Here is a 57,671-nt window from a genome sequence, read left to right on the forward strand (position 1 = left end):
CATAACCTGGTAAGTGAGATTCTGAACAGGTTGGTGTAAATGCACCTGGCACAGCAAATAATACAACTTTCTTGTTAGCAAATAGCTCGTCTGTATTATGGCTAACCATCCCGTCAGCTGTTAATTCTGATAATTCACCCGTTGGCATTTTTTCATTTTGCTTGATCATTTGTTGTCCTTACTCCGAAGAGTTCATTGAGGATTGATATAATGTGTTCTACTTAATTCGATATAGGTAACTTTACGGGTTTACACAGATAACCTTTATCGTGTGCTACCCGCGCACAATCTTTACAAGCAAAGCGCGGTTTATCAACAATATGTACTAATTCGTGAAGACCTTTTTCAATCTCTTTTTTTTTCCACTTACATAAAGTTTTAGTCATAGGTTTAGCCTTCTGCCTGCTATCACCTTATTCTAGATTATTATTAAGTAGCTTGGCTAGATAATGGTGTTATTTCTGTCATGCTATCTGTAAGCATTTATGTGGATATATTAAGAAAACCATTAATAATTAAAACTTATTAATGGTTTGAATTTTTAAATTTGATAAAACTATAACGGTGATAGAGAATAAAAGATTAAGGTTTTAGCGATTTATATTTTGGAGAAAATATCATGTCGGGTTTTAACAAAGTGGTTGAAAGTTACGAAGAGGCCATGTCTGGCTTAGAGGACGGTATGACAATTATTGCAGGCGGCTTTGGTCTTTGCGGTAATCCAGAAAATCTAATTAAAGAAATTAAAAAGAAAGGCACTAAAGGCTTAACTATCGTTTCAAACAACTGTGGTACAACAAATCATGGTTTAGGTATTTTGTTACATGATAAGCAAGTTAAAAAAATGGTGGCTTCTTACGTTGGTGAGAATGAAGAATTTGAACGCCAAATGATGAGTGGTGAGCTTGAAGTTGAATTAACTCCACAAGGTACATTAGCCGAAAAAATGCGTGCTGCTGGCGCTGGTATACCAGCATTTTTTACAGCTACAGGTTACGGAACGCCTGTTGCTGAAGGTAAAGAAACACGCGAAATAAATGGTCGTCATTATATTTTAGAAGAGTCTATTAAAGGTGACTTCGCTATAGTTAAAGCTTGGAAAGCAGATACTTATGGTAATTTGGTGTTTCGCAAAACAGCGCGTAACTTTAATCCTATGGCAGCAACTGCTGGTAAAATCACGGTTGTTGAAGTGGAAGAGATTGTTCAGCCAGGCGAATTAGACCCTGATCATATTCATACGCCAGGTATTTATGTTGACCGTGTAATTAAGGGCAACTTCGAGAAAGTAATTGAACAGCGTACTACACGTCCTTCAGCTTAAGGGAGCAATATTATGGCTTTATCAAGAGAACAATTAGCACAACGCGTTGCGCAAGAATTACAAGACGGATATTACGTAAATTTAGGTATTGGCATTCCAACCTTAGTTGCCAATTATGTTCCAAAAGGCATTGAAGTGATGCTGCAGTCTGAAAATGGTTTACTTGGCATGGGACAGTTTCCTACCGATGACGAAGTTGATGCCGATTTAATTAATGCGGGTAAACAAACAGTAACTATGGCAACAGGAGCATCATTATTTGATAGCGCCGAGTCTTTTGCCATGATACGTGGCGGCCATGTAGATTTAACGGTGTTAGGAGCGTTTGAGGTGGATTGCCAAGGTAATATTGCTTCGTACATGATCCCTGGCAAGCTAATTAAAGGGATGGGTGGCGCGATGGATTTAGTGGCTGGAGCAGATAATATTATCGTTACTATGACACATGCTTCAAAACACGGGGAATCTAAACTTTTAGCTGAATGTACGTTACCGTTAACGGGTAAAGGCTGTATTAAGAAAGTACTTACCGATTTGGCATTCCTTGAAATTAAAGAGGGTAAGTTTCATTTACTTGAGCGTGCGCCAGGTGTTTCGGTAGACGAAATTGTTAAATTAACAGCCGGCGAATTAGTTGTGCCAGACAATGTACCTGAGATGACATTTTCTTAAAGCTTGATAAGAAATCATAAGAAAGCCTCTATGCAAATGCTGTATTAGAGGCTTTTTTGTATTTATGATTGTCGTTTAATTATTGTTCATGTGTAGGTATTAATTTACTTCATTAAATCAATACTTAGTGGCATTTAATTGTATAATTGAGAAGTAACAACTAAAGTATTTATATACATATACATTTAAAAAACACACCGGAGTTAAATATGAGTAAATCTGCAGCTGGATCTCATTCACAAGATGAAACAACACAGTGGGTAAAATTTAGCTTAGGCGGTGAAAACTACGGGATTCGTGTACTTAAAGTACAAGAAATACAACGTTATAGTGAAATATCGCCGATTCCAGGCGCACCAAGTTATGTTCTAGGTATTATTAATTTACGTGGTAGTGTGATCAGCGTTTTGAATACACGCGAGAAGTTTGGTTTGCCTGATTATGAAATTACAGATGATTCGCGCATTGTTATTTTAGAAGTTGGTAAACAAATTATTGGTATTTTAGTTGATAGTGTTGCTGAGGTTATAAGCTTACAAGCAAGCGATGTCGATATAGCACCTAACGTAGGTAATGACGAAACGGCTAAATTTATTGATGGAGTTTCTAATAAAGGCGGAGAGCTTTTGATTTTATTAGATGCTGAGAAGATATTGAATGAAGATGAGTGGGAAGATCTTAGCCACTTATAACGATTAACTGCTTTTTATTTGATTGGTTTTTATACTCTACAACCTAAGTTAAAATTCTTTCATTGGATATTTAACTTAGGTTAATTAATGATTTATCACCGCATGTAAATTCTCTTATATTATTTAGGTAGCTCTGAAGTTAATACCCAATAATAATTTAGTTCTATCATTTTTTTCGAAAAATCTTCAAATTGTAATGGCTTAGTTACATAACCACTGGCTCCTAACCTATAACATTCTTTAATTTCAGGTGCTGTAGTTGATGTACTAATCATTACTACTGGTATATCTTTTAAAGCATCATCATTTTTAATAATTTTAAGTGTTTCTATACCACCTTGTCGTGGCATTCTAATATCTAGAAATACGATATCAGGTCGTGAATATCTTTCTTTGTCTTCGTAAGGTGATTGATTTCGTAAATATGCGATTGCTTGCTCACCATCTAGTACATGGTCGATAGAATTTTTAATATTAAATTCATGAAAAGCGTCCAGCATCAGCTCAGCATGATCTATATTATCCTCAACCATTAGCCCCGAAATTGCTTTAAAGTTATTCATTTTATATCCTTTATTTATTTCTATATTATCGTCAGACGTAAACGTCTTGAAACTTGATTAATCTTTTATAAAGTTGAGTGTGAAAAGGCTGCCTTTGTCTATTTCTGATTCAACTTTAATACTACCGTCATGTTTTTCAATAATTCTTTTAACAATACTTAAACCTAAGCCAGAGCCGTTGTAACTATTTTTATGTGCAAGACGTTTAAAGGGGGTAAATATTTCATGGGATTTGTCTGTGTTAAAACCTATTCCATTATCTTTAACAGATATTTGCAGTAATTGATCAGTTTCCTCAAATGAAATAGTGATCACAGGAGAATTTTCGTTAAATTTAATACTATTGCTAAATAAATTATGAAAAAGTAAATGCAATAATGTGGCGTTACCACGAAATTTAGGTAAGCTTTTTTCAACGTTAATAACAAACTCCTTATCAACTGATGCTTTTAATGCAGCCGATGCTTTACTTATGACTCTATTCATATCGACTACTTCGTCAGACTTTAAAGTGTATTCCATAGCTAGATAGTGTTGCAGGTCATCAACAAGCTGATGGATTTCTGCCGTACTGTTATTTAAATATTCGAATAGGGTTAATTCCCCAGGCGTGAGTTCAAGCCTTTCTTCTAAGTCTAACTTGAGAATGCTTGATACGCCTTTAATACGAATAATTTGACCATTAAAGTCGTGAGACAAGCTAGAACAAAATGCTTTCATATCCTTATTATAGGTTTCAATTTCACGTTGATGCTTCCATCTATCTATTGCATATCTGCAGGTACGAAAAAGCAGTTGAGGTGAAATATCATCTTTGGATATGTAGTCTTGAATGCCTTTATTTAATAAGGTTTTTGCTATTTGCAGGCTATTAATTGACGTTAAAATAATGATGGGTACCGGAAAACTTCGAGTCGCTAACCATTCAACTGTTTGCTCTAAAGGCGAATCAGGCAAGTTTAAATCACATAAACAAGCATCAAAACGTTCTGTTAGTAGTAAACGATTACCTTCTGCAAGAGAGCTTGCAGCTATAATATTAACATTAACCTCAGTTATTGATTCTAATGCATCCGTTATAACGTCTAGATGATCAGAGTTATCTTCAATAATTAAAATGTTCAATAGATGGTCGTCCCTATTCGTTCTGTTTAGTAAAAAAATGCTCTATTTTGTAAATATAGTCTAAAATTAATTTAATACTTAGCGACATCAATTTTTTTATAAAAAATGTTAAAAATAAATTTATGTTGAAAATTTGTTTTATTTTGACTTGGAGCTATAAATGCGAATATTGATTGTTGATGATAACGTGATAGATATAGCCCTTGTAAAAAGAGAACTAGACTCCTCATTGCTATGTGACTTTTCTATCAAAACATCTATTTCAGTGTCTGATGGTTTAAAAAAATTAGAAACAGAAAGCTTTGACGTTATTCTTTTAGATTATGAAATGCCTGAAATAGACGGCATAGAAATGATTATTGAAATCCGCTCAAAACCTAACCTGGGTAACACTGCTATTATTGTTGTAAGCGCCTCGTTAGATTCTAGCGTTGCGCTAAATTGTATTGAAGTGGGCGCACAAGACTTTATTCCCAAAAGTAGTATTACTCAAGTAAAGCTTTATCAGGCCATTATTCACTCTCGAAAGCGTTTTGAGATGGAACAGAAAATGTACGAAAGTTATTTGTCTGTTAAAACTATGGCTGAAAAAGATCCATTGACAGGTTTACACAATCGTTATTTCTTTGACGAAAACTTACAAATGATGATTGCTGCAAGCAAACGCTCTAATACGGCGATTGGTATGTTGGCACTCGACTTGGATAATTTTAAACATATTAATGATTCGATGGGACATGAAGCGGGAGATTTGTTGTTAAAAGAAGTGGTTGCACGCATAAAAAGATGTTTAAGAGTTAATGATGGTTTTGCTAGGTTAGGTGGCGATGAGTTTGCAATTACGCTTTCTAATATCAATGCAATTAGCGAAATTAACATGGTAACAGACCGTATAACTGACGCGTTTAAAGAGCCATTTGAGCTTTCAGGTAAAAATGTAATTTGTACTGTGAGTATTGGAGCTGCTTTATATCCAAATGATGCACCTAGTGGTAGTGAGCTTGTAAAGTGTGCAGATATTGCTATGTACAGAGCAAAACAAGGTGGTAAGAATGGCGTTTGTTTTTATGAGTCTCATTACCAAGCGGAGTTTAACCGTCGTTTTACTATTCAAAACGATATTATGGATACATTAGCGGACTCTTCTTTTAGGCTTTTTTATCAACCTATTTTTTGTGATCAGGGAAAAGATATATTGGGTTTTGAGGCTTTGATCCGTTGGCCTGACATTGCCAACTCTCACTTCCCTGATATTTTTATTCCTATAGCTGAAGAAAGCCGATTGATTAATGATATTGGTATTTGGGTGATTAGAACTGCGATAAAACAGTTATCAGTCTGGCATAAAAAATATTCTGAAAACTTGTCTATGTCTGTCAACATTTCACCTATGCAGTTACATGATGGCGCTTTACTCGAGTTATTAAAATCAATAACAAGTGAATATAATATCCGTCCTGATTTAGTCACTCTTGAAATCACTGAAACTGCTTTACTAGAACATAACGACATAACAGTAAAAACGCTTAAAGACTTATCTGCTTACGGGTTTAAAATAGCCTTAGATGACTTTGGCATGGGATATTCATCCATATCACACCTCACTAATTTCGTGATTGATACTGTAAAAATAGATAAATCTATGCAGCCAACAGACGCTGATGATGATAAAAGAAAAAATTTACTTGAAGCTCTTGCGATGATGCTAATACAACTTAACTTTAAAGTCGTTGCTGAAGGTGTTGAAACGGAAGAACAATTGTCTTTATGTAAAGCACTGCATATCGATTTAATCCAAGGCTATCTACTGAGTGTGCCTATGTCAGCAGAGCAAGTAGAAATACAATTAAACGCTGCCTTTCATAGTGAAATAGCATGAAATAAACACCTAGAGTGTTCCAAACAAATAAAACGGATTAATATCTAATGGAATCTATATTACTTGCTGAGGAGGAATTACGCCTCAGTGCATTATATGAATACAATATTTTAGATACTGAAAATGAAGAGGTTTATGATCAGTTAACTGAGCTTGTCGCCAATATCTGCGATACGCCAATTGCTTTGATTTCAATAATTGATGAAAACAGAGAGTGGTTCAAATCTCGTTATGGACTTCCCGACTGTGAAAAGCCTAGAGGTTGGACTTTTTGTGACGAAATAAATTTAAACGAAGGCGTTTTTGAAGTTAAAGACACGTTAAATGATGATCGGGTGGCTTATCCACCATTATTAAAAGACGGAACTCAAGTGATATTTTATGCTGGTGTTCCCATTATTAATGCTGAAGGTTATCACATTGCTACCTTATGTGTACTAGATCGTCAGCCAGCTTATTTACGTGACGAGCAGAAGGTGCAATTAAAAATATTAGCGAAACAGGTTTTGTATTTATTAGAGTTAAGAAAAAGCCATTATGTGAAAGAAAAATTACTACGCCAATCTATATTAGATGCAAAAGAATTAGAGAAAAAAAATAAGCAGCTTGAGCAGTTTGTTTATACGGTTTCTCATGATTTGAAAGCACCTTTGATCACTATTTCTGCTTTTGCAAAGACTTTAGCAAAAGAGCTTGAAGCGAGCACTAATGAGAAACAAAAACATCGCTTTACTCGTATACAAGAAAATACATCACAAATGGGTGGGTTACTCACTGATCTTTTAGAATTATCACGTGTGATGAGCCAAGTTATTAAAAGGGAATTATTAAATACAGAATTAATTGTTAACAGTCAATTGCAAGAATTGAAGGGAGATGATGAGCATATTAATTTTATTGTTGAATCTCCACTTGAGTATATATTTGCGAACAAAACACTACTATCACGCTGTATTTTAAACGTTTGTAATTATGTTATTCAAAATAAATCGCCAGATAACGTTTTAAATGTACAAGTTGCTACAGTAGATCATGGTTCGCATATCTCCCTGGTTATTGTTGATAATGGGTTAGGTATTGCTGAAGAAGATCAAGAACGTGTTTTTTGTATCTTCGAACAAGTAGAAAAACAAAAAGGTACAGGAATGGGATTATGTATTGTGAAAGCCGCAATGGAGAAACATGGTGGTGAAATAAAGCTCACTTCTACTTTAGGTATTGGGAGCCAATTTGAATTAAAATTTCCCGTTATTACCGTTTAAGAAACACAATAAAAAACAAAGTACTGAATTAAAGGAATAACTATGAATGAATGGCTTCAACAATTTGCCAACCCTAACTTTATGCCTCATGGGCATTGTTACTTGTGGCGTCCTGATATCCTTTGGACACATGTAATTTCTGATGCCGTAATAGGCATTGCGTATTATGTTATTCCTATTGTATTTGGTTTACTTATTATGAAAAGAAAAGGCGTATTGCCTCATAAAGATCTTTTTGCTTTATTTACCGCTTTTATCTTTTTTTGTGGTACTACTCACTTTGTACAAATATATATTACTTGGTATCCAATGTACGAATATCAGGGCTGGCTTAAAATGTTAACCGCATTTACCTCTATTTTGACAGCACTTGTACTTGCTCCGAAATTACCTCAATTACTTAAATTTTCAACACTTGAAGATGATTATAGAAATAATCTAAAAGAGTTAGAGACTTTAAGAATTAAAAATGAACAAATGAATGCCGTATATTCTGCAACTATCCGTAGAGAGCAAAAGGTTATCGAACTACAGAAAGAAATCAATGATTTGATGACTGAAATGGGTAGAGAGAAACCTTATGATGTCTAGCTTTAGCCCTCTTAGATTAGAAGTACGTGCTGATGAATATTAAAAACCTGATATTAAGTACGCTGTTATTGTTTTTGATTACATTAGAGGCGTTGATTGCCTTAGATTATCTCGCCCAAGAAAAAGAAATGCGAATTAAACGTATTGAAATTTATCAAACAATTATCGAACTACAAAGTCAGATTGGTTATGTTGGTCTTATACATAATTTCAAAAATTACATGTTAAGACCACAGCAAACAAATTACCGAGACAGAGCTATTGTGAACTACAAAATGGCTTCAAAACAAGTAGCTTCACTAGAGATTATGGGAGACGAACTCATAGGTGATTTTCGTATGCCTGAAACACGAAAGATGTTGAATGCCTATAAAAGTCGGCTTGATAAATTACCAGAGCTGATGATAAATAATGTGTCCGCGCGCGAATTAGATCAATTTGTGAAGTTTAATGATTTACCTTCTCGTAACGAAATTGAACAGATTTTTAGACAGTTTTCGGATGCATTAAATGCGAAAGCTACAAGGGTACTTTATGGTAGTTTAATTGCTTGTTTAGTTATTTTAATCTTTTTGATAGTAACGATTTCTCTTATGATCCGTTCTTTGTTTAAAGAGCAAAGAGAAGCACTAGCAACCAGTAATAAACTTAATGCTGAATTAGAAGAAAATAAAATTAAAATAGAATGTTCTCAAATCGTGCTGTTGAATGTAATGAAAGATGTTGAGAGTGAAAAGCAGGAGGCGTCACGATTAAATAAAGAGCTTATTAGTAAGAATAATGAGATGGAACAGTTTATTTATACGGTATCTCATGATCTTAAATCTCCACTCGTTACTATTAGTGGCTTTGCTAATAAGCTAAATACAGAGTTAGCTGACACTTTAACTGAACGGCAAACCCACAGATTAAATCGGATTATAGACAACATTAATAATATGGAACGTTTACTTTCTGATTTATTAGAGTTATCAAAAATAGTTCAGCAACCCATAGTGATTACTGAGGTTGATGTAAAACAGATCATTTTAGAACAGTCGCAAGTACTTGAAGATGTCATTACTGAGAGCGAAGCAACGATTAATATAGCTGACAGTTTTCACACAGTTAAGGCGAACGAGCGGTTACTGTCAGAAATTATGTTAAACTTATTGAGTAACTCAATCCGATACAGAGAACCAAGTCGGAAATTAGTGGTTGATATTTATTCATCACAAACCGATAAGTCTACCATTATTCATATTAAAGATAACGGGATCGGTATAGATCCAAAATATCATGATCTCGTTTTTGCTATTTTTGAACGGTTATCTACAAATGAAGGAAGCGGTGTTGGTTTAACTATCGTTAGAACGATTATGGAAAAACATAAAGGTAGAGTTTCATTAGAATCAAAGCTAGGTGAAGGTTGCCATTTCTTATTAGAGTTCCCTAATCATGAAACAGATCGGTTTTAACCTGTTTGTTCACTCTAGATCTGTTCAATATTTTAACTGATACCTTTAAATAGACATTAACGCCTATTTAAAGGTTTATGCACAAGCATTTCTACCCAGTTTTTTAGCTTCATATAATTGTTTATCGGCAATGGTAAATAATTCTTCATTGGTAGGTAATGTTCTTAAAGAAGCAACGCCAGCACTAATGGTAACAATATGATGTGGCGAGCAAATATGAGGTGTTTTTTGTGCCATAACGGCAGATATAATTTTATTGGCGACGAGTTTTGCACCGTTAATGTCTGTGTCAGGTAGAATCAAAACAAACTCTTCTCCGCCATAACGCATTGCTGAGTCAGTAGGGCGAAGTATCTGAGACTTTATAGTTTGTGCAATATTAATTAAACACTGATCTCCTTGCTGATGACCATATTTATCATTGTATTGCTTAAAATAATCTAGATCTAATACGACAATAGCTAAATCTTTTTGAGTTCTTAAAGCTAAGGCTAATTGCTCTTTATAAATGTTATTATAATAACGTCTATTACCTAGGCCAGTTAAACCATCAAAGTAAGCTAGTTCGTTCTGGGCATCAGATTTTAATTTTAGTTGTAAGTGCGCCTGAATACGTTTTATTAATGTTTGAGGTATAGCAGGTTTAGCCACAAAATCAGCTCCACCGGCTTCCCAGCAAGCAATCTCATCTTCAACGGTTTCCAATGTAGTTGAAAATATAATAGGGCAATTGCCCATTTCAGGCATAGATTTAAGTATTTTACAGGTAGCGTAACCATCCATAGAGGGCATAACTACATCCAATATGACCAAGTCTGGAGGTGTTTCTTTACAAAACTCAATCGCGTCTACGCCAGAATGAACTTCATATATATGTTCAAACATTCTTAACGACCTTGCTAAGATTGCCGTGTTAATTTTATCGTCATCCACTAAAAGTATTTTAGCATTAAGCACATCTAGTGATGACAAATTCGTTGTAGAACTTTGCATCTTTTTACCTTCTTTTAATAAGCTTTTCTCTGATGTTTTTTTGAAGCAATGTGTAAAAAGCAGCAGAGCAACTTCGAAACATAGTTGTTTTTTTATATTGTGTGCTAAGAGCTCATTTTTATTTATTAGCAGGTAAGTATCTGAATCAAAGCTATTAAAATCATGTGAACTCTTCATGATTATCGCTTTAATATTCATCCTACGTTAAAAAAATGTTAATGTCTTCAGCTTTTAAGTGATTTTTAAACACTAATTTATTTACTAAAACAAATAAATATTAATTTAATTGTGACTTTTCAAAACTAGCTACCGTCTAACCTTGTATTAAATATATAACCTTACTTGTTAACTAATAAAGAGAACTAAAATGAAAAAAACAATAATTGCTAGCAGCCTATCGTTCTTGTTATTTACGGGGTGTGCATCAAATACAGTGTTATCACAAAATGATATTATGGAGCAGTTTCCAAATATTAAAGAAGCGCGTTTGTTATTAGAAAAAGCGAACGACGAAAATATCGATTACTACTCACCAGAAAAAATGGAAATAGCACAACGTACTTTTGATGATGCAATTAGCCAAGCTAAATCAGGCAAAACATCAGCTAACACTGTTGCAGCTAATGCAATAACAGCGGTTAATGCGGCTGTTAAGCAATCTGAAAAAGCTAAATATGTTTTAGAAGAAGTGTTTGTTGCTCGTAAAAAAGCCTTAGCAACTAATGCAAATAATTTAGTACCTGAGAAATTTGAAGCTGCAGAAAAGCAATTAAAGAAAATGCTTGGCTTGTTAGAAAATGGTGAAGATGACCGCGCAAAACGCGACATTACGTCATTAAAGAATCAATATTTAGGTTTAGAATTAGCCGCACTTAAAACGAATATGTTAGGTGTAGCAGATAAAGCAATTAAAACTGCAATTAATAAAGATTTGGACGATGTGGCTCCAATTTTAATTACTCAAGCTAAAAACGAATACCAATTAGCTTTAGATACATTAGAAGTGAATAGAACAGATACAGAAAAAGCTAATGTACATTCAAACAAAGCCATTTGGATTGTTAAGCGTGCTGAAGGTGTTGCTGAAATTAATCAATACTTTAAAGATGCTGACTTTACTGAAGAGCAAAAAATTGTATGGTTTCAAGAACAACTTGGTTTGGCATTCTCACCATTAAACAGTGAATTACCATTTAACCAATCGAATAAAGAAGTGGTGAATGGCGCCAAAGATAGTTTAGCCAAAGTGTTGGAGCAAAATAACACACTAAGCTTTAATGTTTCAGAACTTAAAGACAGGTTAGAGTCAACTCAAGAAATGTCTAAACTAGAGTTACAAAAAGAACAAACAGCTAAACGTGAAGATATTGCTCGATTTAACGGCGTTCAATCATTGTTTAATGAAGATGAAGCAACGGTTTACCGTCAAGTAAATAATGTATTAATAAGAGCTCATGGCTTTTCATTTAAAACAGGTGGTAGTGAAATTGAATCAACTAACTTTGTATTACTTAACAAGATTATTGATGCAGTGAACCGCTTTCCTAAAGCCAATATTGTTGTTTCTGGTCATACAGATTCAACAGGCAGTAACGATTTGAATTTGCAGTTATCTCAAGATCGTGCAAAAACAGTCGCTAACTTTATGACACAAGTAGGCAATATTGATACAAGTCGCATTCAATTCAAAGGCTATGGTAAAGGTAAGCCTGTTGCGAGTAACGAGACAGCTGAAGGGCGAGCGCAGAACCGTCGAGTTGAAATACTTATTATCAATTAGTCAGTGTTAGTGTTTTAAATACAATTAAATAGCGGGATACATAATGAATTTAAGTGAAGATGAACTCAAATTAATGTGGCAAGAAACTAAGCCAATCGTTAATGAAGAAGAAGAACTTAAAAAGGTGCTGAATAAGTCATCTAATACAACTGCAGCTAAAGATGTTACAGGGCTTTTCTTTGGGTGGATTTGGGTTGTGTTTTTAGGTTTTGGAGCATCTATGTATTCCGCTAAACGTAAATTAGATTTACATAAAAAAACACAGTTAAAAAACAAAACAGAAATTAATCAACAAGGAGAGGCCAAACAAGCTGCTCCGTTAAGTAATAATACCGGAGACAAGAAATGAATTTAGACGTTTGGACACAATCTATAAGTAACGCATTATCCAGATTTTGGACAGAAATAGCAGGATTTTTACCTAACTTACTTGCAACAATCTTAGTTGTTGTTATTGGCTTGTTTTTATCAAAGATCATTACCAAATGGGTCGCTAAAATTATAGAAACCCTTGGCTTTGACAAGTTATGTGAAAAGTTAGGTGTAAACAAAATTTTAAACACTCTAGGTTTAAAGTCGACACCTTCGCAATTAATTGGTGGTTTACTTCATGTGTTTCTCGTTCTGATCATTTTAGTTGCTGGCGCAGAAACATTAGGTTTAGATAGATTTTCAGCAATTTTAGACTCATTCGTCTTATATTTGCCTAAACTATTAGGAGCCTTGGTAATAACTTTATTAGGCTTATTCATAGCAAAATCAGGCAAAGCCAAAATAGAAACATCACTTGATAACATGGGTGTTGAATATGGCTCTTCAGTTGGACGAGTATTACAAATACTTGTTCTGGCGATTACTTTTTCTTTAGTTATTGGTCAGCTTGAGCTTGAAACCGAATTACTTAACACAATATTCACCGTGTTAATTGCCAGCTTAGGTGTTGCGCTAGCATTGGCTTTAGGGTTAGGTACTAAGAGTATCGCAAACAGTATAGTTTCAGGCATATACGCAAGAGAGCAATTACTTCCAGGAGACGAAGTAGAGTTTGATGGTTTTATCGGAAATGTTATTGCAGTAAGTACCGTAAATACATTACTTGAAAACAAGGAAGGTCGTCGGCTAAGTGTGCCTAACCAAGACTTATTAACTCATAAGTTTATTGTTACGCCTATGAATGACTCGATCAAATAGACTTTAACAATGAGTTAACTATGCAAACACCAGAGAACAAGAAAAACCTTGTCTCTGATCGATTGTCACAGTTAGAAGATTCGGAGATTGTGCGACTTGCCTGTCTCCAATTACCTTATGTGACAACGGCTTATGAAGTGCTTTTTCATCGATATCATAACAAGTTAATACAGATATGTTATCGATATTTAGATTCGACAGAAGAAGCGGAAGAGGCTGTTAACGACACTATGTTAAATGTGTTTAATAACCTCAAACGCTTTGAACAGCGAGCTAGCTTTAAAACGTGGATATATAGAATTGCATACAACCAGGCGTTAACAAGACTAAGAAAGAAGAAGTTAGATCAGGTTGATTTAGATGAAACCCATGAGGAGGTTTCAGATGATACCTCTGATGATTCTGCAGATAGAAGTAGCCAACTAAATAGTATGTTGGAAAGGCTTAGTTTGGAAGAGCGTTCAATTGTAGTTTTTCGTATTGCGGGTGATCTTGAATTTAACGATATTGCGTTAATCGTGGATCAAAAATTAAGTACCGTAAAAATGCGTTATAAAAGAGCATTAGAAAAAATGGCCGGCAGTGCTAGCACTGAAGATTAAGAGAAAAGTGATAAACGTATTAAGCTAAATTTGGCTTAAGAAACAGACGTCTTTAAATATTATAAAAATAAAAGCGCTGATAAATCTTTAAAATGGGTATAAAAATTAATGAACATACTAAAAAATAAAATAATGTTAATACTAAGCTTGCTAATAATAAGTTTGGTTGTGTTTTTTTCTACATCCCAAAAAGGAGATATACAACTAATTTCTGTTGCTGAGGCAAAAACACAAAATAAGTTAGATAAGTTACCAGACTTCTCAAAAATTAATGATGTTAAAGAAAAGAAGGAACAGTTCTTCAATACCCTTTATCCCATCATTAAAGAAGAAAATAAACACGTATTAAAATTACGACAAATTATTGTTTTACTGGAAAGTGTTCCTGAAGATGAATTAACAAGTAAACAAAAAGTATGGCTGAATAAAGTTGCTACTCATTACAAAATTAGCAGCGAATACGGCGCCGATAATTTCTTTGTTAGCTTACTTGAAAGAGTTGACGTGATCCCTCCTTCTTTAGCACTAACGCAAGCCGCTATAGAATCGGGCTGGGGAACATCTCGTTTCTCTAAAAAGGGTAATAACCTTTTTGGCCAATGGTGCTTTTCAAAGGGTTGCGGCATTGTCCCTTCGTCTAGAGATTCAGAAAAGGCTCACGAAGTTGCTAAATTCGCTTCAGTTAATTTGGCGGTAAGAGCTTACATAAAGAACTTAAATACCAATGTAGCTTATATTGAATTGAGAAAAATGCGCTCTAAACTTCGTGAAAATGAAGAAGACGTTACAGGCTTGGTATTAGCAAAAACACTGGATAGATATTCTGAAGAAGGTGAGCATTACGTAACTAAAATAAGTAAATTTATCGATCAAAACAAATTACAACGTTTTACTGATGAATTTAATGAGTCAGTTGAGTTATAATACTTAATAGGTGGCACAAGGACGCATCTTTAAGGTATTAAAATATCAGGTAACTCAAGGGGATTTTTTGTACCTAATATTTTTATTTGAATTTATTTAAAATAAATTGTGACTTTTCAATTTTTGCTGTCGTCTAAGGTTATGAAACTAGCTGAATAGGCTAAAAATATATTAAACATGAATCTAAGGTAATATTAAAATGAAAAACAAACTTTTTGCATTAAGCGTGCTAACTCTTTTATCACAAGCTGCTTATGCAGATAACTCATCAGAGAACCCATCTTGGTTTGGTGGTTTTGGTGAATTTTATAATTCAGATAATGAGAAATTTTTACCTGGCCCACAATACAACAACGGCTTAGGATTAGGTCTTGAATTCGGTACTCGTTTTAGTGAATCTTGGGGTGCTAGAATTGAATGGTCACACCTTAATATTGATGCGAAGAACCCAAGCCAAAGTATTGGTGGTGATAGAGGTGGTGTAGACATCTTATTCTACCCTCAACAATCAGACTACTATGTATTTACTGGTTTAAAAGCTGAGAAATTTGATGAAACACAAGGCTTAGTAAATGTTGGTTTAGGTCGTCATTGGGATGTAAGTTCTAACTTCAGAGTGATTACAGAAGTGGCTGCTTATCATGATTTTGGCGAAGCTTACCTTGATCACAGTGTTAAACTAGGTTTTGCTTATTCTTTTGGCGGTAATTCTACGCCGGCTCAAGTAGTAGAAAAAGTAATAGATACAGATAAAGACAGCGTTGAAGACAGCCGTGACTTATGTCCGAACACGCCATTAAACAGCCGTGTAGATAGCAATGGTTGTGTTGTTGATAAGCCTGTAGTTGCAGACAATGACAATGATGGTGTTTCTAACAAGACTGATATGTGTGCTAACACTCCGTCAACTGACAAAGTAGATAGCAAAGGTTGTAGCATATTTGAAGAGAAAGAAGTTCAAATGCAGTTAGACATTAAGTTTGCTAACAACTCTAGTCTTGTTAAAGCAAGTGACATGGCAGAATTAGCTGAGTTTGCAGCATTCTTGAAACGTTTCCCTAATACTAATGCTGTAATCGAAGGTCACAGTTCATCGTTAGGTAAAAAACAATATAACGTATGGTTATCACAAAAACGTGCAGAATCAGTTCGAGACTTATTAGTTGAAAACTATGGCGTTAAAGCTGACCGTTTAAGCGTTAAAGGCTATGGCGACTCTCAGTTATTAGATGAAAGTGGTACAGCTGCAGCACATAAAGTTAACAGACGTATTGTTGCAAATGTAACAGCTGTAGAGCGTAAAAAAGTAACTAAGTAATCTAGTCACTTTTAAGCACACAATAAAACGTAAGGGAGCTATTTAGCTCCCTTTTTTATTGTCTAAACTTACTGGTTGATAAGATGCAGGTTTGAAATAAATACTGCTCTAAAGTTTTTATGCGTACATTTGTTAGTAATCATTTATACAAGTATTGGTTTGGCTGTAATTGCTAGTCTATGATTAATATTAACCCCCCTCAAACTTAGGTGAAGTCATCCTATTTTTAATCTCTCTTAAGGTACCTGAACATATTGCCAATAGGTTGAATGGTATTGTAAGGCAATCGGAATTGATGAATCTCAAAAGGTGTCTATATGAATAATTATGTTGTTGGTGCTTTTCTTTTTTTCTCTGTGTTTGGGATTTATGGTGTTAGTGCAGAAACATCTAATGGAAGTATTATAATTAATGATCCTCAGACAAGTAGACATGTGGCCTTTGAACATACCCAATTAACCCATTCAGATAAATATTCTAGTTGGTATTCACGTGTTTCTGTTGAAAGTGATTATATTACGGAAGGTCGAAACAACCTTTCTGGTAGTGGACTTTATTCAATGTCTACAGAAGTTAGTTATGGCAATTTTTCACTTATACCTTGGTTTGCTAAAGGGATAAGTTCGGATTATTCAGAAGTTAACTTAAATATTAATTATGGGGTTTATTCTACTGACAAATTAGAAGTTTTTGTTGGTTATGGTTATTTAAAATCTAATACAGCAGATGTTCGCGCAACAGACCATGAAGTAAATATCGACTTTTCTTATGATTACAGTAATGACGTACAATTATTAGCGAGTATTTATCATTCTTTTGATGCTGAGGGTTTGTTTTCTGAAATTACTTGAATAAAAAGCTATAAGTTTAATGGTGTTTTACTTGTAGATATCAGTAGTTCGTTGGGTTTTAATTCGGGTTATATAAGTGACGGTCATAATGGTCTTAATTATGTTCAATTACGCGCACACAGCTCTTATGTACTTCAAAATAAAATCGAACTACACGCTTACACAAGTTACAGCCTAGCAATAAATGAAGACAGCCAACGCTTTGCTGGTGATGAGTATTTATCGAATATGTTATCGGGTGGAGTTGGCTTAAGTTATTTATTCTAGCAGCTTATTACTTGGTTAAATCGTAAAAAAGACGAATAAGTTAATTAATTTATTCGTCTTTTTATTTACATCAGGGGTCTACTCTAAATTAAGTGTGTTGATTTAGTTTAAATAACCGAACTTAAGTGAGGGCCTCAGATTATTTAGTTTCAGAGGTTAAAGGTTGTTCAAGTCTCATACGTTGACTATTACGAATAAAGTTAGTGCCTTGTTCAACAAGCTTACGACCATTTTCAATCTGTTGCTGGCCTTCTACTTTCTTCTTTTCAGATTGAGCAATTAATTTATTACCTTGTTTTACACTATCTTGTGCATCTTCCCAATTTTCGCCTATTGCAGCTAAACGCTCAGCCTCGTATTCAATTTCTTTTGGGCTAGATGAACGACCAGCCTTAGTGGCTTCAAGTTGATAATCTTGACGTGCTCTTTGGATCGCATCGTTGCCTGATTGAATAAGCGCTTCGCCTTTATTAGCATTAATACGTGCATTTTCTATGTTTTTCTCGCCTTTAATAATAAGTGCTTCACCTTTTTTAGATAGCGCTTTACCTTCTTCCCATAAACCACTTGGGTTATTGGTGTAATCTTCTAATTTTGGTTGTGTAGCACAGCCCGTAAATAATAATGCTGCACAAGTAATAATGATAATACGGTTCATGTTGTTTCCTTAATTTATTGTTATATACGCTATACGTATTGCTTAAACTTTGACGTTAAATAGTAAGTGTTAGCATGTTACTTCGCCAAAATACGCGCGTGCAATATTGTTTCTAGTTACTTAGATGAGTCGATGTGAGGAAAAGTCACATTAATAATAAAAGATAAGTATTTATCAGGAATAAACTGTTTCATTCTAGCTCTGTGGAAGAGCCTTTAGCGTTAAATTAAAAACTAAGGATAGATAAAATAAATAATATTTCAGAAAGTATGCTTGCAGCAACAAGTGTCGCTACATTTCAGGAGAGGGATTACAGCTTAGGAATACCTTGATTCACATAAACATCAAATCTGTTTTTCTTCATTTTTATACTGGTAGATGGCTTTTTATCAGCTAAAGGTGGCGCGTAAGTAGGGCGTTTAACTACCACTCTATATTTTGCTATAGCAAGGGCTGGTGCTAATAAAGCATCGGCATCTAAATCTTCACCTACCAAGGTTTGAAATACACGCATTTCTTTTTTAACAGCTGCTGATTTCTCTCTGTGAGGATACATAGGATCTAAATACACAACATCAGGCATTAACGTTTCAAAACTGTCTTCAGTTAAAGAAGTATGTACTAGTTCCATATTGTTAATAATATCAGACACTTCAGTATTTAACTTTGCACGCTCTAAACCATTCTCTAGTAACGCAGCGACAATCGGCATACGCTCAATCATGGTAACCTGACAGCCTAACGAGGCTAATACAAATGAGTCTCTACCTAGCCCAGCGGTTGCATCTAAAACATGTGGGGTAAAGCCATACTTTAATCCTACCGCTTTCGCAATATCTTGACCTCGACCACCACCAAATTTACGGCGATGCGCTGCAGCACCTTCAACAAAGTCGACTTTAATCGCGCTAAGTTTAGGCTCGTCTATTTTTACTAACTCAAGTACTTGAAAGTTAACTTGTAGTAAAAATGTCAGCTGTGGATGTTTATCAAGTGAAGCCACATGACCTATGTATTGTAGTCGCCACTTTTGTGCAACTTGCTTGGCTAGATCTGAATCAGAGCTATCTACATAGGCAACAGCAACATGGGTAAAAGCTTCATTTAACTCAATCATTTAATTTACTCATTTAGATTACGCATGACGTATATCAGTTAGCCAACTTGTACGTTATTATCGCCTGTTGCATAAGCGACTAAACGACTTAGCTGACATAAAGATAAATCACATTCAGTTTGCCATTGGTTAAAACTGTCTTGAATAGCTTTTAAGCTCGATTTGGTTTGAATGCCGCCTGTTACTATATCATGGGCACGAAAGTAAGCTTCAATATCACGGGTTATCAAAAAAGTGTCTATGCCTAGAGCTCTCAACGCATAAGGCCCTGTATTGCCACCCAAACGCTGGCCATTCTTTTTAAGGTACGCCCATAAACCTATCATGTCACTTGCTGGCCAGTTTGCGATAAACTCGATAAAACTATGACCATTTTGCTGCTCGTCGAAAATCATTTGAGCATTGGCTTTAATGGTTTTAACCTTGTTGTAATTACGAATGATTTTGGGATCAGCGGCTTTTCTTTCCATCATTTCTTCAGGCATCATTAGCACTTTTTCTAGATTAAATTGAAAAAATGATTCTTCAAATCCGTCCCATTTGTTTTCGACAACACGCCATACAAAACCTGATTGAAATATCTTTTTTGTAAAAGCTGATAACACCCGGTCATCAGTAACAACTTCTTTTAATTCGGCATTACTCAAGTAATGAACCTCATCTAATAAAAAGTCTAATGCGCGCTTACCGCCTTTACGCTCAGCAGCTCTATGATATAAAGATTTAAATGACTCTAATTTATCCATGGAATGAAGTGGGTCTTGTTGGTTAAATGAAAAATGCATTGGCTATCAATAAGCCAATGCATTTGAGTTTGATAATTATACTAAAATTTAACTTCTAGTACCTTAAAGAATACCACTATGGCGCAGTAAAGCGTCAATACTTGGCTCTCTGCCTCTGAAGGCTTTGAATAGTTCACTTGGTTCTTGTGAACCACCTTTTTCAAGAATATTTGTTAAGAAGTCATCGCCTACTTCTTTATTAAATACACCTTCTTCTTCGAACCTTGAGAAAGCATCAGCTGAAAGTACTTCAGCCCATTTATAGCTGTAATAACCTGCTGCATAACCACCACCAAATATATGGCCAAAACCATGTTGAAAACGGTTAAAGCTTGCGGCTTTAGTTACAGAATATTCAGCTCTTACTTCATCTAAAACCGATTGAATATAAGTTGAGTTGTCTTTAGTGTTATCAAAATTTAAATGCATTTTAAAATCAAACAACGAGAACTCTAATTGACGTAGCATTTGCATAGCCGATTGGAAGTTTTTAGCTGCTAGCATTTTGTCTAACATTTCTTTAGGTAATGGTTCACCAGTTTCGTAATGACCCGACATAAAAGCTAAAGCTTCAGGTTCGTAACACCAGTTTTCTAAAAATTGACTTGGTAATTCAACTGCATCCCAAGGAACACCATTGATACCAGATACACCGCTTGCATTAATTTGTGTAAGCATGTGATGAATACCATGACCAAACTCATGGAATAAGGTAACCACTTCGTCATGAGTAAACAAGGCTGGTTTATCACCAACAGGCTTATTAAAGTTACACGTTAAGTAAGCAACAGGCAGTTGAATTTCACCATTCGGTAATTCTCTACGACCAACACAATCATCCATCCAGGCACCGCCACGCTTTTTAGAACGAGCGTATAAGTCTAAATAGAAGCTGCCACGTTGATTATTGTTGGCATCGAATACATCGTAAAACTTAACGTCTTTGTGCCAGGTATCAATATCGTGACGTTCGGTAATGGTTAAACCAAATAGTTTGTGAACCACCTGGAATAAACCTGCAACAATTTTATTCTCTGGAAAGTAAGGGCGTAATTCTTCATCAGAAATAGCGTATTTTTCTTGTTTCAGCTTTTCGCCGTAATAAGCTAAATCCCATGCTTGTAGATCTGTTGCGCTAGCATCGACTGATTTAGCAAATTCCGTTAATTCGTTAAGCTCATTTTGACCTTGGCTTTTTGATTTAGCGGCTAAGTCTTCTAAAAACTGAATAACTTGACTCGTTTTAGAAGCCATTTTAGTCGCAATAGATTTCTCAGCGTAATTGTTAAAACCTAATAGCTGCGCTAGTTCATGACGCAGGTTCAAAATCTCGATCATGTTATCGCTGTTATCAAACTCTCCTGCGTTAGGACCTTGATCTGAAGCTCGTGTAACAAACGCTGTGTACATTTTCTCACGTAAGTCGCGATTGTCGCTATAAGTCATTACAGGTAAATAACTCGGGAAATCTAAAGTAAATAACCAACCTGATAAATCTTGTTCTGCCGCCAGTGCTTGAGCTGCTTCTTTCGCACTTTCTGGTAATCCAGCTAATTCTGCTTCATCAGTAATGTTCACGGTAAATGCTTGGGTTGCATCTAATACGTTGTTACTGAATTGTGAGCTCAAATCAGATAAACGAGATGATATTTCGCCATAACGTTTTTGCTCATCTTCAGCTAAAGCAATACCTGATAAAGTAAAATCGCGTAAAGCGTTATCAATTACTTTCTTTTGTGCTGTATTTAATGTGTTGTAATGTTCACTATCAGCAAGTTGTTGGTAAGCTTGGTAAAGAGGCTTGTGCTGACCTACAAAGGTACCGTATTCCGATAATAAAGGTAAACAAGACTCATATGCTTCGCGCAGTTCATCGCTACTCACTACTGAATTCATATGAGAAATTGGTGAGAAAAGTTTGCCTAAAGTATCGTCAATATCATCAATAGGTTCAACCAGCGACTTCCATGTATATTCGGTGGTTGAAGATAAAACATCGGCAATCACTTTCTTACAATTATCAATGGCTTCTTCAACGCTAGCTTTAATGTTTTTTGGTAAAATTTCTGAAAATACGGGTAATGTTTGTGCCATAAATAAAGTTCAAGGTGATGAATTATCTTATATATGTAATAGCACTCAAGTCATATTTCAAGGTGTTGGAAAGATTAAAGCCTATTATTGTATGTTTAAGGCTCTCATTTTGTCTCTTTTGTGGATTTTATAGATAGTGTAATTTACCGTATCGATGTCATTTTACCTCGATACAATCATCGTAAATAGTACTGCTTGCTTGATAAATTAGAGTTTTGTACCCATTTACTCTATATATTAAATAGGTCGAAATGATTTGAACATTTCATCGGTCTTTAATTTACATGTGTTTTACATAGCCTGAATACTTGTTAAAGTATTTGTTAGGTTACTTATTCTTATTTCTTTATCGGGGCATACATGACTCAACATTTTGATTATATTTCTATCGGAGGCGGTAGCGGTGGTATCGCATCAGCTAATCGTGCAGCTAGATTAGGTAAAAAAGCGGCGGTTATTGAAGCTAAATATATTGGCGGTACCTGTGTAAATGTGGGTTGTGTACCTAAAAAAGCGATGTGGTACGCAGGGCAAATTTCTGATGCATTAAAATATGCGACAGACTTTGGCTTTAAAGCACCATTACAAAGCTTTGATTGGGCTAAGTTAGTTGCTAACCGAGAAGCCTATATTGAACGTATTCATGCAGCTTATCAAAGAGGTTTTGATGCTAACAATGTTACTGTAATTAATGGTTTTGCCAAGTTTGTAGATAAAAACACAGTTGAAGTAAACGGTGAATTATACACAGCCGATCATATTACTATTGCTACAGGCGGTCGCCCTAGTATTCCTAGTATTGAAGGTGCAGAGCACGGTATTGATTCTGATGGATTTTTTGCCTTAACTGAACAACCTAAAAGTGTTGCGGTAGTTGGTGCTGGTTATATTGCTGTGGAACTTGCTGGCGTATTTCATGCGTTAGGTACAGATGCACATCTATTAGTAAGAAAAGATAAGCCATTACGTGCTTTTGATGAAATGTTAAGTGACACTTTAGTTGAACAAATGGCTAAACATGGTCCAACATTACACACAAACAGCACACCTAAGAACATTGAAAAACATGACAATGGTCAACTGACAGTTCATTTAGAAAGTGGTGAATCTGTAGGTCCTGTAGATAAGCTGATTTGGGCAATTGGTCGTGAGCCAGCAACTGACAATATTAATATTGAAGCTGCAGGTATTACATTAGATGAGCGCGGTTTTATCCCAACAGATAAATATCAAAATACTAACGTAAGTAATATTTACGCAGTAGGCGATAACACAGGTCGTGCTCAACTTACGCCGGTAGCTGTGGCTGCTGGTCGTCGCTTATGTGAACGTTTATTTAATAACAAACCTGACGAGCATTTAGATTACTCCAACATTGCAACGGTTGTGTTTAGTCACCCTGTTATTGGTACGGTTGGCTTAAGTGAAAAAGAAGCGATTGAAGAACATGGCGAAGCTAACGTTAAAGTGTATAAGTCTCAATTTACGGCTTTATACCAAGCGATCACTGAAGATTATCGTGATCCAACACGCATGAAACTTGTATGTGTTGGTAAAGAAGAAAAGATTGTTGGTATTCATAGTATTGGTTTTGGTAGCGACGAGTTACTACAAGGTTTTGCTGTGGCAATGAAAATGGGCGCAACAAAGGCTGATTTTGATAATACCATTGCGATACACCCAACGTCTGCGGAAGAATTTGTGACTATGTAGTCATAGCTCTAAAACTTAAAGCTATAAATTTATAATCTAAGAAACGTCACACTAATTTTAATATATACCTTTTAATGGTTTTATTTTAGTGTGACTTTTATTATTCAGTCAGATAATTTTAACATTCACCGTAAATACCTTTTCCATGGTTATCAATCTTAAGTATGGTTATTTTTTATAAGTTCTTTAATTACTTCATTTGATTTTTCTTGAGATAAATTAACCGCACTGATTGGATAAGGTATCACTATTCCTTCAAGTTTAAAGCGTTTATGTAATGCTTTGATATAGGCTGATTTTATAAAAAATCTATTAAAATATTCTTGAGCTCTTAACATGACAGTAAAATTTATACTTGAATTGTCAAAGGTATGAAAGATAACAAAAGTATCATAGTCATCAATTCCCCACTCGTGAGAAATTAGAATTTCTCTTGCTACTTCCAATGCAACTTGTTCCACTTTTTCTAGATCAGAGTCATAATGAACAGAGCAATCAACAGGCACTGAAAGTTGCTTTTCAGGATAGTAATAATTAATTATTTTAGACTTTGCTAATAGCGAGTTAGGAATGATAATGATGTTGTTAGGTAGCATTTTTATCCATACAGAACGCCAACCAATCTTCTCTACAAAACCTTGTTCTCCAGATTCTAATTCAACGTAGTCGCCAACTCTAATGGGCTTATCAGCCAAAATTTGCATACCAGAAAAAAAGTTTTCAAGCGTTGGTTGAAGCGCCAATGCAACAGCCAAAGAACCTATTCCTAGCGAGGCTACAATAGGTGTTATCGACACACCAAATGTTCCTAAAAGTACCAGCGTACCAATAACGAAAATAATAATTCGTAAGCTACTTCTTACAAGACTTCCGCTGGTTTTGAGTAATGGAGACTGGGATTGATAATAAAGAATGGTTTGTTTGAGCATTCTGTCGATAAACAAAATGAGTGTGAGTATAAATATAACTTTTGATATTAACACTACATCCGGTTTAAATGAGTCATTAATTATTTCTTGTTGTCTGAGTATTCTTTCCGTTGTTAATAAACTAATAGGTACTACGAGTATACTTAGCGGGCGCTTAGATGCTTCAAGTAAAATAGTAGCAAAAGCAAATGAAGATACTTTTGAAATAACGAACAACAAGGTTCGCTTGGTAAGCCAAAATAAGATAGCTATTACTAAGAATAATGAGACCATAGTGACAAGCAGAGGCATTGTATGAAATATGTCAGCAAGCTTATTTAAAAATTGCATTGTTTTATGTTCTCTTGCTCAAGTGATATTTATACCAAACGGATTAATTTATTGAGCTCCCGGAGGGCGAGAATTTAAAGGCTCATATGCCGCGTTATTGATTTTGACAAGGTTCCTACATGGATGTAGGTGCTTAGGTTCAGTCTGGAACTATGAACCTGTGCCTCTAAGCCTTTAAATTCTCGCTAAGTGAGCAATAAATTAACCCGTTTGGTCTTATATGCTTATAAAGTCTATATGCAAAAAACAATCCATAGAGAAATCTCTTATATATCATTTGTATAAGTATTTTAGATGCGAGTTATTTGCCTCATTTCTGTGAAACGTGCACCTTTATAGAGAAGAAAAAAATATGGACTATGTAGATTTGCTGTCTTTAAGCTCATGTTGATTTTAATATGAGGCTGCTTTGAATAGCCTCTTTCAATATCAACACATAAAGTTGAATATGATTAGTGATATAAATAAGGTTTGATGAGAAATAGTTGAATAAATAAAGAACTATTTCTCTGTTTATGATGTCTACTCCACGGTCGAACTATCTAGTATTTTATTAAGTACTTCAAAAAAGTAACCAACTTCCTCAATCGTATTATAGTGAGTAAGACCAACCCGCAATACACCTCCTGACTCGCTTAATGATAATGCCTCGATTAATTTGTCAGCATATAAATGTCCACTCCAAGTGCAAATACTCTTTTCGCCTAGTTTTCTCGCAATATTATTAGGGTCATGAGCTTCAAAAGAGAGTGCAAAAGTGGGGGTACGCCTATTCAAATTGTAATCTGGAATTCCATAAAGCGTGACGTTTTCTAGTCGATTTGTTTCTTCCAAGAACAACTTTGTTAGATACTGCTCATATTCTATGATATTGCTATAAGCATCATCTAACTGTTCATCTAATGTACTGCCTTCACCTAAGGAAGCTATATAATCAACGGCGGAAATAGTTCCTGCTAATGCTTCAAAATTCAGTGTTCCTGTTTCCCAACAATTAGGTGCGTAGTTTGGTGCAGGTATGACTTTATAAGGGTGTAGAGTATTAAGAAGGTGTTTCTTACCATAAACAACCCCAAGATGTGGACCAAAGAATTTATAGACAGAACAGGCTAAAAAATCGCAATCTATTTGCTTAACATTCACACGCCGATGTGGCAGTAGGTGAACAGCATCGATATAACTTATCGCATTGACTGTTTTTGCCTTTTGAACAATATATTCTATATCGGTAAGTGTACCGGTTACGTTGCTAGCTGCAGTAACGGCAACTAAACGTGTTCTTTCATTTAATAACTGATCAAATTGTTGCAAATCGAGTTGACACTGTTTATCGCTGATCGTCAAGTAATGTACTTTAACACCGCGTTCTATTGCTATTCGCTCCCATGCACTGCGATTACCAGCATGGTCTAACTCTGACAAAATAATATTATCACCAGCCTGCCAACTCTCGCTAATTGAACGGCTCATGTGCAAAGTCAGTGTTGTCATATTCGCACCAAATATAATGTTTTCTGAAGATGGTGCTCCAATTAATGTTGCCATACGCTCACGAGCTGTTTGAACCAAAGCCACTGTTTGTTGGCTCGCTAAAAAATGACCGCCAAGATTAGAGTTGCCTTGTTGCAAATAAGCACTTATAGATTCAATAACAACATTAGGAATTTGCGTACCTCCAGGTCCGTCAAAATAAACAGGAGTTGGTTTAACCTGCAATGCGGGAAACTGTTGTCGAATATAATCAATTTTATTCGCTATTTTAGGCTGTAAATACGAAGACATCTCTCACTCCTTTTTGACCTTTTTTGTTAGATAAAATTTCAGAAACATAATGATAATAACGTTTATCATTAAAAATAATGAATTGGTTTTCCTCTAGAACAGTATCAATGTGAGCATGTTGTCCTGTAGCATCGCTAAAAATTCGAGTGTTTCCACCACTGATATCCTCCCGTTTCAAGCAACAAATACCGACATAGTCAAAACCATCTTGATGAATACCTTCTGGTACCGGACTACCAGTACTACCTTCATCACATGTTACCCGAATTTGATGTACTTCTATTACGCCATCAGTATCAGCTCCTAGTGTGTACTCAGCAAAGGATTTAAGTAAATGTTGGAACTCTTCGGTACAGTCAATTTCATCAACCATGGGTGAGAAATCTCGCTCAATATTCCCTACAAGATGATTAATATTTGAAGTTTGGCAAAAAAAAGCATGAGGTAATCGGGTATAGACATCGCCCTTTTTTTCGTAACGTGCATAAGTTCTAAATCGGTAATCACCTTCAATATAAGGATCTTTGGGGAGTTCAGTAAAATAGCGCCCCAAGTTTTGATTAAGGTACTCAGGAGTTTTAAAAGCCGCTAGTAGCAAGTCATTTTTCATTGTTTCATCCTCTATATAAAGTCGCTATTTTACAAATATGTCTTCACCTACCTTTGGATACCTTCGGCTTTTTCCACTTGATAAGTTATAGTTACTATATCAACTACGGACTGTGAAAATTATGCTTTATATCTAACAGACTCGCCATTTTTGAATAATTTATTCAATATAATTCAATTCATAGATAATTTAATTGCTAGTGGTATTATATTGTTAATAATTATTGTGAGATTACAGGTGTAAAATGATAGATACATTAGATAAAACTGATTTAGCTATATTGCAGTTATTACAGATAGACTCCAGCCTTTCAACTTCTGAAATCGCGGAACGTGTCAATTTGTCACAAGCACCCTGTTGGCGAAGAATCCAACGATTAGAAAATAAAGGATATATTCAAAAACGAATAGCGGTATTAAATCGGAAAGCTTTGGGGTTTAGTCTTGTAATGTATACCGAGGTTAAATTAATCGATAATAATCTCAAAACCTTAAAGGAATTTGAATCTGCGGTCTGTAAATACCCCGAAATTACGGAATGCTATTCTATGCTAGGTAATGCTGATTTTTTATTACGCATCGTGACAAAAGACATGCAAAGCTGCGAACACTTTTTTTACCAACATTTATCAAAATTACCTAATATACATGCATTTAATTCTAATGTTGTATTGAGTGAGCTAAAAAACACTCAGGCATTGCCCTTATAATTGATTGGTTCTAAGAATATTTTTGCACTGATTTTTAATGGAACGTGGCTTATTGTCTAAAAAGATAAGCCATGTTGCAGAATATCAATGACCTAACCTTTGAAGGATAACCGAACATGGCACAGCATGATTATAATATTTTAATGAGGTAAAAGCGCTCATTGTGTTGTTTATCTGTAACCATTGTCCTTATTGTGATTGGTATAAGTTGCGTTTTGTATATGTTTTAGCGATTTAGCTGAAGGGGAGGTTGATTAGATATGGAGAGTATATATTGAGCCGATAGAGTCAAGCTTTGACCCTATCGATTTCAACTAGATGAACTTAAAATTCTTATTTCTTAGAAAAACTATTTATATTAGTGACTTCAGGGTAATACAAGTCAGCATCTTGAATTCGATACATTTTGTCTGCTAACCACTTCTTCTGAATACGTTTGCTATAGTTTAAGTAAAGTTTACCATCTGTTATATGCCATGCTTCAGGGTCGATACGGACAGTTGCTTCGTTCGACATACCATAAGCACACCAACCACCATATTGTGCAGCATATTTTTCAGGGTTTTCATTAAATAAAGCTAGATTCTCTTCACTAGAAAACTGCCAAGTTGCATCATGCCAAACAGCTGTAATTTTTTTATCGCCTTTAACTGGCTTGCTTTCAGTAAAATAAGCCACGGTATCATAACCGTCGATGGCGATATTATTGAAGCGACCAGTGTTTACAGCATCGTCTAATGCTAAAGCAGGTAATGCAAAAGCAGTAATAGCAATAACTGCTAAATATTTAAATAAATTTCTCATTTGTGCCCCTTTGATGAATAATGTTTTACTTCTATATTAACCGTTCTATTGAGGTAAAAATTTCAAACAATTACATCTGACCTCGATATTATGCTCAAGCCGCAGATATATAGTCTCATCCCATTGTAATACCTAGTATCAGTTTTAACATCTTTTGACGTGTTAAATTATAAATATTTAAAGCCTCTGTGCTTTCTCGCTATCAAAAAATTTTCCAACAACACGGTTATCGGAGTAAGCATCACATCCACTGAATAATGCACTGATATAGTTGTTTTCTAACTGTTGTAACTTACATAAACAAATAGCGAGGCTATTCTTATCTTTGTTGAGAAAGCTATATTAATCAAACCACATTAATTTTGTGGAGTGCATATATGATAATTAAAGTTACTATGGCTTTTTTGCTTTCAGAAGCTCCTTATGATTGTGAATGAGATTCTTACATCAGATGAAAATAGGCAGAAACACCTCAAATGTTAATAAAAAGTTAATATTGGCAAACCTTTGCTATTAATTTTGTTAAAATTCATTCAAAATAGACGCTATAAAAATAAAGGTCCTTTATTTGTAGGCGAAAAGCATGGCAATGACAGAATCAACAATGATGGCATTAGGTACACAAGCGCCGTCATTTACATTAAAAAACACAGAACATGGTATAACTTCATTATCAGACTTTGATGAAGCAAAAGTGCTTGTTGTGTTATTTATCTGTAATCATTGCCCATATGTTATTCATATAGCACCAAAGCTTGCTGAACTTGCTAAGGAGTATGCGAGCAAAGGTGTTCAGTTTGTTGCTATTAATAGTAATGATGCTGAAAACTTTCCTGCAGATAACTTTGAAAGCATGATCGAGGAAAAAGCATTACGCGATTATACTTTTCCTTATTTATTTGATGAAACACAAGCAGTCGCTAAAGCATTTGATGCGGCATGTACGCCAGATATTTTTGTTTTTGATGAGCAACAGAAACTTGCTTACCGAGGACAATTTGATGCAACCCGCCCGACACGAATTTCGTCAGGTAATTATAATTCTGATAGCCAAGCTACCGGCGCAGATTTACAAGCAGCCATTAATGCCTTATTGGCAAACAAAGCAATCGATACAAAGCAAACACCTTCTATTGGTTGCAATATAAAATGGCAGGCGGGTAACGAACCACAATATTAATAACCACGGGCGTTGTTAACTAGGATAACCCCAAACTAACTTTTTAAAACACAAACACATTATTTATATATTATTTAAGGATTAACATGAAATTACGTACAATTTTAGCTTCATCGCTTTTAGTAGCGACAACATTTTCAGCTAATGCAGAAGGCTTTTTAGATTCAATCAAAAATGCATTCGGTTTTGGTGAAAAGCAAGCGACTGAGCAAGTACAAACGGCAGCAGAAGCAAACACTGTAGTTGAAGATATTAAAGAAGCTACAGGAATAAATACTGATCTGGTTGGCTATGCTTCTGAGCAATTAGGCTTATCTTCAGATATGACTTCAGGTGCATTAGGTGCACTATTTAAAGTTGCTCAAGATAACTTAGGTGATAACTTCTCTTCAATTAGCGAAGCTATTCCTAATGTTGATAGCTACATTGAAAATGCTCCAGCTATAGCTAAATCTTCTTTAGGTGGTTTAGCATCTTCTTTAGGTGGTGATGAATTAGGTCAAGCAGCTGCAAGCTTAGGTTACTTAAACTCAGCATTTGAAAAATTAGGTATTCCGAAAGAAACTATTCTACCTTTAGTAGATACAGTGACTGGTTACTTAGAAGCTAATGATTACGGTACTGCTGCTTCTATGCTTAAGCAAGGCGTTAACTTTTTATAAGTTTTAGCAGATGTATTAAGTTATATCTGACTTGTATTAGCTGAAGAGATTATTGGTTTTTTGTTATGTTTTTCATATACGAATAATCAATAATCTCTTTTTTAATTCTATTTATTAAATCTCGGGTTTAATAAATAATATTACTTGTTTATTATTTATTGTTGTCGATAATTTTTATATTAAATTTTTGTTAAATTAGTTTTAATAAATCAGCTCAATATCTACAAGCCTTGTGTTTCCTCGCTTATGTTTTTTTGTTCTTTAGCACTGTCTTATTTCTTTAAAAATAGTTTAATAATTATCTGGTAATCATCTAAAAATCTGGTAATCTTTCGTCTCGATTAATTATGCCGTTCATAAAACGAACAGCACTTAGGTAAACGCAATGTGAGCCAAATAATTAATTTATCCACAAAACATATAATAATAATAATTAGTTAATTTAAACCTCGTTTTATTAAATTTTCCAGTTATAACAAGTAATTACATCATCGCTTTCGTATCGGTCATCAGATCTTTATGACAATCAACTATGTTTTCAACAAACTTATCCACAATTTCAACTATTCTTTTTAGCTAATTTTCACCTTATAAGTAGAGACAATTAGCGTTATATGGCATTCTTGTTTCAAATTGTCAGTCAGTAAAGAATTATCATGCCAACTTCATCTTTATCTCCGCTCATTCTAGTGGATGGTTCTTCATATTTATTTCGTGCTTACCATGTTCCATATTTACAAGCGTTGTCTACTTCAGATGGTCAATCTACAGGTGCAATAACTGGTGTATTAAATATGCTAGGTAGCTTGAAAAAAGATTACCCAAATGGAAACATCATCGTTATTTTTGATGCTAAAGGTAAAACTTTCCGTAACGATTTGTATCCTGAATACAAAGCTAATCGCCCGCCAATGCCAGACGATTTACGTACTCAAATAGCACCCTTGCATCAAATTGTTGAAGCTATGGGTTTACCGCTATTGGTTATTGAAGGTGTAGAGGCTGATGATGTTATTGGTACTTTAGCTCAACAAGCGAGTGATGCCGGTATAGAAACAGTTATATCTACAGGTGATAAAGATATGGCTCAGTTGGTTACTGAGCATGTGCGTTTAATTAACACCATGACTAATGTTGAGCTTGATGTTGAAGGTGTTAAAGAAAAGTTTGGTGTTCGTCCTGATCAAATAATCGATTATTTAGCTTTAATGGGCGATAAAGTAGATAACATTCCAGGTGTTGAAAAATGTGGGCCTAAAACTGCTGTTAAATGGTTGCTTGAACATGAAACCTTAGATAACGTTATTGCGAATGCCGATAAGGTTAAAGGTAAAATAGGTGAAAACCTACGAAATGCGCTAACTCAACTGCCATTATCTTATGAACTTGCCACAATAAAACTTGATGTTGAGTTAGATGTTTCAGCAAGCAGCTTGGCGCCAACAGAACCTAATATTGAAGCATTAACAGAACTTTATACTAAATATGAATTACGCCGTTTATTGGCAGATCTTTCTAAAGATAAAAACACCAGTAATACTCTTACAGAATCTGCTGATGTAGAAGAGGGGGTAACGGTATCTGATATTGAATCAGAATATGAAACTGTATTAACAAAAGAAGCCTTTGAAGGCTGGATCACTAAACTTAAATCAGCTGATTACTTTGCCTTTGATACTGAAACCACTAGCGTGGAATATATGAAAGCTAAGTTAGTAGGCTTATCATTTAGTGTTGAAGTGGGAAAAGCGGCTTATGTTCCTTTAGCTCATGATTATGAAGGTGCTCCAGAGCAGCTAGATCTAGATTGGGTATTGGCTTTACTGAAACCTCTGCTAGAAGATAAAACCCTCGCTAAAGTTGGTCAAAACTTAAAATACGATGCAAACGTACTTTCTCATTATGATATTCAAATGCAAGGTATTGTATTCGATACCATGATTGAATCTTATTGTTTAAATAGTGTAGCAACACGTCATAATATGGATGCATTGGCTGATAAGTATTTAGGTTATAAAACCGTACATTTTGAAGATATTGCGGGCAAAGGCGCTAAGCAATTAACTTTCAACCAAATCGAAATTGAAAAAGCTAGCCATTATGCTGCTGAAGATGCCGACATCACATTAAGATTGCACGAATCTATTTATCCTAAATTAAGTAAATCTAAAGATCAGTTAAGCGTGTTTAACGAAATAGAAATGCCGCTATTGTCTGTTTTAGCAAGAATGGAACAGCATGGCGTTCTTATTGATAGCTATTTACTCGACCAGCAAAGTCATACTTTAGGAATGCGTTTAAATGAGCTAGAAATTGAAGCTCATAATATTGCAGGACAAAGTTTTAATTTAGGCTCGCCTAAGCAGTTACAAAAAATTCTGTTTGAAGAATTAAAAATACCTGTAATTAAGAAAACACCAAAAGGTGCACCGTCAACGGCTGAAGAAGTGCTGCAAGAGTTGGCGCTTGATTATCCTTTACCTAAAGTGATTTTAGAGAATAGAGGACTAAGCAAACTTAAATCGACTTATACTGATAAGCTTCCTTTATTGGTTAGTGAAAAAACAGGTCGAGTACACACGTCTTATCATCAAGCGGTTACGGCAACGGGTCGTTTATCTTCGACCGATCCAAATTTACAAAATATTCCAATTAGAAGTGAAGAAGGGCGTAAAATCCGCCAAGCGTTTATTGCACCAGATGATCATAAGATTGTGGCAATAGATTACTCTCAAATTGAATTACGTATTATGGCGCATTTGTCTGACGATCCTGGTCTAGTATCTGCGTTCAGTAAAGGTTTAGATGTTCATAAAGCTACGGCCGCAGAAATATTTTCAGTGCCATTAGATGAAGTCACTACAGATCAGCGTCGCAGTGCTAAAGCTGTTAACTTTGGTTTGATATACGGAATGTCTGCTTTTGGCTTAGCTAAGCAACTCGATGTACCGCGTCATAAAGCACAAGAGTACATGGATACTTACTTTGAGCGTTATCCTAATGTGCAAAACTATATGGAAGATACACGTCAAAATGCTACGGAAAATGGTTATGTAGAAACCTTGTTTGGTAGACGTTTGTACTTGCCAGACATTAAGTCTAAAAATGGTATGAGAAGAAAAGGCGCTGAACGTGCTGCGATTAACGCACCAATGCAAGGAACAGCTGCAGATATCATCAAAAAAGCTATGTTAAATGTTGATAAGTGGATAGAGGAACAACAAGATCCGCGTATCAAAATGACTATGCAAGTACACGATGAACTTATCTTCGAGATCCATCAAGATATAGTAGAAGAAACAACTCAAACCCTCGTTCAGTTAATGAATGATGCTGTTACTTTGAGTGTTCCGCTTATTGCTGAAGCAGGAATTGGTGATAATTGGGACGAAGCCCATTAAAAAAGTCACAAGATATTAACAATTTAGCGATAATTACGTAATTTTATTACATTTGGGCTTTACACATTAAGCCCATTTAATCTATAATTCCCTTGTGCTCCTGTTGGACGCTCGTTGTAAGATTGTAATTTTTGAACTTTCCTCATAGTAAAGTATACCGGTGATTCTATCATCGGTTTTTTTTTGCCTAAAAACTAATGAAAGCGCTATCAATTACATTGTCCCATTTATATTCATCGACTATCTCAATCCTTGTTCATTTAATAAATATCGTAATAAAATTACATAACGGTAGGTTAACTACATTAATTAACCTCAGCTCGAGATAATGAATGTCATGAAATCCAATAAAAATAATTGCTTATCAATATGTTAAAGAGCTATCAGAGTACTTTACATGTAAGGTGATGACTCAATAATGCTATTTAAGCGCCTATCTACGTTGGCTGTATGGATGCAGGTAGTTGGTTTTTATCGATAATAAAAAAACGTACTTTTACCCTTAATAACCCGCTATTTGTTTATAAGAATACATTGATAAACACATAAATTTCATCATCGAGAAAGAATTAAGACTTTATATGTTTTTAATTCATTAATCTGAATTGAGGGTAATTAACTTGAATGCTTAATAAGTTATTAAGCCTAACTGATGATTTATATACCCTACAGCTATAAAGCAATTGTAAATAATGATGTCTGCTACTGGTTAAAATTGAATTTTTCGGTTTTAATAAAGCATAGCTTTGCTAATGTTAATATAACCATTTCTTAAGGCACTTCTTTATATTGCCTTTATAGTCTCTACACTTTTGCTTAGGAGCATCAACGTTGAAAAAATGGACTCTTCCTTTACTTATTACTGTTTTGGCTGCCTGTGAAAATACTGCTATTAATCAGGATAAGACCAACGCACCTCTTGGCGAAATTACTTTTGTTGAAAAGGTTGAACAAGTTAGTAATGAAACTGTTATTCCTTATCAAAAATATGTACTAGATAATGGACTCACATTAATTCTTCATACCGATAAGTCAGATCCTTTAGTTCATGTAGATATGACATATCATGTAGGGTCTGGTCGTGAAGAAGTAGGGAAATCAGGTTTTGCTCATTTCTTCGAACACATGATGTTCCAAGGTTCTGAGCATGTTGCCGACGAACAGCATTTTAAATTAGTGACAGAAGCGGGTGGCACCATGAACGGTACTACCAATAGCGACCGTACTAACTATTTTCAAACGGTTCCAGCTAATCAATTAGAAAAAATGTTATGGCTAGAATCTGATCGTATGGGATTTTTACTTGATGCCGTTACACAAGAGAAATTCGAAGTTCAGCGCGAAACCGTAAAAAATGAACGTGGTCAAAGTGTTGATAACCGTCCGTATGGTCGTTTAAACGAACGTGTTGCCGAAGCTTTGTATCCAGAAGGGCATCCATACTCTTGGCCAGTGATAGGTCATATGGAAGATTTAGACCGTGTTGATGTGAACGACTTAAAAGCATTCTTCAAACGTTGGTACGGACCAAACAATGCAACTTTAACTATTGGTGGCGATATTAATACCGCAGAAACCCTAGCTTTAGTGAAAAAATACTTTGGTAGTATTCCGCGTGGCCCTGAAGTGAAGATGCCAGAGAAACCAAGCTTTGAAATTACAGAAGACCGATACATTTCGATGCAAGATAACGTGCATTTGCCATTGATTTACATGTCTTATCCAACAGTGTCTGTTCGTGATGAAGACGAAGCACCTCTTGATTTACTTTCTAGTATTTTAGGTGGTGGTAAAACTTCTTTATTCTACAAAAACTTAGTTAAAAATCAGCTTGCCGTTCAAGCCTCAGTAAGTCATCCATGTGCAGAGTTAGCTTGTACCTTTAATTTATACGCACTACCTCATCCTGCATCAGGAAAGTCGTTAGCTGAAATAGAAAAAGTTATGCGAGATACTTTAGTTGAATTTGAAGCACGTGGTGTTGAAGACGACGATCTAATTAAAGCAAAAGCCGGGATGGAATCGAATTTCGTTTTTGGTTTGCAAAGTGTGCAAGGTAAAGTAAGCCAACTAGCCTCTAATGAAACCTTTAAAGGTAACCCTAATTATATTGCACAAGATATTGCTCGTTATGCTGGCGTAACTAAAGCTGATGTGATGCGTGTGTACAAAAAATATATTAAAGGTAAGCATGGTGTGATCATGAGTGTTGTACCTAATGGCAAGCTTGATATGGCTGCCAGAAAAGATACCTTTACACCTAAACAAAGAACATTTGATAGAACAAAAATAGCAACTAAAATTGCTTCGTTAAATACAGTTAAACCAAAAGATAATTTTGACCGAAACATCATTCCAAAAGCTCAAGCAAATAAACCCGTTATGGTTCCGCAAATGTGGCAAAGCGAGTTAGCTAACGGCATTAAGATTTTGGGTACCGAAAGCCTTGAAACGCCTACAACCTCTTTATTACTTAAAATACCCGCAGGACATTATTATGAGACAAAAGATAAGGCTGGTTTAGTTCATTTACTTGCAGCTATGTTAAATGAATCCACTGCGCTGCGTAGTGCTGAAAGTATGAGTAATGAGTTAGAAAAACTCGGTAGTTCAGTTCATATCTCATCTTCAGACGAATACCTTAGTGTAAGTGTGAACTCATTAACTAAGCATTTAAATGCAACCATGGCATTAGTTAACGAAAAGCTGATGCAGCCAGCATTTATTGAAAGCGAGTTTCAGCGTAATCAAAATAATGCGATTCAGGGCGTAAATAACAACAAAAAAGATGCCGGTTACTTAGCTTCTACAGCTTTTAACCAACTGTTACAGGCTGATAATATTGCGGCTATGCCAAGTGGCGGTACTGAAGAGACATTGAAGAATATCACTTTAGACGATGTTAAAGCTTTTTACGCTAAGCAAATTAAACCAAGCGGCGGACAGTTGATTGTTGTATCTGATCTTAAAAAAGAAGAGCTGCTTAAAACCTTTGATGTATTTAAAGCATGGCAAGGTGAGGGGCAAAGTCTTGATCTGACTTTACCAGTACCTAATACAAAAATGGGTGTTATTTATTTAGTAAATAAAGACGATGCTGCACAATCAGTTATTCGTATGGGTAAACGTTCAATCACTCAAGATATAACAGGCGAATACTATAAATCGTACTTAATGAACTTCCCATTAGGTGGTGATTTTAACAGTCGTATCAATCTAAACTTACGTGAAGACAAAGGTTATACCTACGGCGCACGTTCATATTTCAGTGCCGACAAACTTGCTGGGGCATTTATAGCAAGTGCAGAAGTGAGGGCTGATGTAACCGATAAATCTATTATTGAGTTTGTGAACGAAATTAAGAATTACACACAAAATGGTATTACAGCAGAAGAACTTGAGTTTATGCGCAAAGCTATTAATCAAAAAGACGCGTTAAAGTATGAAACACCACGCGCTAAACTTGGCTTCTTAGCACAGATCTTAGAGCATGACTTATCACCAGACTTTGTTAAAGAACGTAACGAAATTGTTGAAAACATCACAGCTGAAGAAATTAATGCGCTAGCTAAAAAGCATTTAAACTTGAGTGATATGTTAACGGTTGTTGTGGGTGATGCGAGTGTGTTAAAACCTCAACTTGAAGCGTTAGGTTATGAAGTTATAGATTATAAAATTTGATAAGCTACTTTAATTAAATTGTTTAAATAAAAAACCTGCATTGTTGCAGGTTTTTTTATCTCAGTGGTTTTATACTAGCGCTTTATAACTTGCGCCCTAAGCGTTTTTCAATTTGTTTCTTTTCCCATTGAGGGCTGAAAAAACTGAAGACTTCAAACACTGAAAGTCCGTGAGAAATAACCCCAACTCCCCAACCTAAAGCAGGCCATATCACCCAAATATAATTTGGACTTGTTACTAAATTAATAATAACTAATAAGGTCATCACACAAGCATATTTTATGAGATGCGAATAAAAGCCTTTTATATCTTTTACATATTCAATAGCACTGGCTTCATCTTGACTGATAGATGCCTGAGCTGAATTAGATGTAGAGTTTGGTTGAGCTGTACTGTCGTTCATTTCCTTCTCCTGTGTTAAGTCGGTGAGTTCTATTTCAAAAACAGCAGCTAAAGATTTTAAAGATTCAACACTGGCATTTTGACCTCGTTCAATTCTTTGAATAGTACGAATACTTAAACCACTAAACTCAGATAATTGTTCTTGAGACCATCCTTGCTGTAATCTTAATTTTCTAACGATCATTGTTTCTTCCTTAGCTGTTATCTGCATTCTATTTTGAACTAAACTTAGCTCTTAACACCACGTCATCATGACGACACTTACAGGACAATACTTTAATATCAAACAGTTATCATTAAACGATGACAGATTGAAGTCATATTTATTATGGACCTATTTGAGCAAAGTGAATGTTTTTTTTCAAAACCCATCAAGAATTAAAGAAAAGCATAGCGGTTTATGATGGCTATTTACAGATGATTTTTAAAAGGTGAAGGAGAATTTTACCAAGTCCATAAGAGGTATTATTGTGGGGGAAACTTATGTATCCCAGTATGTTTATTTTGAGGATAAACATACTGTGTCCATATGAATGCTGAGTAGGTTGGTAAAGCTGATTTTATCTCTTAGTTAGAGTAAAATTTTATCTCCTTGAACTGCCATGATGAAGTTTAAGCCTAAGGTGTTATGTTGCTTTAATTCTTTCTTGATAATTTCTCTGGCATTAACGTCTTTTAATGTACTACTTTTAACATGACTAATTATCACTTTAGTTTTTTGTAATAAGCTTGGATCATCAAGTAGAGATGAAAAATGGGTTAACTCTTTGGTTAGCCATTTAGGTGTTAAATGGCCGTACAATAACTTGTCGTCACGGTCATCAGGAAATGATACTTCTATCACAATACCACGTAGATTTTTATGCTGAACTTGCTTAGCAAGGTATTGCCATACGTGTGTAAGCTTGTTTTCTTTTTCTAGTTCATCAGGTCCTGTATCACCAAAATAAATCATAATATCTTTGTTGTTTTCAATCACGAAAGCAGAAGATTCAACAGGGTGACTCAAGCTAAAGGTTTTTACGTTTAAAGAGGTATTGGGGATCTTAATGGTTTGTTGCAGAGGTAAATCAACCATCTTATATTTGTTTAAATGAGGTAAAGTCCCTCGGTCGGAAAAGTTTGCCCAACCTTGCCAATTAAAGTAACTGTTACTTATTGTTTTATTAACTGAAGGCAATGCATAAATTGGTTTAGAATTATCATCAGGTGATGCGATTAATAAACCTGAAATGTGATCTAAATGCCCATGGCTTATCATATATGCAGCTATATGGTTATGTAAGATATTGATTCTCGGAATAGTTTTTTGGGTGTGGTCTATATCAAGATCATCAAATGCATTTTTCTCTAACGACTTTTCAATACCATTTAATAGAGTCCCAGCATCAAGACCAATGTATTTATTATCAGCTAAAGCTCTTAGCAGAAAGGCGCTTAAATTACCGTCTCGTGTTCCTCCTGTATCACCTAAAACAATCAGTTCAAAAGCTGGCTCTGTATTCGTGTTAATTTCTTTCGACGCTAAACTCAATGAAAAGCATGCGATTAATATTAGCGAGATTGAGGTGATATGTTTAAACATAATATTTTTTATCCGAATTTTTTGCGTCGTTTTATCATCATAAACATCTGAGGTTAAAAGATAATAAATTAAGATATGGATAAATCTGATGGTACAAGTTTATAACAATGATATCTGCATTTATTTTTGCAATAAATAAACAATGATTAAGTGAGTACCTGATATATGTACGAAGTTATCAGTTTCATCTTCAGGCGTATTAGTGATTTTAAGTAGATGACCTGCAGCTAACTTTATAACTTGTTGAGACGTGTTAACCACTAACTCTGCATCGCGATATAAGCTATAAACAAAGCATAAATCGGCTTTTTCTAGAGGATGTTCAACGGCTTTATTTTGCGTAATAACCTTGGTATCAAAACATTCGGTACGGGTAATAATGTTGAAGTCGGTTATTTCACCTGAATGTAAATTACCTACTGTTTTATCTCCACCATCGAAGGTCGCCATATCAAGTAAGTTATTGAGTTTATCTATTTTGCTGTCGTTGTGTTGTAAGTTTAGTCCGTTACCTTCAATTAAAATAAGATTGCGAGTGTAGCCAGTGAAGTTAGAAAAAACACCATCTTCAACTACGCTCGCCATGCTTAAACGCCAATCAAAATTGTTTAACGTTCCGCCACTATTAATTGCCAGTTCTGTGGTTTCGCCTAAGCCATTTTTCCATGCAACTGTTTTGAATTGTTTAGGGGCGATTATGTTAATCATGTCAGTTTGTTTTAGCTAAAGTATTTAGCATGAAAACGTATATGCTCTTCAATAAAACTCGCGATAAAAAAGTAACTGTGATCATAACCGTCATGCTGATTTATGGTGATCGGGTAGTTAGCTGCTTCCGCTTGTGTTATTAGGTTTTCAGGCTTAAGTTGCTCAGCTAAAAAATTATCTGCTAAACCTTGCTCAATTAACATAGGTAACTGTGGTGACGATTGCTTTATAAGCTCACAGGCGTCGTATTCTCGCCATGTTTCTACATTTTCACCTAAGTATGCCGTGAATGCTTTTTGACCCCAAGGACAGTTAATAGGATTAACAATAGGGCTAAAAGCAGATACCGATGAATAGCGAGATGTGTTTTTTAGCGCAATAGTTAAAGCGCCATGACCACCCATTGAATGTCCGCTAATGGCTCGCTGATTTGATACAGGAAAGTTAGCTTCAATTAACTCAGGCAGTTCATTCACCACATAATCGTACACTTGGTAATGATCAGCCCAAGGCGCTTGGGTCGCATTAACATAAAAACCAGCACCTTGACCTAAATCGTAACCTTCATCATTCGCAATATTTTCACCGCGCGGACTAGTGTCCGGACATATAATCGCTATACCTAATTCAGCGGCAATACGCTGTGCACCTGCTTTTTGTACAAAGTTCTCATCAGTACAAGTTAAGCCAGAAAGCCAATATAAAACGGGTACTTTATTAGTTTCACTAGCTTGAGGTGGCAAGTAAATCGCAAATTGCATAACACAGTTTGTGCTAATTGATTGATGAGTAAACTGTTGTTGTTTACCATCAAACATTTTCACGTTACTGACTTGAGTTAAGCTGCTTTGTGTTGAATGAGTGTGAGTTACCATAATATATTTTCGCCAGGCTTATTTATGATTAAAATGAATAACGCTTCGAATACTCTTACCTTCATGCATTAAATCAAAAGCATCGTTAATACCTTCAAGTGCCATGGTATGAGTAATAAAGTCATCTAATTTGAATTCACCGGCTAAGTAACGCTCTACATATTCTGGTAATTCTGTACGACCTTTAACACCACCAAATGCTGTGCCACGCCATACTCTACCTGTAACCAGTTGGAACGGACGTGTTGAAATCTCTTTGCCAGCACCCGCAACACCAATGATCACTGATTCGCCCCAACCTTTATGACAACACTCAAGTGCTGAACGCATAATGTCTACGTTACCAATACATTCAAACGAGTAATCTACACCGCCATCTGTTAATTCAACGATAACGTCTTGAATGGGTTTGTCGTGATCTTTCGGGTTAATACAATCTGTTGCACCTAATTTCTTAGCAAGATCAAACTTACTTTCATTAATGTCGATAACAATAATGCGTGAAGCTTTTGCCATGGTTGCACCAATAATTGCAGATAAACCAATGCCACCTAAACCGAAAATAGCAACAGTGTCGCCTTCTTCAACTTTAGCGGTATTCATTACTGCGCCCATGCCTGTTGTAACCCCACAACCTAATAAACAAACTTCTTCAAGCGGTGCTTTAGGGTTTACTTTAGCTAATGAGATTTCAGGTAAAACTGTGTATTCAGAAAATGTAGAACAGCCCATGTAATGGTAAATAGGTTGGCCATCTTTATAAAAACGTGTGGTGCCATCAGGCATTAAACCTTTACCTTGCGTTTCACGGATTTGCTGACATAAATTCGTTTTACCTGATAAACAGAATTTACATTCACGACACTCAGGTGTGTAAAGTGGAATAACATGATCGCCAACGGCAACGCTTGTTACACCTTCGCCAACTTGTTCAACAATACCGCCACCTTCATGACCAAGAATGGCTGGAAAAATACCTTCTGGATCTTCGCCAGAAAGAGTGAATGCATCCGTATGACATACACCTGAAGCGATAATTTTTACTAATACTTCGCCTTTTCTTGGCAGCATCACATCGACTTCTTCAATACTTAATGGCTGGTTTGGACCCCATGCGATAGCGGCTTTTGATTTAATAAATTTGTCAGTCATGCTTGATACCTTTCACGGTTAAATTTTTTAAAGTGTAGAGTTTCAATCTAATGATTGCCCAATATATTTAATGTATTTACATAAAAATTAGGATCTACGGAGATAGTTGGATCAGCTGTTTTTATTTCAACGTCTGTCCATGTTGACGTTGGTGTGATCCATGTTTCTTTATTATTGATAAAAATCTTAATGGGCATAGTAAAATCGTCAACGACATTACTCCATTTAACTTTCAATATGGTACCTTTAACAAAGTATTCCAAGGTAGGTATACGTATATCTCTTAAATATTGATCAAACACTTTTGAAAAATCATGACCTGTTGTTTGATTGATGTATTGCTCAACCTGTTGAGTGGTAACTGTTTGATGGAAAAATGTTTTGTTCAAGCCTCGTAGTAACTCGCGCCAAGTGGTATCGTTATTGACTACTTGTCTGATGGTATGCAGCATATTGGCGCCTTTGTCGTACATGTCGCCAGAGCCTTCTTGATGAATATTGTAAGTGCCTATGATAGGGCTTTTATTTTTAATATTCATACGTTGACCACGCACATATTCGAAACTTTTTTCTTTACCAAAATGATACTCAACAAATAAGCTTTCAGAGTAACTCGTAAAACTTTCATGTATCCACATATCAGCAATATCTACGCTGGTAATATTGTTGGCAAACCACTCATGACCTGTTTCATGCACAATAATAAAATCGAAAAGCATGCCAACACCTGTTTGACTGCGGTCTGAACCTAAATAACCGTTTTGATAACCATTGCCATAAGTCACTGAACTTTGATGTTCCATACCTAAGTAAGGTGCTTCAACTAGCTTGTAGCTGTCTTCATAAAATGGGTAAGGACCAAACCAATGTTCTAATGCTTCAATGGTGCGCTTTGCCTCTTTAAATTGCTTTTTGGCTTTAGTTAAATTATCGCGTAAAACATAATAATTCATATCAAGCTTGCCGTTTTCGCCTTGATAAACTTCATTAAAATTAACATAGTCACCAATGTTAATATTTACGCCATAGTTATTAATTGGGTTTGTTACTTCCCAGTGATAAGTTTTGGTTTTAGCTGCTTTGTTGTGATCAATATGAGTGAGGCGCCCATTCGACACATCAAACAAATGCTCTGGTACTTCAACACTCATTAATACGCCATCATTAGGTTCGTCGTAGGCATGATCTTTATTTGGCCACCAAATACTTGCGCCTAAACCTTGGCAAGATGAAGCAATAAAATCGATATCATTTTCGTCTTTATTCCAAGTAATACCGCCATCCCAAGGAGCTTTTATCGCTTCTTTTGGAATACCTGAAAAATGCATCACTACCGCATATTCTTTACCTATTTCGGCATTAGGCAAAGCATTAATAAAATACGAATAACCTTGTTGAGTAAAGGTTAAAGTTTGGCCGTTTTGAGTCACTTTATATAATGTTAAAGGTTGCTGTAGCTCTACTTGTAGTGCTTTTTGTTGGCTTGAAACCACATATTTCATGGTGTTTGTGCCAGAAATAGATTTGTTTTCTGGGTCAACTTTTATATCAAGATGATAATGAGTTAAATCCCACCATGAACGCTCAGGTGTAATTGAACCGCGTAAAATATCTTGTTGAGTCACTTCACCTTTAGACGCAAAAAGTTGTGCTGCTAAAGCCTGTGAGCTTGGTAATAAAACTGCGATAAATAATAAGTTTGTTATTAATCGCTTTAGACTGAAGACTGTTGAGTTACGTTGAAACATTGTCATTGCTTTTCCATGAAGAATATAAGGCGTTAGTTTTTCATATTAGTAATAGCGTATTACACCATAACAAGCGCAGAAATAATATTTGCTTGCGCTTAATATTTCACGTTAGAATCATGTCGCGTTTAACTTCTGTCAATATAAGTTAACGCATAGGCTAATTAATTAGCTAAGACTTGTCGGAGTGCCAAAAGGCTGAGATCGCGAAAGCGGGATCCGTAGAACCTGATTCAGATTAGTATCTGCGAAGGGAACAAGGTGTAAAGTTTATCACCACCAACTCAAAACTTTACTTCTCGTTTATACACATCCATAAGTACCTATTACCAAGTTGATTAATTCATTAATGCGTTTGGTATATAGTTCATGTATTTACATAGTTCTTTTCGTGCTGTGTAAAACATCGATCTATTTGGGTATTTATCACCTTAAGCTCCGCCTATTTTTTATTGATCACAAATAAATCAGGTGAGAGAAATGACAACAACGAAGTTAAATAAGAACGAAAAATCACAAACCCGACGTGAAAAGCGTGAAGCCGCCGAAGCTTTTCTAAAAAACGTTTCAGATCAGTCCTTTCCAAATTCTAAAAAAGTTTACGTACAGGGTCAAATTCACGACATCAAAGTAGGCATGCGTGAAATCACTTTAACCGATACGTTATTACCAGGTAGCCCTAAAGACGATCCGCAATACGAAAAAAATGCCCCTTTATGTGTATACGATACTTCAGGTTTTTACACGGATGAAAATGTTGAAATTGATGTACACAAAGGCATTCCGCGTCTTCGTGAAACTTGGATTGATGCGCGTGATGATGTTGAAACGTTCACTACAACAAATTCAACCTTTGCACAGCAACGTCTTGACGATGAAAACGTTGATGAAATACGTTTTGAACATCTACCGACTAAGCGCATTGCTAAAAAGGGTAAAAATGTTACTCAAATGCATTACGCTCGCCAAGGCATCATCACACCTGAAATGGAATACATAGCTATTCGTGAAAACTTAAAGCGTGAAGAGGTAAAAGATGAATTATTACTTCAGCAACATAAAGGTCAATCTTTCGGTGCGAGTATTCCAGAGCAAATTACCCCTGAATTTGTTCGTGATGAAGTGGCTCGTGGTCGAGCAATTATTCCTGTAAATATTAATCACCCTGAATGTGAGCCTATGATTATTGGTCGTAACTTTTTAATTAAAGTTAACGCTAATATCGGTAACTCAGCTGTTACTTCTTCAATCGAAGAAGAAGTTGAAAAACTGGTTTGGTCAACTAAATGGGGTGCTGACACAGTAATGGATTTATCAACGGGCAGAAATATTCATGAAACCCGTGAATGGATTTTACGTAATTCGCCAGTGCCAATTGGTACAGTACCTATTTACCAAGCGCTAGAAAAAGTAAATGGCGTGGCTGAAGATCTAACATGGGAAATTTTCCGCGATACCTTAATTGAACAAGCCGAGCAGGGTGTTGATTATTTTACTATTCATGCGGGCGTTTTATTACGTTACGTGCCTATGACAGCCAAGCGAGTAACAGGTATTGTTTCGCGCGGTGGTTCAATTATGGCGAAATGGTGTTTAGCGCACCATAAAGAAAACTTCTTATACACTCACTTTGAAGATATTTGTGAAATTTTAAAACAGTACGATGTTTCATTTTCATTAGGTGATGGCTTACGCCCAGGTTCAGTAGCTGATGCCAATGATGAAGCACAATTTGCCGAACTACATACCTTAGGCGAATTAACTAAAATTGCGTGGAAGCATGACGTGCAAACCATTATTGAAGGCCCGGGTCATGTGCCAATGCATATGATAAAAGCCAATATGGATGAGCAGTTAGAGCATTGTGGTGAAGCACCTTTTTATACTTTAGGTCCTTTAACGACAGATATCGCGCCAGGTTACGATCATATTACTTCAGGTATTGGTGCTGCTAATATTGGTTGGTACGGTTGTGCCATGCTTTGTTATGTAACGCCTAAAGAGCATTTAGGTTTACCTAATAAAGATGATGTGAAAGAAGGCTTAATTACTTACAAAATTGCTGCTCATGCTGGCGATTTAGCTAAAGGACATCCTGGCGCGCAGATCCGTGATAACGCGATGTCGAAAGCACGTTTTGAATTCCGCTGGTACGATCAATTCAACATAGGTTTAGACCCTGAAACGGCTAAGTCTTACCACGATGAAACACTGCCGCAAGAATCAGGTAAAGTCGCGCATTTCTGTTCTATGTGTGGTCCTAAATTCTGTTCAATGAAAATATCTCAAGAAGTGCGAGATTACGCGGCTGACTTGGATAAAAATTCAATCAAAATTCAATTGCTTGATGAAACAATAACCTTAACGTCAGACGACGCGATTGAAAAAGCGATGCAAGAAAAGTCTGCTGAATTCAAAGCAACGGGTAGTGAAATTTATCATCCCGCAAAAGTTTAGTGGTTTGTGACAACTGATCATGAAAAATAACATCGCCATTATTGGTGCTGGTTTGATAGGAAGGCTTATAGCTTTGTCGTTAACTCGACAAGGTTATAAACCAACTTTGATAGACAAAGATGACATCAAAGCACACAACAGTTCGGCTTATGCAGCGGCGGCTTTACTTACGCCCTTAGGCGAAGCCATGCATTGCGAACCTAATATTGTTGAAATGGGAATGGAATCTCTTAAGTTGTGGCCACAGTTGCTGGCGACACTTAAGCAAGATGTTTTCTTTCAGCAAAAAGGCGCGATTATGGTGAGTCATACGCAAGATCAAGGTGACTATCTGCACTTTGCGCGTTATATCAAAGCACATTATCCGCAACATAACCTTGAAGCGTTAAATCGTAATCAATTGGAAGATCTTGAGCCTGATATTGGTCGGGCTTTTAACCAAGGATTATTTTTACCTGAGGAAGGGCAATTAGATAATCGCGAATTACTTACTGCTTTAGCGTCAGAGCTTAAAGCAGGAGATATCTCTTGGTTGAGTAACACTGAAGTTATTGAAATAAATTCTGCTGACGAATATACGGAAATCAGCTACCAAAGCACTAATATAGAAGGGTTGAATAAGCAGTACATAACACAAAAATTTGATCTGGTTATTGATTGTAGAGGCACAGGTGCTAAGCCAGTTAAAGCGTCAAATGTTAGTGCTGATATTAGAGAGCAGATTAGTCGTGGTGAGAATAAGCAAACTGAGTTATCAGATTTACGTGCGGTGCGTGGTGAGGTTTTTCGACTTTATGCACCTGACGTTAATATAACTCGTCCTATCCGCTTAATGCATCCGAGGTATCAGCTTTATATTGCTCCCAAGGGAAATGGACATTTTGCTGTAGGCGCAACTGAAATTGAAAGTGATGATATGTCACCTATGACAGTACGTTCATCAATGGAGTTGTTGAGTGCCGCTTACAGTGTTCATCCGGGGTTTGCTGAAGCGAGCGTTGTTCAACAACTTGCGCAATGTCGACCAGCTTTTAGTGATAATCAACCAAAAATTATTGTTAACAAACGCACCGTGCATGTTAATGGTTTATATCGACATGGATATTTAATTGCACCTGTGGTGTTAGCTCAAGTGAATGAATTGATTAAATTACATAATGAAAATGGTGGTTTAGCTAATAAAGATGAAAGTGATTACGCACATTTTAAGTATTCACATCTATTGTCAATAAGTCACGAACACAATAAGAGTATTAATTGATATGAATGTTTTTATAAACGGGAAAAGCTTCACTTTAGTTATTAATGACACTAAGTCTGAAACAGATGATTTTGTTATTGCACAAGCATTAGAACAATTTCTGAATGAATATCAGCAGCAAACTACTTTTGCTGTGGCGTTAAATAGTGACTTTGTTGGCAGAGGTGATTACGCCCAAACACCAATAAAAGAAGGAGACAGTATTGATGTGTTGTTTCCTATCCAAGGCGGTTAGCCCGTAAAGGAGAGTTTTATGTCGTTAACAATCTACGGACAAGAATTAAAGAGTCGCTTATTGATTGGCAGTGCTTTGTATTCGTCACCTCAAGTGATGAAAGATGCGGTTTTAGCAAGTGGCTCGCAAGTGGTAACACTGTCGTTAAAAAGACAAAATCCTGAAGAAAATTCAGGCGCTCAAATTTGGCAATATATTCAAGATATTGTTAACCAAACTAACGGTTTTTTACTGCCTAATACAGCAGGCTGTAAAAGCGCTAAAGAAGCTATAACGCTGGCGCAAATGAGCCGAGAGATTTTTAATACTGATTGGATAAAGTTAGAAGTGATTGGTGATGAATATAACCTACAGCCAGATCCCATAGAACTACTTAAAGCTACAGAAGAATTGATTGCGCAAGGTTTTAAAGTATTGCCATATTGCACTGACGATTTAGTTTTGTGTCAGCGATTAAGTGATTTAGGTTGCGAAGTCGTTATGCCTTGGGCTTCACCAATAGGCACAGGTAAAGGTTTGATGAATCCTTATAACCTAGAAACCATACGCCTACGTTTACCTAATACCACACTGATTTTAGATGCGGGAATAGGTAAGCCGTCAGATGCATGCATGGCGATGGAAATGGGGTATGACGGAGTTTTGCTTAATAGTGCAGTAGCGTTAGCTGATGATCCTGTAATGATGGCAAAGGCGTTTTCGTTGGCGTTGCAAGCAGGGGAGTTGGGTTATTCAGGTGGGACGATGCCAGAAAGACAAACTGCACATCCCAGCACACCGACACTTTCCACCCCATTTTGGCATCAAAATAACTCATAAATACTGCGTTATTTTGTTCTATAGCGGCGTTAAATATGCTCACCTAGTGAACTAGGCTCCGCGTATTTGCCTTGCAATAAAGCAAACTAACTTTGTCTTTAAGTTATTTGATAAATGGTTTCATTTATTAGTTGATACAGATTAAACATTACTATTTTTGAGAATTAAATAAAATGACAAAACCGAATAAACCGATTATCTGGACTATTTCTGGTAGCGACTGCTCTGGTGGCGCTGGCATTGCCGCAGATATTAAAACAGGGCATGTGCTGGGTGTTGAGGTGTGTCATTTGAGTACAGCGAATACCATACAAAATTCGCAAATATTGCTATCAGTTAATCCTGTTAAGGTAGAAATTTTGGCTCAACAGGCGCAGTTATTACTGAATGACAAAATACCTAGTGTGATAAAAATTGGTTTGTTAGTGAATGAAGAGCAGGTGAATTGGTTAGCTGATTTCTTAGAAACACTAAAACAGCAGTATCCACAAATCAAGGTGGTTTACGATCCTGTTGGTCATGCTTCTGTTGGTGGTAAGTTTTCTAACTTATCAGTAACTCAACTTAAGTCTTTGTTAAAACTGGTGGATGTTATAACGCCAAACAGTAAAGAAGCACAGTGGTTGGTTGCGTCATCATCTATACAGGTAAAAAGCTTAGCGCAAGAGATTATGGCGTTAGGAGTTAAGTCGGTCATCATAAAAGGTGGGCATGTTTTAGGTGAAGATATAGCAAGAATTAAGTGTGCAAATATTGAAGTCCACACAGCTTGTTTTGACTATTGCTTACATACTTTAACTGATGATGACTCAAGTAAAATGAGTGAAGATGAAACCATTGAGTATGGCTTATGTTCACCTAAAATTGATACCCATTACAGTCATGGCGGAGGTTGTAGCTTCGCTAGTGCACTAGCGTCTTTCATTGCACATGGGCATTTAGTTCGAGATGCATTTACTTTAACTAAGGCATTTATTAACCAAGGTTTAAGTGAAAATGTGGGTAAGCATGATCATTACGGTGCTTTTACGCAAACTTATTGGCCAACGGATAAGAAATCTTTTCCAGTAGTTTCATCAAATATTAATCTTAAATATCAAGAGCTATCTGCGTTTCAATCTTTAGGATTAAAGCAGAATACGCTTAATTCAAACAACACAGATAATACAAGCGAGCAAAAGTTAGGTTTATATCCCGTTATCGACTCACTTTATTGGTTAAAGCGTTTATTACCTTTAGGTTTACAGATTATTCAATTGCGGATAAAAAATAAAACCGAGGCTGAACTTGATGCCATTATTGCTGAAGCGGTAGATCTCGCTAAGCCTTATAAAACTCGTTTATTTATTAACGATTATTGGCAGCTGGCGATAAAGCATGGCGCTTATGGCGTGCATATTGGGCAAGAAGATTTGCAAACAACACCTATTGAGCAAATACATAAAGCAGGAATTCGCTTAGGTATTAGTACTCACGGTTGTTACGAGTTTTTATTAGCGCAGCAGTTAAAGCCATCTTATTTGGCGATTGGGGCTATTTATCCCACCAAAACAAAAAATATGACAGGGCAAATTCAAGGTGTCGAAAATCTAGCGGATATCTTAAGTTTAGCCACTGATATTCCCGTTGTTGCCATTGGTGGAATTAATCATGAGAGAGCGCCTGAAGTTTTAGCCACAGGCGTTGATAGTATTGCGGTAGTAACTGCGATCACCGAAGCTGAAAACCCTGAAGAGTCAGTTAAGTTATTTCAAAAACTGTTAGGTAATACCTGACATCTCGTATGAGTAGATTTTTATTCAATTTAACTTCCGAAATGCTATCAACCTCATCATCAGTCAGTTAACTAATATTAGTAATGGGTATGATCTGTTGTTAAATTCTCAGTGAGAAGAAATAATGTCAGAAATTTTTTGACGTTTAACTAGTTTAGACTTGTTGCTTGACAGTACGCTGTTTCTTGAGAGGCAGACTGCTTAATTTGTTGCTTTGTATCAAGTACACTCTCCGCTTCTGGTGACAGTGCTAAAGCTCGCTCAATCAATATGTTTGCTTTGTCTTTACAACCAAGTTTAGCCAACACATAGGCATAATTATTTAGGTACGGGACTTGAGTCTGCACTCCGGCTGGCGCCAACTGGTAGCCTTTCTGGTACCACTGGGCTGCAATTCTGGGGTTAGTTGGCAAATAATGATTGGCAAGTAAAAAATAAGGTAGCCAGTAGTCTTGCCATTCTTGACTGGCACGCTGCATAGCCGTCAAGCCTGCACCAGTTTTTCCTGTGCTTAGTAAATCTTGGGCTGCTTTGGTATAGATAAACTTGTTAAAGTGCTGACTGCTAACATTGCTAGGTACAGCGGCTAAAAACCAATAATTACCACGCTGCCATGTGCGTTCAAATGTGGCTAGATTCAGCTTATGTGCTTTAGTTTCTCCCGTGTGCAAGATAATATTTTCTTCTGCAAGGTCATATCCTATAACCACAGCATAGTGCCACATTGGAAACATCGATATAGAGTTGTTCTGCAGTACAATAACGGGGATATTATCTCTCACCAAGCCTAGTAATTGGGTTAAAGAACCTCGTTCTGCATAGGCAAGTAGTCCATTTTGACGGGCACTAGAAATCATTTCGACTTGTAATGTGCCTTCTAGTTCCGGAATGAAAGTAGCTGGTGCAATATCCTTAGGTGCAGCATTACCACCATAAAAGTTTATTACTTCTGAAAGAGTCGTCGGCCCACAGAAAAATGCTTGCTGAGGATAAAATGGTACATTTTGAATGTTGTGTTGACTAAAACCAAAGTGATTATCTGATAATAACACTTTGGTTTGCATTGGAGTTTGACAGGCAGTGAGTAATAGTAAAATACTAACAAACATACTAGTCTTGATGATTATACTCCTTTTGAAACATTAGGAATTAGATAGGTCTAATAAAAGGATAGACGTCTGTAATTCCCATTACATCAAGTACAGCAACTACTACCAGAACAGTTACAACAGTACCTACTATTCCGCCTGCTGGCATTTCATTCATCTGTGTATTTAAAGATGCTAATTCTTCTTGTGTCATGTTAGCGATACGCATTTTTGCATTAGCTTGATTTACACCTAAAGCTGCTAACTTTTGTTGCACAGCATCTGAATCTACAAAAGCCAAGACATGTTGTTTATTATAGCTATGTTGTTGAGTTGCAAGTACCTGTTCTGAACCATACACTCCGGCCGAAACTTGTCCCAACCCTAATATAAGTAACAGACAACCTAAGGTAGTTTTTATATATTTATTCATAAATTAACAATCCTATTTAATGTGAATCTTATATTTTAAGAGATAAGATCGAATATGCTATGTGATAAAGAAGTGCTTTACCACTCCCACTATACCTTAATTAAGTAATATAGACTCAAGATACTTTTTCTATAACTCAATTGTTATCAAGCATTACTCAAGAAACATAATATTTATGTTTCTAAGGCACTAACTGATAGACAATACCTTTACCAAATTCAGCTACGTAAATTTCGCCATTGGCATCTATGGCAAAGGTTGAAATATTACCTTGGTTAGATAGTAATTTAGTAGGTGATGAGAAAGAAGGGTATTCTACACTCCAAATATTACCTGAAACAAAGTCACCGTAAATGTAATGGTTTTTCAGTTCAGTATTTAGTTCGCCTTGATAAACATAACCACCTGTAATTGATTGACCCTGGTCGCGACCATATTCTAATTTAGGTAAGGTTAAGCCTGTGGTGTCGCAATTCTTTCTAGGCTCGAAACAATGGCTAGCTTCCATGGTATTCCAACCCATGTTTTGACCTTTTTCTACAATCGATATTTCTTCATATTTATGCTGTCCAACATCGGCGGCAATGAGTACACCTTGATAAAATGAGAAACGCCATGGGTTTCTTAAACCGTAAGCCCAAATTTCAGGCTCAAAATTAGCTTGATTAATAAAAGGATTATCTTGTGGAATTGCATATGGAATATCGTCAGTTGTGTTTATATCAATACGCAACATATTACCTAGCAAGGTTTTAGTATTTTGACTGTGTCCTTTAGGATCTCCACCCGAGCCACCATCGCCCATACCAATGTATAAATAACCGTCAAGGCCAAAAGCGATTTGACCGCCATTATGATTTCCGTAGGGCTGTTCTATTTCTAAGATGATCTTTTCGTTCGCTAGGCTGTAGTTATCTCCTGATTTATTAAGAGAAAATCTAGAAACACGTGTTCTACGCTCTCCTTTTTTAGGGAAGTAATTAATAAATAAGAAGTTGTTTTTAGGTTGTTTTTCATTGTAAGAAGGATGAAACGCTAAGCCTAGAAGTCCCATCTCAGAACCACTTTTTACATCAAAGTCATGTACTAAGTTTGTGGTGTTTTTTGATAGGTCCGTGAAGCTGAGTTGTCCTTCTTTACCTGCAACTAATAACTGCTCACTAGAATCTGGGAAAAACTTTATATCTGTGGGTTGTTGTAAGTCAGTAATACGTTCTTTTAGTTGAGTAGCTTGGCTGGTAAAAGATATTAAAAGGACAACAAAAATACTAAATTTCATGTTAGCTCAATAATTAGGAAACAATAATATCAATATTACTTGGAGTATAAGGTTTTTCAAGTATAAGCCTGTAACTAAGTATATCTATTCTTTATTTTAAATTGAGCAATGTAAGAAAAATTAGCGCAGTACAAACACTGAAAATAAGGTAGCTATTAAATAGCTACCTATTTATATTTAACCTTGAACTCTGGTTATTTAACGAAATGTAGAACTTAACCCTTCTAGCTCATCAGCGTTTTTAGTCATTTGAGTACTATTTTCATCAACATGCTCTGCACTTGCGGTGTTTTGTTTTGAAATACTTTCAATGGTATAAATATTTTTATTAATTTCATCAGCAACAACGCTTTGTTCTTCAGCTGCGGTAGCGATTTGTGCAGTAATATTGCTTACGTTATCTATCATAGATTTTATGTTGTTCATGCGTGATTTAGTATCATTAGTACTAACTACACATTGATTAGCATTGTCTCGACTGAGCAACATAATATCGCTCCATGACGTTAAGGTGTTTTGTAAAGTGATTACAGACTTACTAATGTGTTCGGTAGCTGATTGTGTTCGACTGGCTAAAGTTCTTACTTCATCCGCTACAACAGCAAAGCCTCGACCTTGTTCACCAGCTCGCGCAGCTTCAATTGCTGCGTTAAGCGCAAGTAAATTAGTTTGGTCTGCTATACCTGTAATTTCGGCCATTATATGGGCTATATTATCAACATCTTGAACTAAACCTTGTGCACTTTCTGCCGCATTTCCAATTTCTTGTGAAAGCTTATTAATTTTTACTTCGTTGTCATCCATGGTGTTAATTGACTGATCACATTCTTCGACAATATCGACTACCTTGTCATGAGCATCGTTGGTGTTTTTGCTCACCTCACTGATAGTAGCGCTCATTTCGGTGATCGCAGTTGCTAGTTGATCTAGCTGGTTATTTTCTTCAAGTAATCCCGCTAATGTTTGTTCAGAACTTTGCGATAAATCAGAAGCTAAATGAGATAAAAATGTACCTGAGTCTCGACTCCTACCTAATATAGTTCGAACTTTAGCTTGTTGTAATAACGAAGGATATTCTAATAGAGCCGCCATTCCTTTTCCTGCGAACAGCAAGCGAGATGGGCTATCGTATTTGTTTTTAATTTGTTTGATATAACCAGGTAAGATGATTAATTCTTCGGTAAAAACAAGAATAAATAAAACAAAAGTAGCAAACTGAATAAGTGCTGCCAACAGGCCCAAATTTAGCGCAATAAATGCAGTGCTCGCTAATACAATAATCGCCGCGAGTATGCGCTTTAATGAAATGTTAAGTGAGAATTCTGCTATAGATTTTCCTGAATTTAGATCTTGATAGAGTTTTGTTGCGACGTTTTTTTGTTCTTGAGTTGGACAAGTTCGCACTGACTGATAGCCAATAATAGTATTATTTTCATAAACGGGCGTTACGTAAGCATCTACCCAATAATAGTCGTTATTATTTTTACAGCGATTTTTAACCATACCTCGCCATGAGTCACCACGTTTTAACTTAGCCCATAAATCAGCAAACGCTTGTTTTGGCATATCAGAATGACGAACAATATTATGGTGTTGCCCAACCAGTTCTTCTCTTGAATAACCAGCTATTCGGCAAAAGTCGTCATTAACATAAGTAATATCACCCTTTAAGTCTGTGATTGATATTAATTGTTCTGTTGGTAAGAAAGTTATTTCATTCCCTGAAGTGCTCATATTATTTACCTGATAATAGTGTTTATGATAATTACGTAACTAATTGTAGGCCAAAAATAAAATAATATACAATCTATGAATTATTTATTTGGATTATTTATCAATCGCTTATGTTTTTATTAATTGATTGGTATTTAGAGTAAAAGAGAGTTTACATAAAAGTATGAAGAGTATTGCAATAAAAAAGCCACTAGCAAATAGTGGCTTTGAGCATGATGTATTTAGAAATACTTATCTTCAGTTAGTTGCTTACTTTAAGGAAGCAATAAACTGCGTTAATGCTTCAATGTCAGCATCTTCTAACTTCATAGCAATGTTACGCATCATGCTAGCTTTGTCGTTTGCACGTGCACCTGAGCGGAATTTCTCAAGTTGAGATTGAATATAAGCTGCATTTTGCTCACCAATTGAAGGAAAACCAGCTTGTTCCATACCTTTACCTGTAACACCATGACAAGCAACACAAGCGGTAATACCTCGTGAAGAATCGCCACCTAGGTATAACTTTCTGCCCGTTTCATTGGTTGTATCTGAACCTGGAGACTGTTTTTGTGAAGAAAAATACGCAGCTAAGTCAGCCATATCTTGTTCTGATAAAGCCATAGCCATGCCACCCATGATTGGATCTGCACGTCCTTCTTTACCACCTGAAGACATACCTAATTTAAAGTCAGCAAGTTGTTTTGCTAGATAAGTAGCACTCTGACCAGCAATTTTTGGGTATATAGCAACTGCACTATTACCATCTACACCATGACATGCTGCACAAACAGCTGATTTGTTTTTGCCAGCTTCAGCGTCGCCTTCAACAGCTGATGCTGTATTGAATGCGCCTAATCCTAATAAAAGTGTGAAAAGTATTTTTTTCATAAATGACTCTCAGGTTAACGCTAGTACTTAGCGTATCATGGGTTAAATAAGGGAATATGAGCGCATTTTACACTAATTTGATGATTGTTAAATATATTCCCATGTATATTCAATAAAATTAGTAAAAATAGCGAGCTGAAAAGCTAAGTTGGCGCTCGGTTAAATTAATTGGGTCGTTGGTATAAACTCGCGCCGGACGATAACTATCAAGCCAAGTGAATTCGGCCGACAAAAACCAAGGTTTTGATAGTCGGTAAGTATAATTTAAGGTAAAGGCTTTACCTCGCTCCGTATTATCATCACCTACTGTTGTGTCGTTATCTTTTACATCAAAACGTTCAATTCTAGACGTTATTCTGTGGGCTTTTATACGTTTGGAAAGGGCAATATAACCATTAGTATAATCGTTATTTACTACGTCCATTTGTTGCGGATTTTGCATTAACGTATCGCCTTTCAACAGCTGACTAGTTAGTAAAATACCTTTAGGAAGCAACCAGCTTAACTCAACATGCGTAAAACGTGTTTTCCATGCATATTGACCATCTTCTACAATGTAAGGGGTGCCATTGTTGTTGTAGTAGCCTGCTGAAATAGTACCTTTTTTATGAAATTTAACTTCACCTCGAATATGGCCACCAATTTTATGATCTACATCTAGAAAAGGGTCTGAACTTGAGGCTTGCTCAAACAATGCGTAACCTTTTTCTCGTGCTGTAAAGTTAGGCAGTTGGATTTTCTCATAATATATGGTTTGTCTATTACTGATTGTCCAACCATGCCACGACAACATACTGCCAGAGGGATCGTTATTAATGAAAGCACTGAGACTAAGTGATAGATCGAACGCATTATTATTAATGCGACCTAGGCGGGTTAGCGTAACTTCGTTACCAAGCACTCGGATTTCTTCACCGATCCAAGTATTTAAACTGGACGAATTTAATGTGTTTTTACTCGCCCAAGCGTAGGCATTATTTTCGAGGGATATCTTAGGATAAAACACGCCAAGTTTGGTTTGCCAACGGTAGCCAGAAGCATTAGGTAAACCTGAATATTTAAGGTAGCTTTCTGTAAGTCCTAGTTTGAAGTCGCCATTGTTATTATAAGCATTAGCAACAAGGTGAGCGCTTATCCCATTGTCCCACGCAAAAGTCAGTTGTCCACCAGCATTTGAAATAGTTAATTCATTACCATCATCAGAGCCAAACTTACCGTAACTACCATTTGTATAGCTTGTTAAGGAATCTGTAGCTGTGGCTCTTAAGTCTAGTAGGCCATGAAAGTTTACTTCTACCTCAAAA

50 protein-coding genes and 1 riboswitch (2 of these 51 cut by a window edge) are annotated in these 57,671 nt (G+C 35.9%); of the genes, 26 read left to right on the forward strand and 24 right to left on the reverse strand.

Going from position 1 to position 57,671, the window contains the following annotated elements; genetic code table 11:
• Positions 1-169, reverse strand: the beginning of a protein-coding gene (locus Q5N69_RS10265) for a peroxiredoxin (RefSeq protein ID WP_304368823.1). 305 nt of this gene lie to the left of the window's left edge; the window shows 169 of its 474 coding nt (coding positions 1-169); its start codon is at positions 167-169; the stop codon falls past the left edge of the window.
• Between the two features lie 450 nt (positions 170-619).
• Here Q5N69_RS10265 and Q5N69_RS10270 point away from each other — a divergent pair, with 450 nt between their 5' ends.
• From Q5N69_RS10270 to Q5N69_RS10280, 3 genes are all read left to right on the forward strand, one after another.
• Positions 620-1,324 (forward strand): CoA transferase subunit A, encoded by a 705-nt coding sequence (locus Q5N69_RS10270; protein WP_304368824.1) that lies wholly within the window; start codon positions 620-622, stop codon positions 1,322-1,324.
• 12 nt (positions 1,325-1,336) lie between these two features.
• Positions 1,337-1,996: a 3-oxoacid CoA-transferase subunit B gene (locus tag Q5N69_RS10275; protein ID WP_304368825.1), complete on the forward strand. Its 660-nt coding sequence runs from the start codon at positions 1,337-1,339 to the stop codon at positions 1,994-1,996.
• A gap of 209 nt (positions 1,997-2,205) precedes the next feature.
• Entirely contained in the window at positions 2,206-2,688 is a 483-nt protein-coding gene (locus Q5N69_RS10280) for a chemotaxis protein CheW (protein WP_304368826.1), read from the forward strand.
• A gap of 119 nt (positions 2,689-2,807) precedes the next feature.
• Here Q5N69_RS10280 and Q5N69_RS10285 read toward each other — a convergent pair whose 3' ends face one another.
• Together Q5N69_RS10285 and Q5N69_RS10290 are read right to left on the reverse strand one after the other, a co-directional pair.
• Entirely contained in the window at positions 2,808-3,251 is a 444-nt protein-coding gene (locus Q5N69_RS10285) for a response regulator (protein WP_304368827.1), read from the reverse strand.
• A 57-nt stretch (positions 3,252-3,308) separates the two neighbouring features.
• Positions 3,309-4,376, reverse strand: a complete 1,068-nt coding sequence (locus tag Q5N69_RS10290; RefSeq protein ID WP_304368828.1) for a hybrid sensor histidine kinase/response regulator — start codon at positions 4,374-4,376, stop codon at positions 3,309-3,311.
• 160 nt (positions 4,377-4,536) lie between these two features.
• On the opposite strand from Q5N69_RS10290, the gene Q5N69_RS10295 reads away from it, so the two are divergent.
• Genes Q5N69_RS10295 through Q5N69_RS10310 form a run of 4 tightly spaced genes read left to right on the forward strand, consistent with a single transcriptional unit; the run spans position 4,537 to position 9,565 of the window.
• Entirely contained in the window at positions 4,537-6,255 is a 1,719-nt protein-coding gene (locus Q5N69_RS10295) for an EAL domain-containing protein (protein ID WP_304368829.1), read from the forward strand.
• Between the two features lie 47 nt (positions 6,256-6,302).
• Positions 6,303-7,517: an ATP-binding protein gene (locus tag Q5N69_RS10300; RefSeq protein ID WP_304368830.1), complete on the forward strand. Its 1,215-nt coding sequence runs from the start codon at positions 6,303-6,305 to the stop codon at positions 7,515-7,517.
• A 42-nt stretch (positions 7,518-7,559) separates the two neighbouring features.
• Entirely contained in the window at positions 7,560-8,108 is a 549-nt protein-coding gene (locus Q5N69_RS10305; RefSeq protein WP_304368831.1) for a hypothetical protein, read from the forward strand.
• A 32-nt stretch (positions 8,109-8,140) separates the two neighbouring features.
• Positions 8,141-9,565 carry an ATP-binding protein gene (locus Q5N69_RS10310; protein ID WP_304368832.1) on the forward strand — a complete coding sequence of 475 codons (1,425 nt, stop codon included), beginning with the start codon at positions 8,141-8,143 and terminating at the stop codon, positions 9,563-9,565.
• A gap of 75 nt (positions 9,566-9,640) precedes the next feature.
• On the opposite strand, the gene Q5N69_RS10315 is transcribed toward Q5N69_RS10310, so the two are convergent.
• Positions 9,641-10,558 (reverse strand): diguanylate cyclase, encoded by a 918-nt coding sequence (locus Q5N69_RS10315; protein WP_304368833.1) that lies wholly within the window; start codon positions 10,556-10,558, stop codon positions 9,641-9,643.
• A gap of 367 nt (positions 10,559-10,925) precedes the next feature.
• On the opposite strand from Q5N69_RS10315, the gene Q5N69_RS10320 reads away from it, so the two are divergent.
• The 8 genes from Q5N69_RS10320 to Q5N69_RS10355 all read left to right on the forward strand — a co-directional run bounded on the left by Q5N69_RS10320 (position 10,926) and on the right by Q5N69_RS10355 (position 17,491).
• Positions 10,926-12,338, forward strand: coding sequence for an OmpA family protein (locus tag Q5N69_RS10320; protein ID WP_304368834.1), 1,413 nt, complete (start codon positions 10,926-10,928; stop codon positions 12,336-12,338).
• Positions 12,339-12,381: 43 nt separating this feature from the next.
• Entirely contained in the window at positions 12,382-12,687 is a 306-nt protein-coding gene (locus Q5N69_RS10325; protein ID WP_304368835.1) for a hypothetical protein, read from the forward strand.
• Positions 12,684-13,529: a mechanosensitive ion channel domain-containing protein gene (locus tag Q5N69_RS10330; protein ID WP_304368836.1), complete on the forward strand. Its 846-nt coding sequence runs from the start codon at positions 12,684-12,686 to the stop codon at positions 13,527-13,529. Before Q5N69_RS10325 ends, Q5N69_RS10330 begins: the two co-directional genes overlap by 4 nt.
• 20 nt (positions 13,530-13,549) lie before the next feature.
• Positions 13,550-14,131, forward strand: a complete 582-nt coding sequence (locus Q5N69_RS10335) for a sigma-70 family RNA polymerase sigma factor (protein ID WP_304368837.1) — start codon at positions 13,550-13,552, stop codon at positions 14,129-14,131.
• A 168-nt stretch (positions 14,132-14,299) separates the two neighbouring features.
• Complete coding sequence (locus Q5N69_RS10340) at positions 14,300-15,055, forward strand: glucosaminidase domain-containing protein (RefSeq protein ID WP_304368838.1); 756 nt, start codon at positions 14,300-14,302, stop codon at positions 15,053-15,055.
• 199 nt (positions 15,056-15,254) lie between these two features.
• Complete coding sequence (locus tag Q5N69_RS10345; protein WP_304368839.1) at positions 15,255-16,373, forward strand: OmpA family protein; 1,119 nt, start codon at positions 15,255-15,257, stop codon at positions 16,371-16,373.
• A 317-nt stretch (positions 16,374-16,690) separates the two neighbouring features.
• Positions 16,691-17,224, forward strand: a complete 534-nt coding sequence (locus Q5N69_RS10350) for a transporter (RefSeq protein ID WP_304368840.1) — start codon at positions 16,691-16,693, stop codon at positions 17,222-17,224.
• A gap of 51 nt (positions 17,225-17,275) precedes the next feature.
• Complete coding sequence (locus Q5N69_RS10355) at positions 17,276-17,491, forward strand: hypothetical protein (RefSeq protein ID WP_304368841.1); 216 nt, start codon at positions 17,276-17,278, stop codon at positions 17,489-17,491.
• 139 nt (positions 17,492-17,630) lie between these two features.
• Here the strand turns inward: Q5N69_RS10355 and Q5N69_RS10360 are convergent, their stop codons facing one another.
• The 4 genes from Q5N69_RS10360 to prlC all read right to left on the reverse strand — a co-directional run bounded on the left by Q5N69_RS10360 (position 17,631) and on the right by prlC (position 22,145).
• Positions 17,631-18,149: a hypothetical protein gene (locus Q5N69_RS10360; RefSeq protein WP_304368842.1), complete on the reverse strand. Its 519-nt coding sequence runs from the start codon at positions 18,147-18,149 to the stop codon at positions 17,631-17,633.
• Positions 18,150-18,459: 310 nt separating this feature from the next.
• Complete coding sequence (locus Q5N69_RS10365) at positions 18,460-19,266, reverse strand: class I SAM-dependent methyltransferase (protein ID WP_304368843.1); 807 nt, start codon at positions 19,264-19,266, stop codon at positions 18,460-18,462.
• A gap of 38 nt (positions 19,267-19,304) precedes the next feature.
• Entirely contained in the window at positions 19,305-20,051 is a 747-nt protein-coding gene (locus Q5N69_RS10370; protein WP_304368844.1) for a DNA-3-methyladenine glycosylase I, read from the reverse strand.
• Between the two features lie 63 nt (positions 20,052-20,114).
• Positions 20,115-22,145 carry an oligopeptidase A gene (gene prlC, locus Q5N69_RS10375; protein WP_304368845.1) on the reverse strand — a complete coding sequence of 677 codons (2,031 nt, stop codon included), beginning with the start codon at positions 22,143-22,145 and terminating at the stop codon, positions 20,115-20,117.
• A 360-nt stretch (positions 22,146-22,505) separates the two neighbouring features.
• On the opposite strand from prlC, the gene gorA reads away from it, so the two are divergent.
• Positions 22,506-23,858 (forward strand): glutathione-disulfide reductase, encoded by a 1,353-nt coding sequence (gene gorA / locus Q5N69_RS10380; protein WP_304368846.1) that lies wholly within the window; start codon positions 22,506-22,508, stop codon positions 23,856-23,858.
• Between the two features lie 158 nt (positions 23,859-24,016).
• On the opposite strand, the gene Q5N69_RS10385 is transcribed toward gorA, so the two are convergent.
• The 3 genes from Q5N69_RS10385 to Q5N69_RS10395 all read right to left on the reverse strand — a co-directional run bounded on the left by Q5N69_RS10385 (position 24,017) and on the right by Q5N69_RS10395 (position 27,509).
• Positions 24,017-25,078, reverse strand: a complete 1,062-nt coding sequence (locus Q5N69_RS10385) for a mechanosensitive ion channel family protein (RefSeq protein ID WP_304368881.1) — start codon at positions 25,076-25,078, stop codon at positions 24,017-24,019.
• Between the two features lie 561 nt (positions 25,079-25,639).
• Positions 25,640-26,899, reverse strand: a complete 1,260-nt coding sequence (locus Q5N69_RS10390; RefSeq protein WP_304368847.1) for a cysteine desulfurase-like protein — start codon at positions 26,897-26,899, stop codon at positions 25,640-25,642.
• Positions 26,877-27,509 carry a 2OG-Fe dioxygenase family protein gene (locus tag Q5N69_RS10395; RefSeq protein WP_304368848.1) on the reverse strand — a complete coding sequence of 211 codons (633 nt, stop codon included), beginning with the start codon at positions 27,507-27,509 and terminating at the stop codon, positions 26,877-26,879. The genes Q5N69_RS10390 and Q5N69_RS10395 overlap by 23 nt, the downstream gene beginning before the upstream one ends.
• A gap of 244 nt (positions 27,510-27,753) precedes the next feature.
• Between Q5N69_RS10395 and Q5N69_RS10400 the strand changes: the two genes are divergently transcribed.
• Complete coding sequence (locus Q5N69_RS10400; protein ID WP_304368849.1) at positions 27,754-28,218, forward strand: Lrp/AsnC family transcriptional regulator; 465 nt, start codon at positions 27,754-27,756, stop codon at positions 28,216-28,218.
• A gap of 333 nt (positions 28,219-28,551) precedes the next feature.
• On the opposite strand, the gene Q5N69_RS10405 is transcribed toward Q5N69_RS10400, so the two are convergent.
• A complete protein-coding gene (locus tag Q5N69_RS10405; protein WP_304368850.1) occupies positions 28,552-29,022 on the reverse strand; it encodes a YHS domain-containing (seleno)protein in 471 nt (156 codons plus the stop codon).
• Positions 29,023-29,605: 583 nt separating this feature from the next.
• On the opposite strand from Q5N69_RS10405, the gene Q5N69_RS10410 reads away from it, so the two are divergent.
• From Q5N69_RS10410 to Q5N69_RS10425, 4 genes are all read left to right on the forward strand, one after another.
• Entirely contained in the window at positions 29,606-30,202 is a 597-nt protein-coding gene (locus Q5N69_RS10410; RefSeq protein ID WP_304368851.1) for a thioredoxin family protein, read from the forward strand.
• Positions 30,203-30,288: 86 nt separating this feature from the next.
• On the forward strand, positions 30,289-30,864 hold the full coding sequence (locus tag Q5N69_RS10415) for a DUF2780 domain-containing protein (RefSeq protein ID WP_304368852.1): 576 nt from the start codon (positions 30,289-30,291) through the stop codon (positions 30,862-30,864).
• A 656-nt stretch (positions 30,865-31,520) separates the two neighbouring features.
• On the forward strand, positions 31,521-34,265 hold the full coding sequence (gene polA, locus Q5N69_RS10420) for a DNA polymerase I (protein ID WP_304368853.1): 2,745 nt from the start codon (positions 31,521-31,523) through the stop codon (positions 34,263-34,265).
• Between the two features lie 867 nt (positions 34,266-35,132).
• On the forward strand, positions 35,133-37,946 hold the full coding sequence (locus tag Q5N69_RS10425; protein WP_342866558.1) for a pitrilysin family protein: 2,814 nt from the start codon (positions 35,133-35,135) through the stop codon (positions 37,944-37,946).
• A gap of 82 nt (positions 37,947-38,028) precedes the next feature.
• Here the strand turns inward: Q5N69_RS10425 and Q5N69_RS10430 are convergent, their stop codons facing one another.
• The 6 genes from Q5N69_RS10430 to Q5N69_RS10455 form a co-directional block, all read right to left on the reverse strand.
• Positions 38,029-38,532, reverse strand: a complete 504-nt coding sequence (locus tag Q5N69_RS10430; protein WP_304368855.1) for a 2TM domain-containing protein — start codon at positions 38,530-38,532, stop codon at positions 38,029-38,031.
• A gap of 387 nt (positions 38,533-38,919) precedes the next feature.
• A complete protein-coding gene (locus Q5N69_RS10435; protein WP_304368856.1) occupies positions 38,920-39,933 on the reverse strand; it encodes an MBL fold metallo-hydrolase in 1,014 nt (337 codons plus the stop codon).
• A gap of 120 nt (positions 39,934-40,053) precedes the next feature.
• A complete protein-coding gene (locus Q5N69_RS10440; RefSeq protein ID WP_304368857.1) occupies positions 40,054-40,641 on the reverse strand; it encodes a HutD family protein in 588 nt (195 codons plus the stop codon).
• 11 nt (positions 40,642-40,652) lie between these two features.
• A complete protein-coding gene (fghA, locus tag Q5N69_RS10445; protein WP_304368858.1) occupies positions 40,653-41,516 on the reverse strand; it encodes an S-formylglutathione hydrolase in 864 nt (287 codons plus the stop codon).
• An 18-nt stretch (positions 41,517-41,534) separates the two neighbouring features.
• Positions 41,535-42,668: an S-(hydroxymethyl)glutathione dehydrogenase/class III alcohol dehydrogenase gene (locus tag Q5N69_RS10450; RefSeq protein WP_304368859.1), complete on the reverse strand. Its 1,134-nt coding sequence runs from the start codon at positions 42,666-42,668 to the stop codon at positions 41,535-41,537.
• A 47-nt stretch (positions 42,669-42,715) separates the two neighbouring features.
• Positions 42,716-44,422, reverse strand: coding sequence for a M1 family metallopeptidase (locus tag Q5N69_RS10455; RefSeq protein WP_304368860.1), 1,707 nt, complete (start codon positions 44,420-44,422; stop codon positions 42,716-42,718).
• Between the two features lie 167 nt (positions 44,423-44,589).
• Positions 44,590-44,689, forward strand: a riboswitch (TPP riboswitch).
• 207 nt (positions 44,690-44,896) lie between these two features.
• Here Q5N69_RS10455 and thiC point away from each other — a divergent pair.
• The 5 genes from thiC (at position 44,897) to thiE (ending at position 50,963) form a co-directional block, all read left to right on the forward strand.
• Positions 44,897-46,873 carry a phosphomethylpyrimidine synthase ThiC gene (thiC, locus tag Q5N69_RS10460; protein ID WP_304368861.1) on the forward strand — a complete coding sequence of 659 codons (1,977 nt, stop codon included), beginning with the start codon at positions 44,897-44,899 and terminating at the stop codon, positions 46,871-46,873.
• A gap of 19 nt (positions 46,874-46,892) precedes the next feature.
• Positions 46,893-48,134, forward strand: coding sequence for an FAD-dependent oxidoreductase (locus Q5N69_RS10465; protein ID WP_304368862.1), 1,242 nt, complete (start codon positions 46,893-46,895; stop codon positions 48,132-48,134).
• A gap of 1 nt (position 48,135) precedes the next feature.
• Positions 48,136-48,369: a sulfur carrier protein ThiS gene (gene thiS, locus Q5N69_RS10470; RefSeq protein WP_304368863.1), complete on the forward strand. Its 234-nt coding sequence runs from the start codon at positions 48,136-48,138 to the stop codon at positions 48,367-48,369.
• Positions 48,370-48,387: 18 nt separating this feature from the next.
• Complete coding sequence (locus tag Q5N69_RS10475; protein ID WP_304368864.1) at positions 48,388-49,188, forward strand: thiazole synthase; 801 nt, start codon at positions 48,388-48,390, stop codon at positions 49,186-49,188.
• 173 nt (positions 49,189-49,361) lie between these two features.
• Positions 49,362-50,963, forward strand: coding sequence for a thiamine phosphate synthase (gene thiE, locus Q5N69_RS10480; protein ID WP_304368865.1), 1,602 nt, complete (start codon positions 49,362-49,364; stop codon positions 50,961-50,963).
• A gap of 149 nt (positions 50,964-51,112) precedes the next feature.
• Here the strand turns inward: thiE and Q5N69_RS10485 are convergent, their stop codons facing one another.
• The 6 genes from Q5N69_RS10485 to Q5N69_RS10510 all read right to left on the reverse strand — a co-directional run.
• Positions 51,113-52,072, reverse strand: a complete 960-nt coding sequence (locus Q5N69_RS10485) for a PA2778 family cysteine peptidase (RefSeq protein ID WP_304368866.1) — start codon at positions 52,070-52,072, stop codon at positions 51,113-51,115.
• Positions 52,073-52,112: 40 nt separating this feature from the next.
• Positions 52,113-52,484: a PA2779 family protein gene (locus tag Q5N69_RS10490; protein WP_304368867.1), complete on the reverse strand. Its 372-nt coding sequence runs from the start codon at positions 52,482-52,484 to the stop codon at positions 52,113-52,115.
• A gap of 181 nt (positions 52,485-52,665) precedes the next feature.
• On the reverse strand, positions 52,666-53,763 hold the full coding sequence (locus Q5N69_RS10495) for a sorbosone dehydrogenase family protein (protein WP_304368868.1): 1,098 nt from the start codon (positions 53,761-53,763) through the stop codon (positions 52,666-52,668).
• 198 nt (positions 53,764-53,961) lie between these two features.
• On the reverse strand, positions 53,962-55,497 hold the full coding sequence (locus Q5N69_RS10500; protein ID WP_304368869.1) for a PAS domain-containing methyl-accepting chemotaxis protein: 1,536 nt from the start codon (positions 55,495-55,497) through the stop codon (positions 53,962-53,964).
• Positions 55,498-55,746: 249 nt separating this feature from the next.
• Positions 55,747-56,367: a cytochrome c gene (locus tag Q5N69_RS10505; RefSeq protein WP_304368870.1), complete on the reverse strand. Its 621-nt coding sequence runs from the start codon at positions 56,365-56,367 to the stop codon at positions 55,747-55,749.
• 118 nt (positions 56,368-56,485) lie between these two features.
• Positions 56,486-57,671 carry the 3' portion of a hypothetical protein gene (locus Q5N69_RS10510; RefSeq protein ID WP_304368871.1) on the reverse strand. It continues 65 nt past the right edge of the window, so only the last 1,186 of its 1,251 coding nucleotides appear in the window; the start codon falls outside the window, past its right edge; its stop codon occupies positions 56,486-56,488.

The sequence above is a fragment of the Pseudocolwellia sp. AS88 genome, from assembly GCF_030551755.1.
GTDB lineage: Bacteria > Pseudomonadota > Gammaproteobacteria > Enterobacterales > Alteromonadaceae > Pseudocolwellia.

Bases quoted from the DNA above. Each gene is read 5' to 3' on its own strand.
- Q5N69_RS10450 (WP_304368859.1), bottom strand. From the start codon at position 42,668: ATGACTGACAAATTTATTAAATCAAAAGCCGCTATCGCATGGGGTCCA.
- Q5N69_RS10490 (WP_304368867.1), bottom strand. From the start codon at position 52,484: ATGAATAAATATATAAAAACTACCTTAGGTTGTCTGTTACTTATATTA.
- Q5N69_RS10335 (WP_304368837.1), top strand. From the start codon at position 13,550: ATGCAAACACCAGAGAACAAGAAAAACCTTGTCTCTGATCGATTGTCA.
- gorA (WP_304368846.1), top strand. From the start codon at position 22,506: ATGACTCAACATTTTGATTATATTTCTATCGGAGGCGGTAGCGGTGGT.
- Q5N69_RS10500 (WP_304368869.1), bottom strand. From the start codon at position 55,497: ATGAGCACTTCAGGGAATGAAATAACTTTCTTACCAACAGAACAATTA.
- Q5N69_RS10435 (WP_304368856.1), bottom strand. From the start codon at position 39,933: ATGTTTAAACATATCACCTCAATCTCGCTAATATTAATCGCATGCTTT.
- thiC (WP_304368861.1), top strand. From the start codon at position 44,897: ATGACAACAACGAAGTTAAATAAGAACGAAAAATCACAAACCCGACGT.
- Q5N69_RS10325 (WP_304368835.1), top strand. From the start codon at position 12,382: ATGAATTTAAGTGAAGATGAACTCAAATTAATGTGGCAAGAAACTAAG.
- Q5N69_RS10270 (WP_304368824.1), top strand. From the start codon at position 620: ATGTCGGGTTTTAACAAAGTGGTTGAAAGTTACGAAGAGGCCATGTCT.
- thiE (WP_304368865.1), top strand. From the start codon at position 49,362: ATGACAAAACCGAATAAACCGATTATCTGGACTATTTCTGGTAGCGAC.
- Q5N69_RS10455 (WP_304368860.1), bottom strand. From the start codon at position 44,422: ATGACAATGTTTCAACGTAACTCAACAGTCTTCAGTCTAAAGCGATTA.
- Q5N69_RS10275 (WP_304368825.1), top strand. From the start codon at position 1,337: ATGGCTTTATCAAGAGAACAATTAGCACAACGCGTTGCGCAAGAATTA.
- Q5N69_RS10405 (WP_304368850.1), bottom strand. From the start codon at position 29,022: ATGAGAAATTTATTTAAATATTTAGCAGTTATTGCTATTACTGCTTTT.
- Q5N69_RS10465 (WP_304368862.1), top strand. From the start codon at position 46,893: ATGAAAAATAACATCGCCATTATTGGTGCTGGTTTGATAGGAAGGCTT.
- Q5N69_RS10330 (WP_304368836.1), top strand. From the start codon at position 12,684: ATGAATTTAGACGTTTGGACACAATCTATAAGTAACGCATTATCCAGA.
- Q5N69_RS10485 (WP_304368866.1), bottom strand. From the start codon at position 52,072: ATGTTTGTTAGTATTTTACTATTACTCACTGCCTGTCAAACTCCAATG.
- Q5N69_RS10400 (WP_304368849.1), top strand. From the start codon at position 27,754: ATGATAGATACATTAGATAAAACTGATTTAGCTATATTGCAGTTATTA.
- Q5N69_RS10345 (WP_304368839.1), top strand. From the start codon at position 15,255: ATGAAAAACAAACTTTTTGCATTAAGCGTGCTAACTCTTTTATCACAA.
- Q5N69_RS10365 (WP_304368843.1), bottom strand. From the start codon at position 19,266: ATGATTGAGTTAAATGAAGCTTTTACCCATGTTGCTGTTGCCTATGTA.
- Q5N69_RS10390 (WP_304368847.1), bottom strand. From the start codon at position 26,899: ATGTCTTCGTATTTACAGCCTAAAATAGCGAATAAAATTGATTATATT.
- Q5N69_RS10285 (WP_304368827.1), bottom strand. From the start codon at position 3,251: ATGAATAACTTTAAAGCAATTTCGGGGCTAATGGTTGAGGATAATATA.
- Q5N69_RS10320 (WP_304368834.1), top strand. From the start codon at position 10,926: ATGAAAAAAACAATAATTGCTAGCAGCCTATCGTTCTTGTTATTTACG.
- Q5N69_RS10505 (WP_304368870.1), bottom strand. From the start codon at position 56,367: ATGAAAAAAATACTTTTCACACTTTTATTAGGATTAGGCGCATTCAAT.
- prlC (WP_304368845.1), bottom strand. From the start codon at position 22,145: ATGGCACAAACATTACCCGTATTTTCAGAAATTTTACCAAAAAACATT.
- fghA (WP_304368858.1), bottom strand. From the start codon at position 41,516: ATGGTAACTCACACTCATTCAACACAAAGCAGCTTAACTCAAGTCAGT.
- Q5N69_RS10495 (WP_304368868.1), bottom strand. From the start codon at position 53,763: ATGAAATTTAGTATTTTTGTTGTCCTTTTAATATCTTTTACCAGCCAA.
- Q5N69_RS10295 (WP_304368829.1), top strand. From the start codon at position 4,537: ATGCGAATATTGATTGTTGATGATAACGTGATAGATATAGCCCTTGTA.
- Q5N69_RS10475 (WP_304368864.1), top strand. From the start codon at position 48,388: ATGTCGTTAACAATCTACGGACAAGAATTAAAGAGTCGCTTATTGATT.
- Q5N69_RS10350 (WP_304368840.1), top strand. From the start codon at position 16,691: ATGAATAATTATGTTGTTGGTGCTTTTCTTTTTTTCTCTGTGTTTGGG.
- Q5N69_RS10360 (WP_304368842.1), bottom strand. From the start codon at position 18,149: ATGAACCGTATTATCATTATTACTTGTGCAGCATTATTATTTACGGGC.
- Q5N69_RS10315 (WP_304368833.1), bottom strand. From the start codon at position 10,558: ATGCAAAGTTCTACAACGAATTTGTCATCACTAGATGTGCTTAATGCT.
- Q5N69_RS10410 (WP_304368851.1), top strand. From the start codon at position 29,606: ATGGCAATGACAGAATCAACAATGATGGCATTAGGTACACAAGCGCCG.
- Q5N69_RS10430 (WP_304368855.1), bottom strand. From the start codon at position 38,532: ATGATCGTTAGAAAATTAAGATTACAGCAAGGATGGTCTCAAGAACAA.
- Q5N69_RS10415 (WP_304368852.1), top strand. From the start codon at position 30,289: ATGAAATTACGTACAATTTTAGCTTCATCGCTTTTAGTAGCGACAACA.
- Q5N69_RS10395 (WP_304368848.1), bottom strand. From the start codon at position 27,509: ATGAAAAATGACTTGCTACTAGCGGCTTTTAAAACTCCTGAGTACCTT.
- Q5N69_RS10300 (WP_304368830.1), top strand. From the start codon at position 6,303: ATGGAATCTATATTACTTGCTGAGGAGGAATTACGCCTCAGTGCATTA.
- Q5N69_RS10305 (WP_304368831.1), top strand. From the start codon at position 7,560: ATGAATGAATGGCTTCAACAATTTGCCAACCCTAACTTTATGCCTCAT.
- polA (WP_304368853.1), top strand. From the start codon at position 31,521: ATGCCAACTTCATCTTTATCTCCGCTCATTCTAGTGGATGGTTCTTCA.
- Q5N69_RS10370 (WP_304368844.1), bottom strand. From the start codon at position 20,051: ATGCATTTTTCATTTAACCAACAAGACCCACTTCATTCCATGGATAAA.
- thiS (WP_304368863.1), top strand. From the start codon at position 48,136: ATGAATGTTTTTATAAACGGGAAAAGCTTCACTTTAGTTATTAATGAC.
- Q5N69_RS10440 (WP_304368857.1), bottom strand. From the start codon at position 40,641: ATGATTAACATAATCGCCCCTAAACAATTCAAAACAGTTGCATGGAAA.
- Q5N69_RS10280 (WP_304368826.1), top strand. From the start codon at position 2,206: ATGAGTAAATCTGCAGCTGGATCTCATTCACAAGATGAAACAACACAG.
- Q5N69_RS10310 (WP_304368832.1), top strand. From the start codon at position 8,141: ATGAATATTAAAAACCTGATATTAAGTACGCTGTTATTGTTTTTGATT.
- Q5N69_RS10385 (WP_304368881.1), bottom strand. From the start codon at position 25,078: ATGCCTCTGCTTGTCACTATGGTCTCATTATTCTTAGTAATAGCTATC.